The sequence below is a fragment of the Butyricimonas sp. DFI.6.44 genome (assembly GCF_022132345.1).
Lineage (GTDB): Bacteria > Bacteroidota > Bacteroidia > Bacteroidales > Marinifilaceae > Butyricimonas > Butyricimonas muris.
Map to the genome: position 1 here is coordinate 1 of NZ_JAKNJD010000014.1, position 57,671 is coordinate 57,671.

The 57,671-nt window shown below is 44.9% G+C and carries 46 protein-coding genes; 9 read left to right on the top strand and 37 right to left on the bottom strand.

The window, feature by feature from the left end:
• Window positions 1-58 precede the first annotated feature (58 nt).
• The 3 genes from kdsA to L0M98_RS18020 all read right to left on the bottom strand — a co-directional run bounded on the left by kdsA (window position 59) and on the right by L0M98_RS18020 (window position 2,730).
• Entirely contained in the window at window positions 59-856 is a 798-nt protein-coding gene (gene kdsA, locus L0M98_RS18010; RefSeq protein ID WP_227217240.1) for a 3-deoxy-8-phosphooctulonate synthase, read from the bottom strand.
• 89 nt (window positions 857-945) lie between these two features.
• A complete protein-coding gene (locus L0M98_RS18015; RefSeq protein WP_227217239.1) occupies window positions 946-2,217 on the bottom strand; it encodes a replication-associated recombination protein A in 1,272 nt (423 codons plus the stop codon).
• A 213-nt stretch (window positions 2,218-2,430) separates the two neighbouring features.
• On the bottom strand, window positions 2,431-2,730 hold the full coding sequence (locus tag L0M98_RS18020) for a DUF3276 family protein (RefSeq protein WP_099290012.1): 300 nt from the start codon (window positions 2,728-2,730) through the stop codon (window positions 2,431-2,433).
• Between the two features lie 196 nt (window positions 2,731-2,926).
• Here L0M98_RS18020 and L0M98_RS18025 point away from each other — a divergent pair, with 196 nt between their 5' ends.
• Window positions 2,927-3,145 carry a hypothetical protein gene (locus L0M98_RS18025; protein ID WP_186977204.1) on the top strand — a complete coding sequence of 73 codons (219 nt, stop codon included), beginning with the start codon at window positions 2,927-2,929 and terminating at the stop codon, window positions 3,143-3,145.
• A gap of 271 nt (window positions 3,146-3,416) precedes the next feature.
• On the opposite strand, the gene L0M98_RS18030 is transcribed toward L0M98_RS18025, so the two are convergent.
• The 7 genes from L0M98_RS18030 to L0M98_RS18060 all read right to left on the bottom strand — a co-directional run bounded on the left by L0M98_RS18030 (window position 3,417) and on the right by L0M98_RS18060 (window position 12,168).
• The gene (locus L0M98_RS18030) at window positions 3,417-4,613 is read right to left on the bottom strand and encodes an OmpA family protein (protein WP_099290010.1); all 1,197 of its coding nucleotides are present in this window, start codon (window positions 4,611-4,613) and stop codon (window positions 3,417-3,419) included.
• A gap of 34 nt (window positions 4,614-4,647) precedes the next feature.
• Complete coding sequence (locus tag L0M98_RS18035) at window positions 4,648-5,391, bottom strand: YjbH domain-containing protein (protein ID WP_176554865.1); 744 nt, start codon at window positions 5,389-5,391, stop codon at window positions 4,648-4,650.
• Window positions 5,392-5,451: 60 nt separating this feature from the next.
• The gene (locus L0M98_RS18040; RefSeq protein WP_227217238.1) at window positions 5,452-6,774 is read right to left on the bottom strand and encodes a carboxypeptidase-like regulatory domain-containing protein; all 1,323 of its coding nucleotides are present in this window, start codon (window positions 6,772-6,774) and stop codon (window positions 5,452-5,454) included.
• Between the two features lie 121 nt (window positions 6,775-6,895).
• Complete coding sequence (locus tag L0M98_RS18045; protein ID WP_227217237.1) at window positions 6,896-8,104, bottom strand: YjbH domain-containing protein; 1,209 nt, start codon at window positions 8,102-8,104, stop codon at window positions 6,896-6,898.
• A gap of 267 nt (window positions 8,105-8,371) precedes the next feature.
• Entirely contained in the window at window positions 8,372-10,078 is a 1,707-nt protein-coding gene (locus L0M98_RS18050; protein WP_099290007.1) for an acyl-CoA dehydrogenase family protein, read from the bottom strand.
• Between the two features lie 100 nt (window positions 10,079-10,178).
• Complete coding sequence (locus tag L0M98_RS18055; RefSeq protein WP_227217236.1) at window positions 10,179-11,198, bottom strand: electron transfer flavoprotein subunit alpha/FixB family protein; 1,020 nt, start codon at window positions 11,196-11,198, stop codon at window positions 10,179-10,181.
• A gap of 97 nt (window positions 11,199-11,295) precedes the next feature.
• A complete protein-coding gene (locus L0M98_RS18060) occupies window positions 11,296-12,168 on the bottom strand; it encodes an electron transfer flavoprotein subunit beta/FixA family protein (protein WP_227217235.1) in 873 nt (290 codons plus the stop codon).
• 558 nt (window positions 12,169-12,726) lie between these two features.
• Here L0M98_RS18060 and lpdA point away from each other — a divergent pair.
• The gene (gene lpdA, locus L0M98_RS18065; RefSeq protein ID WP_227217234.1) at window positions 12,727-14,118 is read left to right on the top strand and encodes a dihydrolipoyl dehydrogenase; all 1,392 of its coding nucleotides are present in this window, start codon (window positions 12,727-12,729) and stop codon (window positions 14,116-14,118) included.
• A gap of 101 nt (window positions 14,119-14,219) precedes the next feature.
• Entirely contained in the window at window positions 14,220-15,599 is a 1,380-nt protein-coding gene (locus L0M98_RS18070) for an aminopeptidase C (RefSeq protein ID WP_227217233.1), read from the top strand.
• A gap of 34 nt (window positions 15,600-15,633) precedes the next feature.
• Here L0M98_RS18070 and ispF read toward each other — a convergent pair whose 3' ends face one another.
• The gene (ispF, locus tag L0M98_RS18075) at window positions 15,634-16,113 is read right to left on the bottom strand and encodes a 2-C-methyl-D-erythritol 2,4-cyclodiphosphate synthase (protein WP_099290002.1); all 480 of its coding nucleotides are present in this window, start codon (window positions 16,111-16,113) and stop codon (window positions 15,634-15,636) included.
• 139 nt (window positions 16,114-16,252) lie between these two features.
• Between ispF and L0M98_RS18080 the strand changes: the two genes are divergently transcribed.
• From L0M98_RS18080 to L0M98_RS18090, 3 genes are all read left to right on the top strand, one after another.
• Window positions 16,253-17,545, top strand: a complete 1,293-nt coding sequence (locus L0M98_RS18080) for a UDP-N-acetylmuramoyl-tripeptide--D-alanyl-D-alanine ligase (protein WP_227217232.1) — start codon at window positions 16,253-16,255, stop codon at window positions 17,543-17,545.
• Between the two features lie 11 nt (window positions 17,546-17,556).
• On the top strand, window positions 17,557-18,291 hold the full coding sequence (locus L0M98_RS18085; RefSeq protein ID WP_222621194.1) for a polyprenol monophosphomannose synthase: 735 nt from the start codon (window positions 17,557-17,559) through the stop codon (window positions 18,289-18,291).
• Between the two features lie 157 nt (window positions 18,292-18,448).
• Complete coding sequence (locus L0M98_RS18090) at window positions 18,449-19,774, top strand: dihydroorotase (protein WP_227217231.1); 1,326 nt, start codon at window positions 18,449-18,451, stop codon at window positions 19,772-19,774.
• Between the two features lie 25 nt (window positions 19,775-19,799).
• On the opposite strand, the gene L0M98_RS18095 is transcribed toward L0M98_RS18090, so the two are convergent.
• Together L0M98_RS18095 and purD are read right to left on the bottom strand one after the other, a co-directional pair.
• Complete coding sequence (locus L0M98_RS18095; RefSeq protein ID WP_227217230.1) at window positions 19,800-20,774, bottom strand: hypothetical protein; 975 nt, start codon at window positions 20,772-20,774, stop codon at window positions 19,800-19,802.
• Window positions 20,775-20,786: 12 nt separating this feature from the next.
• Entirely contained in the window at window positions 20,787-22,055 is a 1,269-nt protein-coding gene (gene purD / locus L0M98_RS18100) for a phosphoribosylamine--glycine ligase (protein ID WP_227217229.1), read from the bottom strand.
• Window positions 22,056-22,198: 143 nt separating this feature from the next.
• Between purD and L0M98_RS18105 the strand changes: the two genes are divergently transcribed.
• Window positions 22,199-22,774: a Fic/DOC family protein gene (locus L0M98_RS18105; protein WP_227217228.1), complete on the top strand. Its 576-nt coding sequence runs from the start codon at window positions 22,199-22,201 to the stop codon at window positions 22,772-22,774.
• Here L0M98_RS18105 and L0M98_RS18110 read toward each other — a convergent pair.
• The 4 genes from L0M98_RS18110 to L0M98_RS18125 all read right to left on the bottom strand — a co-directional run bounded on the left by L0M98_RS18110 (window position 22,758) and on the right by L0M98_RS18125 (window position 25,029).
• The gene (locus L0M98_RS18110) at window positions 22,758-22,928 is read right to left on the bottom strand and encodes a hypothetical protein (RefSeq protein ID WP_176554860.1); all 171 of its coding nucleotides are present in this window, start codon (window positions 22,926-22,928) and stop codon (window positions 22,758-22,760) included. The two genes, L0M98_RS18105 and L0M98_RS18110, sit on opposite strands and share 17 nt — an antisense overlap.
• 84 nt (window positions 22,929-23,012) lie before the next feature.
• Window positions 23,013-23,675, bottom strand: a complete 663-nt coding sequence (locus L0M98_RS18115) for a DUF2461 domain-containing protein (protein ID WP_227217227.1) — start codon at window positions 23,673-23,675, stop codon at window positions 23,013-23,015.
• A gap of 53 nt (window positions 23,676-23,728) precedes the next feature.
• A complete protein-coding gene (locus L0M98_RS18120) occupies window positions 23,729-24,280 on the bottom strand; it encodes a cob(I)yrinic acid a,c-diamide adenosyltransferase (RefSeq protein ID WP_186977232.1) in 552 nt (183 codons plus the stop codon).
• 128 nt (window positions 24,281-24,408) lie between these two features.
• A complete protein-coding gene (locus L0M98_RS18125; RefSeq protein ID WP_227217226.1) occupies window positions 24,409-25,029 on the bottom strand; it encodes a hypothetical protein in 621 nt (206 codons plus the stop codon).
• Window positions 25,030-25,159: 130 nt separating this feature from the next.
• Here L0M98_RS18125 and recG point away from each other — a divergent pair, with 130 nt between their 5' ends.
• On the top strand, window positions 25,160-27,262 hold the full coding sequence (recG, locus tag L0M98_RS18130; protein ID WP_227217243.1) for an ATP-dependent DNA helicase RecG: 2,103 nt from the start codon (window positions 25,160-25,162) through the stop codon (window positions 27,260-27,262).
• Window positions 27,263-27,331: 69 nt separating this feature from the next.
• Here recG and L0M98_RS18135 read toward each other — a convergent pair whose 3' ends face one another.
• From L0M98_RS18135 to L0M98_RS18185, 11 genes are all read right to left on the bottom strand, one after another.
• The gene (locus tag L0M98_RS18135; protein WP_227217225.1) at window positions 27,332-30,634 is read right to left on the bottom strand and encodes a golvesin C-terminal-like domain-containing protein; all 3,303 of its coding nucleotides are present in this window, start codon (window positions 30,632-30,634) and stop codon (window positions 27,332-27,334) included.
• 156 nt (window positions 30,635-30,790) lie between these two features.
• Window positions 30,791-31,201: an immunoglobulin domain-containing protein gene (locus L0M98_RS18140; RefSeq protein ID WP_227217224.1), complete on the bottom strand. Its 411-nt coding sequence runs from the start codon at window positions 31,199-31,201 to the stop codon at window positions 30,791-30,793.
• 164 nt (window positions 31,202-31,365) lie between these two features.
• On the bottom strand, window positions 31,366-31,848 hold the full coding sequence (locus L0M98_RS18145; RefSeq protein ID WP_099289992.1) for a DUF3332 domain-containing protein: 483 nt from the start codon (window positions 31,846-31,848) through the stop codon (window positions 31,366-31,368).
• Window positions 31,849-31,913: 65 nt separating this feature from the next.
• Window positions 31,914-33,326: an aspartate ammonia-lyase gene (aspA, locus tag L0M98_RS18150; RefSeq protein ID WP_227217223.1), complete on the bottom strand. Its 1,413-nt coding sequence runs from the start codon at window positions 33,324-33,326 to the stop codon at window positions 31,914-31,916.
• A gap of 365 nt (window positions 33,327-33,691) precedes the next feature.
• Window positions 33,692-35,356, bottom strand: a complete 1,665-nt coding sequence (locus L0M98_RS18155; protein ID WP_227217222.1) for a hypothetical protein — start codon at window positions 35,354-35,356, stop codon at window positions 33,692-33,694.
• A gap of 18 nt (window positions 35,357-35,374) precedes the next feature.
• On the bottom strand, window positions 35,375-37,687 hold the full coding sequence (locus tag L0M98_RS18160) for a hypothetical protein (RefSeq protein WP_227217221.1): 2,313 nt from the start codon (window positions 37,685-37,687) through the stop codon (window positions 35,375-35,377).
• Between the two features lie 19 nt (window positions 37,688-37,706).
• A complete protein-coding gene (locus L0M98_RS18165; protein ID WP_227217220.1) occupies window positions 37,707-39,116 on the bottom strand; it encodes a hypothetical protein in 1,410 nt (469 codons plus the stop codon).
• Between the two features lie 18 nt (window positions 39,117-39,134).
• Window positions 39,135-40,160, bottom strand: a complete 1,026-nt coding sequence (locus tag L0M98_RS18170) for a FimB/Mfa2 family fimbrial subunit (RefSeq protein ID WP_227217219.1) — start codon at window positions 40,158-40,160, stop codon at window positions 39,135-39,137.
• Between the two features lie 130 nt (window positions 40,161-40,290).
• Window positions 40,291-41,874: an Mfa1 family fimbria major subunit gene (locus tag L0M98_RS18175; protein WP_227217218.1), complete on the bottom strand. Its 1,584-nt coding sequence runs from the start codon at window positions 41,872-41,874 to the stop codon at window positions 40,291-40,293.
• A 49-nt stretch (window positions 41,875-41,923) separates the two neighbouring features.
• A complete protein-coding gene (locus tag L0M98_RS18180; protein ID WP_227217217.1) occupies window positions 41,924-43,462 on the bottom strand; it encodes a hypothetical protein in 1,539 nt (512 codons plus the stop codon).
• A gap of 8 nt (window positions 43,463-43,470) precedes the next feature.
• The gene (locus tag L0M98_RS18185) at window positions 43,471-44,031 is read right to left on the bottom strand and encodes a DUF3575 domain-containing protein (protein WP_099289983.1); all 561 of its coding nucleotides are present in this window, start codon (window positions 44,029-44,031) and stop codon (window positions 43,471-43,473) included.
• 332 nt (window positions 44,032-44,363) lie between these two features.
• On the opposite strand from L0M98_RS18185, the gene L0M98_RS18190 reads away from it, so the two are divergent.
• Window positions 44,364-45,344: a hypothetical protein gene (locus tag L0M98_RS18190; protein WP_227217216.1), complete on the top strand. Its 981-nt coding sequence runs from the start codon at window positions 44,364-44,366 to the stop codon at window positions 45,342-45,344.
• Window positions 45,345-45,526: 182 nt separating this feature from the next.
• On the opposite strand, the gene L0M98_RS18195 is transcribed toward L0M98_RS18190, so the two are convergent.
• The 9 genes from L0M98_RS18195 to L0M98_RS18235 all read right to left on the bottom strand — a co-directional run bounded on the left by L0M98_RS18195 (window position 45,527) and on the right by L0M98_RS18235 (window position 57,414).
• Window positions 45,527-46,039: a DUF4494 domain-containing protein gene (locus L0M98_RS18195; RefSeq protein WP_186977256.1), complete on the bottom strand. Its 513-nt coding sequence runs from the start codon at window positions 46,037-46,039 to the stop codon at window positions 45,527-45,529.
• Between the two features lie 224 nt (window positions 46,040-46,263).
• Complete coding sequence (locus tag L0M98_RS18200) at window positions 46,264-47,769, bottom strand: hypothetical protein (RefSeq protein WP_227217215.1); 1,506 nt, start codon at window positions 47,767-47,769, stop codon at window positions 46,264-46,266.
• Complete coding sequence (locus L0M98_RS18205) at window positions 47,766-48,311, bottom strand: TlpA family protein disulfide reductase (protein WP_186977258.1); 546 nt, start codon at window positions 48,309-48,311, stop codon at window positions 47,766-47,768. The genes L0M98_RS18200 and L0M98_RS18205 overlap by 4 nt, the downstream gene beginning before the upstream one ends.
• A 1-nt stretch (window position 48,312) precedes the next feature.
• Window positions 48,313-49,833, bottom strand: coding sequence for a hypothetical protein (locus L0M98_RS18210; RefSeq protein ID WP_186977259.1), 1,521 nt, complete (start codon window positions 49,831-49,833; stop codon window positions 48,313-48,315).
• 14 nt (window positions 49,834-49,847) lie between these two features.
• The gene (locus tag L0M98_RS18215; RefSeq protein WP_186977260.1) at window positions 49,848-50,591 is read right to left on the bottom strand and encodes a DUF4843 domain-containing protein; all 744 of its coding nucleotides are present in this window, start codon (window positions 50,589-50,591) and stop codon (window positions 49,848-49,850) included.
• An 11-nt stretch (window positions 50,592-50,602) separates the two neighbouring features.
• Complete coding sequence (locus tag L0M98_RS18220; RefSeq protein ID WP_186977261.1) at window positions 50,603-52,144, bottom strand: RagB/SusD family nutrient uptake outer membrane protein; 1,542 nt, start codon at window positions 52,142-52,144, stop codon at window positions 50,603-50,605.
• Between the two features lie 11 nt (window positions 52,145-52,155).
• A complete protein-coding gene (locus L0M98_RS18225; RefSeq protein ID WP_227217214.1) occupies window positions 52,156-55,422 on the bottom strand; it encodes a SusC/RagA family TonB-linked outer membrane protein in 3,267 nt (1,088 codons plus the stop codon).
• 153 nt (window positions 55,423-55,575) lie between these two features.
• Window positions 55,576-56,736: a FecR family protein gene (locus tag L0M98_RS18230; protein ID WP_186977263.1), complete on the bottom strand. Its 1,161-nt coding sequence runs from the start codon at window positions 56,734-56,736 to the stop codon at window positions 55,576-55,578.
• Between the two features lie 93 nt (window positions 56,737-56,829).
• Window positions 56,830-57,414 (bottom strand): RNA polymerase sigma-70 factor, encoded by a 585-nt coding sequence (locus L0M98_RS18235; protein WP_186977265.1) that lies wholly within the window; start codon window positions 57,412-57,414, stop codon window positions 56,830-56,832.
• Window positions 57,415-57,671 lie beyond the last annotated feature (257 nt).

Here is a 57,671-nt window from a genome sequence, read left to right on the forward strand (position 1 = left end):
AGCCTTATTTTTACAAAAAAAAAGAACTGTCTAAAACTTGTTAGACAGTCCCTTTTCTTTATGATATCACTTTTCTAATTCGCACAAGTTTCTCCAGCAGACCGTCGATCAAATCCAGTCGTAACATGTTTGCCCCGTCTGATTTGGCACAACGAGGGTCGGCATGAGTCTCGATGAAGATCCCGTCAGCCCCGACCGCTATTCCGGCTTTCGCTATCGTTTCAATCAATTCCGGTTGTCCCCCAGTTACCCCGGATGCCTGATTAGGCTGTTGCAAAGAATGTGTCACGTCCAACACCACGGGGCATTGACAAACTTGCTGCATTACCCGGATACCGCGAAAATCAACAACTAAATCCTGATAGCCAAACGTGGTTCCCCGCTCGGTAACCATCACCTTGTCATCTCCCGTTTCCCGTACTTTATCCACGGCAAACTTCATCGCCTCGGGTGAAAGGAACTGTCCTTTTTTAATATTCACGATCTTTCCCGTCTTGGCAGCAGCAACCAACAAATCCGTCTGGCGACACAAGAATGCCGGAATCTGTAAAACATCCACGTACTCCGCTGCCATCTCCGCATCCCGCTCCGTGTGAATATCCGTCACGACAGGAATATCAAATTCTTGCCTTACTTTAGCTAATATTCTTAATGCCTTCTCGTCACCAATGCCGGTGAAAGAATACAACCGGGAGCGATTGGCCTTTTTGAACGATCCCTTGAATACATAGGGAATCCCCAGTCTATCGGTAACTTTCTTCACGTGTTCCGCAATATTCAAAGCCATTTCCTCACCCTCGATCACGCAAGGTCCGGCTAACAAAAAAAACATCTCTTGATTAATCAACTTATCCATTACTATTTTAGATTTATGATTTATGATTTTATGATTTATGATTTTAGATTTGATGAATCGTAAATCGTAATTCATAAATCGTAAATTAATTATTTATATTTTCTCCACCACGCTTTCAAGCGCTCCAGTATCTTTATTTCCTGTGCATTCTGTTGCGGCAGGTAGAACTTCTTTTCCTTCAATTCCTGCGGCAAATACGGTTGTTCCACGAAATTACCGGGATAATCATGCGGGTACTTGTAATCCTGCCCGTAGTTCAAATCCTTCATCAACTTCGTCGGGGCATTACGCAAATGCAAGGGTACGGGCGAATTGCCCGTCTGTTTTACCGTAGCCATCGCGGCGTCTATCGCCAGATAAGCCGAATTGCTCTTCGGCGAAGTCGCAAGATAGATCACACACTCCGACAGGGGTATGCGGGCTTCCGGCATTCCTATTTTATGCACTACTTCAAAACAAGTGTTCGCTATCAGCAAGGCATTCGGGTTTGCCAGACCTATATCTTCAGCGGCAGAGATAATCAAGCGTCTCGCTATAAATTTCGGGTCTTCTCCCCCCAGCAACATACGTGCCATCCAGTAAATCGCCGCATTCGGGTCTCCCCCGCGGATAGACTTGATCATCGCCGACACGATATCATAATGCTGTTCCCCGTCTTTATCGTACATCAACGGGTTTTCATGCAACTCCCGGTGTACCGCCTCGTTGTCGATAACAATATCTCCCTCGCCTAACCCGTTCACCACGAGCTCCAGTATATTCAACAGTTTTCGGGCATCCCCCCCGCTGTACGATATCATGGCATCTTTTTCCTTGACGGTGATATTCCGTTTACTAAGATAATAATCTTTCTCCACCGCACGGTCGATCAAGTCTTCCAGATCTTTCTTCTCCTGTGATTTCAACACGTACACTTGACAACGGGAAAGCAGAGGAGATATAACCTCAAAAGAAGGATTCTCCGTGGTCGCACCGATAAGCGTCACCGTTCCTTTCTCCACTGCAGCCAAAAGCGAATCCTGCTGCGCTTTCGAGAAACGATGAATCTCGTCAATGAACAAGATCGGATTCGGTGAATTGAAAAACCGCTGACTTTCCGCTTTCTGAATCACTTCCCGGACATCCTTCACCCCCGAACTCACGGCACTCAGCACGTAAAACGGGCGTTTCAATTGCTCAGCGATAATCATTGCCAAGGTGGTTTTTCCCACTCCCGGTGGCCCCCATAGAATAAAGGACGCCACTACCCCGGAATCAATCATTTTCCGAAGCACTTTTCCCGGTCCCACCAAATGTTGTTGCCCGATATAGTCTTCTAAAGACTTGGGGCGCATACGTTCTGCTAAAGGCTTATTCTCCATTTCTCTCCTTATTCTATCCCCACAAAGATACGGAAAGTTTGCATATTATCATTTGCAAGTTACAAGTTTCAGGTTGCATAAAGTCGAGCCTCCGGCTCCTAAAGTCTATAAAGTCCGTGATTTAATTTGACCTTACGACCTTATGGACGTTCAGACTTTACAGACGAGAGGGAGTGTTGAAACACTCCCTCTCATATACTAATAACAGCTTGATTACAGTTCAGAATCCTTTTCAGGAAGTTCGCCATTGATTGCAGCTTTTACCACTCCAATAGCCTCATCCAAGCCTTCGACGAATTTATCAAAATCTTCTTTATACAAGAAGACCTTGTGCTTCTCGTAGCTTGCGTTCCCATCATTATCAAATTTTTTCTTGCTTTCGGTGATCGTCAAATAGTAGTCATTATTACGCGTCGCCTTCACATCAAAAAAATAAGTTCTTTTCCCTGCTTTCACTGCATTGGAATAGATTTCGTCCCTATCCATTCCGTCATTTTGTTCGTATCCTTCCATTATATCTCGATTTTATTTGACTTTGCACCCCAAATGTAGAAAAAACAAAGTAATAAATAGACTTTTTTAATCTTTTTTTTTAGCTCCCGCTCATTTTCCTCTTCCACAACCAAATTTTCTTGACAACGTAAAACATATCAAACTTGAAGAGTGAAAAAATTAATTGTACATTTGTTTAAACTAAACGAATAATATTATGCTGGGAACTTATTTCATTATCATACTGGTACTGGTCGGGATAGCTTTCATCGGCTTGGGAATAACAACGTTTTTCAGTAAAAAGAAAAAATTCCCGAATACACACATCGGTAAAAGCGAGGCGATGAGAGAAAGAGGCATCAGCTGTGCCGCCACAACTGACCGTAAAGAAAGGGAGAGTTACAAACCGATTGAAATTGGTAAAGATGAAGAATAACATGGAGGTGTCAAAACACACCTCCAGTCTGTAATGTCCATAAAGTCGAGCCTTCGGCTCCTAAAGTCTGTAAAGTCTATAATTCAATGACATAATGATACACAACCCCATAAATCAATTCACTCGATACATTAGACCTTACGACATTATGGACTTTCAGACCTTATGAACGAGAGGGTGTGTCGAAACACACCCTCGCTTGTAAGCCTATAAGATTCATTTTGTATTTAATGACTTGTTCGGACTCTCGAACCTCATAAACTCTTGATTATCATTTTTCCCCAAGGATCATTACTAAACGATTGTAATTGTTCACCTTGAAAGGTTGTGACTGGTCACCCAACCCGACGTAAGACAAACGGTCTGAAGACACTCCGAATTTCTTCACTAACAGGTCGTAAACACTTTTCGCGCGTCTTTCGCTAAGTTTCTGGTTAAAATAGTTACTGCCAGTTTGTTTGTCGGCGTAACCCACAACTTTCATCTTCACGCCGGGGTTCTCAGCCATATAGTTGGCTACAGCCTGCAGTACCACCATTTGTTCCGTTTTCACGGCACTCTTGTTGATTGTGAAACCAACGTATTGAGTGAAATCCTGTCTTGCAGCGGCAGCGATAGCTTCAGCTTTCTCGGCCTCGGTCAAGGCAAGTTCTTTTTGAGCCACTTGCTCGGCAATCTTAGCAGCTTCCAACTGAGATTGCGTGTTGCGCAACTCGTTTTCCAAACCGTTGATCTTGTCATTCAATTGTTGGCGCATCTGTTCCGCTCCACTCTCGTAACGGGCAAACTTCCGACCGCCGAAAGTGTAAGTCGCACCAATCGACAAAGAAAGCAATCCGTCTTGGTACGAACGTCCGGCAATCTCTTCTGACCCCGTGTATTTAGAGGTATAGAAGAATGTCGGCATCAAATGTGTACGAGCCTCCAAGTCGATAGCCCAATACTTGTTGATATGGTATTTTCCACCCAATCCCAACGAACCGTTAACAAGCACATCGAGTTGTTTGTCATGGAATTTACCGAAACTCAAACCGGGTCCCAAGAACAAGGTCATATCCCATTTGTTTTCGGGATCATATTGACGCCAGAGGTTAGTCAGGTTCAACATGAAATCCAAGTTCAAATTGATATATTTACGTTCGAATTTATTGAATACGCCGCCATTGTTCAGACGGTCGACATCCGTGTACATTTTGCTTTGCCAACCGGATGCCTGTCCGCGAAGCCCCCAGTAAGGATCCATCCATTTACCCACGGACAGATTCACCAACGGTTGGATCACTTTCCCGAAACCGTGGTCAAAGTTATCCTGCGTCAGGTAACCTTGTGCACCCACACCAATACTGATAAAAATATTATCCTTAAATTTAGGAGACATATATTTTACATCCGTATCGGTCGTTTGGGCGGTTACCGAACAGGAAGCCGCCACAACCAGTGCAGAGAGTAATAAAGTCTTTATTTTCATTCTATTAATATTTATAGTTTTATCAAATTCCTCGTTATTTACCTTTCAAATAAATCTTGTATGCCAGCCCTCCCGAAAAATATTGCCCGTCCTGCAAAACAACTTGCATAAAAAGATGCTTCAAGAGCAGGTAGTTGGCACCTACAAAGAAACTTTTCGAATCATGCTGCACGATCAGATTCAAGTTGGGAGCAAACGAGGGCTTATAACTAATTCCCCCGGAAAACCCATTCAGGCGATTGGACGCCCGTCTGTTGTACTGATACGCTAAATGCAATCCGACCTGTTCTGTTTTCGTGATGTTCACGTGTTTCGTCGCGGCCAAGTAGAACTTGTTGAAATATTGATTATTGGATTCCTCCGTCATAATCCCTCCCCCGTTGCTTTGCGTGTACAGGTCGTTAGACCCGAGAACAATAGCCGGACGATATTTCCTCTCCGTCAGCGCTCGTAAACGAACAGAAAAAGCACGATCCTGATTGACAAACCTCCCTTTCTTTTCCGGGACAAACTTGTCGGTAGCCTTAAACAAGGTACACGTGTAAGCCACTTCGAGGAAAGGCAAGAACGTGATATTCAAGAAATAGTTGTACGTGTTATACGGGAACCCGTTCGGGGTTATCCGGTCGTGCAAAAAATTTCCACCGAGCATCACCGTCTTGTCAGGTTGCATATCGGCAGACGGACTGTTCAACAATCCGGTCGTACCCGACGTTAATTGTGCCGAAAGCATGAAAGTGCTCAAGATAAATATACTCGCGAGTAACACCCTTTTCATATTCAATATCAATGACATTTTGCTTCCGGATTTAACTTAACGTTCGATTCCTTTTCTAAATTAATCTCCTATAACCATACCACCGCCGGCACCACCGTGATACACGTGTCCGCAGCTTCCGTGAGTATGATGTGCTCCACAATAATCCATTTCCACGAAAATAGAAACTTTACCTGCCACCTTCACGTTCACTTTCAACTCGACAGCCGCGTTGTCCGCTTTCTTGTATACTTTGAACGTGAACACGTAGTAATCCATGGATTGTTCTCCTTTGGACAACAAGTGATAATCGTACGGTAACGTGATCGGATCCCTCAATACATAGTTAGCAGCAACCGGCTCACCGATAGATGCTTTAAATTCCGATACGTTTACTTTAGCCATAACGGCATTCTTCACCAGTTCCTCGATTTGTTGTTGATCAGAAGCATTCGTGATATTATTCCATCCGTCACCTAAAGTCAACTCGGCACCCTCGTATTTCTTGTAAGGAATTTCAGTGATCGAAGCAGGTGAAGGATTGGTATTCAAGATTGTCGCGATAGCCGGAAGGGTTTCTGTAACAGCATCCAACGTCATTCCGCTTGCCAAGTATACCATACGGTATTGAGAGAAGTGGGTTAATGATACATTGTACTTATCATTATCATTGTCATAAACAATACCATCAGTCATAACCGTCCAGTCACCGGCATTGTTATTCGCCCTGTATTGTAATTGCGTGTTTGCCAAATAAAAATCAGACAAAGCGTCATACGCTACACTCCAATCCACAGGAGCAAGGAATTTCGTTCCGCCGGGACCGAACTCACCCAACAGGAATTGAGCGGCAGCTTCCTGCGAACCGGTTACCTCGACAGCTTGTTTCACATCATCATTAACACTCATGGTGATCGTCGTGTTCGCTGTAAGAGCTCCGGCAGGAATCGTCAACGTACCGTTTCCGTTTACCACGTTTCCACCGTCTACACCAACTTCTCCGGTACCCGGATTCGAGGTATTCTCGCGATACATCGTCAATTGTACATTCACGGAAATCAATTGTCCGGTAATCTTATCACCCGCACTCGGAACAACCACTTTGTAAGAAATAGGATCGTATCCCGTCTTACTCAATGATAACGTGTAAGTATCAGGACTGCCCACTGTAACAATAAAGTTAGCATCTCCCGACGAAACAACGCCGTTCTTGTCGCTGGTCACGGTAACTCCTTTCAAAGTTTCCAAAACTCCATTCGTGTTGGCTACAATCGTACCTTCGATAATGTACTTGTTGGGAACTTCCTCCGGTACCTGAACCACCGGAATATCATCCTTCGTGTAACAGCTAGCGAAAAGCGTTCCGAAGACAACCATTACCATTAGTATAGCTTTCGCGCTCATACCAAAATGTTTTACTTCTTTTCTCATCATTCTTTCATTTATAAAGGTTTACACTTGTTTAACTTATTATTTCCTGATTTTGTTTACTATTTTACTTGCTTTCTGCTTTTAATTTAAGTTATTAGTTATTCTGTATTTGTGATTTTATGTAATACGGGTTAAAGTTCTCCTCCGCTTTATTCTGTCCCGGATTCGTTTTATAGGACTTCCCGTTAAAGAATAATCCGGCCGCTTTGTATTCCATATTAAAGTATTTAGCCGGGGTTACTCTCACCCGCTTCCTCTTGTACTTCATCGGTGGAATCAATATCGAGAAATGAAATCCGCCGTCCAGATTATCATAGTCATTTTTCATAACGTAAAAGCCGATAGAGGCACGCCTGAAATGGCGCGTCATATCTGCCCGCACCCCGATATCCCCGGCAAGAAATTTCTCCACCCGCACCTCGCAAAGCACGTTATATCGCGGGTTATAATAACTTCCCCCGACGTTCCACGTAAAGAGTTTCGTGGGACCATAATGCCAATTCCAATCTATAAAGTAAGAAGAACCCGTCAACCCGACACCCCCTTTTATCGCGAAATATTGCAACCAGCCCTTTGTAAAAGGACGGAAAAAACTCAAATCCATTCCCCAGCGGTTTTGATTGAAATTCCCCACCGTTGCTTGAAGGAACACGTTTTCCACTCTGAAATTCTGTTGCACGGTAATATAGCCGGGACGCACATCATCGTACAATCCGCCGAACTCGTTGAAAACCGGGATAATAACCTGTCCCGTGATTTTCGTTCCCCGGAACGGAGCGATCTCCAACGCCGGGGCGATATTGAACAACACATCGTATATCTTGTGGAACTTCTGGTTACGTAAAGAGAATTGCGGGTAGAATACCAAATCCGCTTTCCAACGGGAATTATTGGCAAGTTTTTTATCGTGAACCTTTTTCCATGAATCCCCCAGTTCATAACTGACATTCCATCCTATCCCGGCAGCTTCTCCCGGACGGAGCAACAATGATACCTGTGGCACCTTGTTTCTCAGAACGACCACCCGCCGTCCTTTTCCCGGGGGCACCGGATATAATTCTATAAGTTTAATGGCTTCTCTTATACCGTCCCCGTTCGCCCGCCACAATGTATTCTCAAACATGATTACCTCTTCCGTCTCCCCTATTTCCCGACTGACATTTTCGTACCCTGCATTCACCAACGCGTTCACCACGTCGTCTGTCCCTTGGGCGTATAAAAAGTCAATCGTACAGAAAAGTATAAAACATACTCCTGACGTTTTATAAAAAACATTATAAATAGACTTTTTTATCCCGTTCATACAATTACAAATTAACGACTCTGCCCTCCCAGAGCCATTTCTGATCATTTCAATACTTTGCAAATCAATGATTTACAATAGCAAAGATAATGTTTTAATCATATTCGTGTAAAAAAAAACACTATTTTTTTTTAGAAAACGAAACAGTTGTAAAAACAATTTTCCAAGAGCAGGCTTTCAAGGGGGGACCCCGGAAGAGTGGAGATAAAAAAGAGATCGCTCCATTCGGAACGATCTCTTCACGTATTTTGTAATTTTAGAAACGCATTATTTCTTGTACATTCCCAAATCTTTCAATTCGAAATCATTGATAAAAGCCGCGTATCCCGCAACTTTTGCCTGTCCGTATTTCACGAATATCTCGGCTGATTTCGCGAAACGGCCATCCCGCTGAGAATCAATCAACAATAAGTAACCGATAATGATATACCCTGCCATTTCCACCAGACGGCGAGCATGGAAGTCCACGTATTCCGTTTCCCCGACAGCGGTAACTTTCGTCACGGCAGCCTCGTAGGCGGCAGTCATTCCTCTTAAAGTTTCACGCACGAACTCCTGCTCCGGGCAAATAGGAGCTTTCTCGTATTCTTCACGGATATGCTTGGCGTACTGTCCTGTTGTTACACCGCGGATAGCAGCCACAACCTGCAATTGAGAAGTTCCCTCGTATATATTCGTGATACGGGCATCACGTACCAGACGCTCGATCGGGTAGTCCTTCATGAATCCGGACCCACCGTGAATCTGTAACGCATCATAAGCTATCTCGTTAGCGTACTCGCTGGAGAATAATTTCAGAAGCGGGGTGAAAACATCCGCCAATTTCTGGTATTTCTTCATCTCCTCGCGCTCCTCTTTATTCAATGTACGCTCGTTGGCAATATGCGTGTAAGCCTTGTACATATCCACGAAACGGCTGGTCTCGTACAATATGGCACGAGCACCGTGCAACTTGGCTTCCATATTGGTCAACATCTCGTACACGGCTGGGAATTCAATGATAGCCTTACCGAACTGACGTCTTTCCCCGGCGTATTTCAAACCTTCACGATAAGCCGCTTCCGCGATACCTACCGATTGAGCTCCCACGCCCAGACGGGCACCGTTCATCAACGACATCACGTACTTGATCAATCCCAGCTTACGCTCACCCACTAACACGGCAGGCGCATCCTTGAATACCAGTTCGCAAGTCGGGGAACCCTTGATACCTAATTTATTTTCAATACGACGAACAGTCATTCCGCCGTCAGCCTTGTCATAAATAAACATGGACAAACCGCGACCGTCATGCGTACCTTCTTCCGAACGTGCCAAAACCAACGAGATTTGGGCATCACCGTTCGTGATAAAGCGTTTCACACCGTTCAAGTACCATTTCTTGGTCTTATCGCAATAAGTCGCTTTCAATTGCACGGACTGCAAATCCGACCCTGCATCCGGCTCGGTCAAGTCCATCGCGTAAGTATCGCCTTTCGCGGCACGAGGCAAAAATTCACGTTTTTGTTCCTCGCTGGCAAACTCGTGAATCGTTTCGGCACAATCCTGCAATCCCCAGATATTGGCGAATCCACCATCACCGCGGGAAACCAACTCGGCAGCCATTACATAAGGAACCATCGGGAAGTTCAACCCGTCATACTCACGCGGCAATGACATACCGTACAAACCGGCTTGTGTCAACACGTCGTGATTCTCTTGTGTTCCGCGAGCGTATTTCACGCGACCGTCAATCACTTGCGGTCCCTCGTGGTCAACCTCTTCCGCATTCTCGGCGATCACGTTACCACAAATGTCCCCCACGATCTCCAACACTCTATCATAGTTATCCATCGCATCCTCGAAATCACGGGGAGCGATATCACATTTTCCCGCCTCCTCGAAATTCCGTTCTTTCAACGCGACGATCTTTTTCATCAAAGGATGTCCCAAGTGGAACTTCAAATCCTCGTTATCTGTATAGAAATTTGCCATACCTTTTTCAATTTTTGATTTAATGATTTATGATTTCAGATTCCCTCCCACAAAAACACTCTTTGTTTCGTAAATCTTCAATCATAAATCGTAAATAATTTTACTTGCTGTTTTTCTTGTAATACTGGATCATTTTCGGAATTACCACGTTCAGGTCACCCGTGATCACGTAATCAGCAAATTTATTAATCGGGGCATCCGCATCCGTGTTGATCGCTATAACCATGGAAGACTCTTCCATTCCGGCAGTATGCTGTATCTGTCCGGAGATACCGCAAGCGATGTATAATTTAGGACGTACCGTGGTACCCGTCTGTCCGATCTGGCGCTCGTGTTCACAGAACCCGGCATCCACGGCAGCACGCGAAGCACCCACTTCCCCGCCTAACACGGAAGCCAGTTCATGCAACAAAGCAAAATTCTCCTTGGAACCCACGCCGTATCCTCCGGCAACGATAATCGGGGCTCCCTTGATGTTCACCTTGGATTTCTCCATCTGGCGTTCTATCACCTTCACGACCATATCCGTGTCGTCCAGATACTCGTTGATGTTCAAATTCTTTATCTCACCTTTATATTGCGGATCGACAATCTCTTTTTTCATTACCCCCTCGCGAACGGTAGCCATCTGCGGGCGGCAATCCGGGTTCACGATAGTAGCCACGATATTTCCCCCGAAAGCAGGTCGAATCTGGTACAACAGATTCTCGTATTTCTTACCGCTCTTGGCATCCGTGTATTCCCCGATTTCAAGGCTCGTGCAATCGGCAGTCAAACCGCTATGTAAAGCAGAAGACACGCGAGGCCCCAAATCACGTCCCACGCTGGTAGCCCCCATCAAAGCAATCTGTGGTTTCTCCGCGTCAAACAAACGAACCAACATCTTCGTGTGAGGCAGCGTCGTGTAAGGAGCCAAACGGGCATCGTCGCCCACCCAAACTACATCAACCCCGTAAGGAAATACCTGTTTCTCTATATCTTTCAAGTTATGTCCGAGCGCAATAGCCTCAAGCTTCACACCCAATCTTGTTGCAAGGGCACGACCTTTCGTCAGCAACTCAAGGCTCACGTCGGCAACTACCCCCTCTTCTATCTCGCAATATACAAATACACTGTTCATATTATTTTAGATTTTAGATTTTAGATTTTAGATTTCATAGATTCAAACCGCAATCACCCGGGATAGCAATTTAAAATTTACAATTTAAAATCTAAAATCATCCAATTGTATGATTCGTTATCAACTCTTTCATCATGGCATCGATTTCCACATCCGTGCCGGAGAGCACTTTTGCCTCTTTTGCTTGGAACACCACGTTCTCGATGTTTTTCACCTTGGTAGGCGAACCGCTCAAACCGAGATCCGCGGGATTACTCTCCACGTCGTTCACGCTCCACTCCGTCAACTTCAAATAGGGACGTTCGTTCACCAGCGCGAAATAATCCTCGTTGGCATCTTGAGCCTCTTGAGTGCCTTTCGCGTTTTTGTATTTCATCACGAAACGGGCATTTCTCGGGCGACACTCGGCTGCAGAACCGTTCACCGTTACCACGCAGGGAAGCGGGCAAGTTACCACCTCGATACCTCTTTCCAAGCGACGTTTAATCGTGAGCACATTCCCGTCACATTTCTGTATTTCCTCCGCGTAAGTTACCTGCGGCAATCCCAATTTCTCGGCCACCTGCGGACCTACCTGCGCGGTGTCACCGTCAATCGCTTGACGACCACAAATAATCACGTCATATTCCAAGTTACGTAAAGCACAAGATAAGGCATAAGAAGTCGCTAACGTGTCAGAACCGGCAAATGCCCTATCCGACAACAAGTAACCGCCATCCGCACCCCTGTACATCGCCTCTCTGATGATCTCGGCGGCACGCCCCGGTCCCATCGTCAACACGTAAACAGTAGTTCCTTCAATTGTATCTTTTAATCTTAAAGCTTGCTCTAAAGCATTTAAATCCTCCGGATTGAAGATGGCAGGTAAAGCTGCCCTGTTTACAGTTCCGTCTGCCTTCATCGCATCTTTCCCCACGTTTCTTGTATCGGGAACCTGCTTAGCAAGAACAACAATTTTTAGTCCTTTCATATTAATATCCAATTTTATGTTTTAAGCGACATGAAATATTCTCTTCATTCACAACCGACAGTGCAAGGCACACAACACGGAATACTTCATATACCAGTTATTTTCAATACTATATAAAATTTTAGCGTGTAAAGATACTATTTCAACTTAGAAATACAAAATTTTAACTTCAACTCTCGATATCATAACGGGAAAATATTTTCTACCCCGTTCAAAAACAGCTCTCGACACAATCAGTTATTCCACGTGAAAGAATAACGTATATACTATAAATTTCAGTATTAATAATTTTTATACTATTTCAATTTAAATTCTATTCTTATACCTTTATAATAGGCTTTGAATAGGAGTTGAATGGGAATTGAATAGGAGATGATATATATCAACTACAAATAAAATTCATTATTTATACATATTATTTTTATTACATTAACACGAACGTGAGAGAAACCTTTTAAAATCTAAAATCGATTTTGTTTTCTATTCTAAACAAATACCCTAATTTTGTCACCCGATGATTCAGTGTAATAATTATTCACATTATAAATGACAAATAAAATGAAATACGACTTAATCGTGATAGGTAGTGGTCCCGGGGGATACGTGGCAGCCATCCGTGCTTCACAACTGGGAATGAACGTGGCTGTTATAGAACGCGCGGAACTTGGGGGTATCTGCTTGAACTGGGGCTGTATCCCGACGAAATCATTACTAAAATCGGCTCAAGTGTTGGAGTACGCCGGACACGCCGCCGATTACGGGGTAAAAATTGAGCATGCGGAACCGGATTTCGATGCCATTATCGCCCGCAGCCGGGGAGTAGCCGACAAGATGAGTAAAGGTATCCAATACCTTTTCAAGAAAAACAATATCACAGTGATCGAGGGGCACGGTAAACTGACCGCCGACAAGAAAGTTGAGGTAACCGACGCGGCGGGCGAGAAAACCGTTCACGAGGCACAACATATCGTGCTGGCAACCGGTGCCCGTTCACGCCAATTGCCGAATATCCCGCAGGACGGGAAACGCATCATCGGGTACCGCCAAGCACTGACGCTCAACCACAAACCGGAATCCATGATCGTGGTCGGCTCGGGTGCTATCGGTTCCGAATTGGCATTCTTCTACAACGCCATGGGAACCAAAGTATTGTTGGTTGAATTCATGCCGACAATCCTCCCGGTAGAAGACGAGGAAGTTTCCAAACAAGTAGGACGTTCTTTCAAAAAAGCAGGCATCGACGTAATGGTGAAATCATCCGTGGAAAGCGTGGAAGCCGGAGAAAAACTGTTGAAAGTAAACATCAAAAATAAAAAGGGTGAAATCGAAGTACACGAGGCAGAAATCGTGCTTTCGGCAGTGGGAATCAGCCCGAACGTGGAAAATATCGGTTTGGAAGAGCTGAATATCGAAATGGAAAAAGGTAGGGTAAAGGTCGACGAGTACTACCGCACGAACGTGGAAGGCGTTTACGCTATCGGCGACATCGTGCACGGTCCGGCACTGGCTCACGTGGCATCGGCTGAAGCCATCTGTTGCGTGGAACACATCGCCGGGGTTCACACCGAAACAATTGACTACACGAACATCCCGGGATGCACGTACACCACACCCGAGGTTGCATCCGTGGGACTGAACGAGGCAAAAGCGCGGGAAGCGGGCTATGAACTCAAAATCGGTAAATTCCCCTTCACCGCATCCGGGAAAGCCAGTGCGGCAGGAGCCAATGACGGTTTTATCAAACTGATTTTCAACGCTGCCGACAACACGTTACTAGGTGCCCACATGGTAGGTATGAACGTGACCGAGATGATTGCCGAAATGGTACTTGCACGCAAAATGAAAGCTACCGCCCACGACATCATCAAAACGGTACACCCGCACCCGACCATGAGCGAAGCCGTGATGGAAGCTGCCTGTGCCGCTTACGACGAAGTGATTCACCTTTAAACAATTGAAAATGGAGAATTGAAAATTGAAAATTACACACGTATTCCGATTTTCAATTCTCCGTTTCAAAATCATAAATCTAAAATCGTAAATCTAAAATTATGAAGTTATACACGACATTATTTTCTCTGCTTTTGGCCGGGGGAACGCTATGCGCTCAAACGGTTGGAGAGAAAGAACTAAACGATATCAAAGGGAGTTTCCGGAAAGACGCTGCCACGAAAGCCATTCAGAACGTGCTGACGAATGACAAGGACATCCGTAGCAATGCCCTCAACCGGGAAGTACAAGGCAAAACAGACCATTATTTCAAGTATCGGGTAAAAGTGAACGGCATCACTGACCAGAAAAGTTCCGGACGTTGCTGGATGTTCACGTCCATGAACGTGTTGCGCCCGAGCATCATGGAGAAATACAATCTTACCAACTTTGACTTCTCGCACAACTATCTCTATTTCTGGGATATGTTCGAGAAATCCAATCTTTTCCTCGAGAACATGATTTCCACTGCCGGCAAGCCGATGAACGATCGGGACGTGTACTATATGTTCCAAGCTCCCGTGGGCGACGGTGGCGTATGGAATCTTTATTACAATTTGGGCGAAAAATACGGGGTTGTCCCGAAAGAGGTGATGCCGGAAACAGCCCACTCGAACAATACCAACGCCATGGTATCATTAATCAATGAACGCCTCCGCAAAGGTGGTTACACCATCCGGGAAATGGCGGCACAAGGCAAGAAAGCCAAAGATTTGCGCGTTGAAAAAATATCCGTGCTGAAAGATATTTACCGTATTCTGGCTCTTTGCCTCGGCGAACCGCCTACCACCTTCACGTGGAGATACAAGGATAAAAACGGCGATATCAAGGAATTGGCAAACTACACCCCGCAACAGTTCTACAAGGAAATCACTCCCGCCGATTACAGCCCGGAGAACTATATCATGATTATGAACGACCCCACCCGGGAATATTACAAAATATACGATATCCAGAACTATCGCAACACGATAGAGGGTATCAACTGGGTGTACCTGAACCTGCCGAACGAGGACATCAAGCAAGCCGCGATCGCTTCCATCAAAGGGAACGAAGCGATGTACACTTCCAGCGACGTGGGTAAATTCTTCAACCGGGAAACCGGGATTCTCGACCCGGAGATGTATGACTACAACTCTTTAATGGGCGTAGACTTCTCCATGGATAAAAAAGCACGTATTCTTACCCGCCAAAGCGGTTCCGCTCATGCCATGGTGCTCGTGGCAGTGGATGTTGACGAGAACGGGAACCCCACGAAATGGGAATTCGAGAATAGCTGGGGACCGCAAGCGGGACATAACGGCTATCTCACGTTCACGGACAAATGGTTTGACGAATACATCTTCCGCGTGGTAATTCATAAAAAATACTTGGGAGAAAAAGCCTTGAAGGCATTGAACCAGAAACCAATCCTGTTACCCATGTGGGACTACATGAACTAAAATAAAAAAAGGAAAGCCGAGCGGCTTTCCTTTTTTATAACTTGATAAGCAGCACGGTAGCATAGGCTGAAACCCCTTCTTCCCTACCCTCGAAACCGAGTTGTTCCGTGGTCGTAGCCTTTATCGTGAGATCATCGACATCAATTCCTATAATCTCTGCCAGACATTCCCTCATCTCCAGTGTCCGCGTCTTAATTTTCGGGCGTTGCAGGCAGATGACACAATCGATATTCCCGACAGAAAAACATTTCCGTTCAAGCATTTCGACTACTTTCTTCAACAATATCTTGCTGTCGATTCCCTTGTACGCGGGATCTGTATCCGGGAAATACGTCCCGATATCATCCAACCCGGCAGCTCCCAGAAGTGCATCACATATAGCGTGTATCAACACATCCCCGTCCGAATGTGCCACGCAACCTTTATCATGTTGCAACTTGATTCCCCCGAGCCAAAAATCCAACCCCGGTTCCAACCGGTGGACATCAATCCCCAACCCTGTCTTGATTTTCATTATTTCTAAGATTAAATTATCCCGCGATATTAATAAAAAATCACCCAATCACAGAATCGTAAATCTAAAATCATAAATCTAAAATTGATCGGTTCATTTATTTTTATAAATTTGTAATTCCTATCGAATAAAACGAAAGATGGAAGAATTAGAATCTATATACGAGGCCTTCCGGGAAGGCAGTCGGGTTACCACCGACTCCCGGGAAATAAAAGAAGGGGATATATTTATTGCCTTAAAAGGGGAAAATCATAACGGTAACACATTCGCGGAGAAAGCTATAGCACAAGGAGCAAGGTACGTCGTCATTGATGAAGCCGAGTACAGCATCTCGCCCCGGTGCGTACTCGTTCCCGATACATTACGCTTTCTGCAACAACTGGCGAATCATCACCGCAAACAGTTAAACATCCCCATTTTAGGCATCACCGGGACAAACGGCAAGACAACCACGAAAGAATTATGCCATGCCGTACTCTCGAAAAAGTACAAAACCGTTGCCACCAAAGGTAATTTGAATAACCATATCGGGGTTCCGCTCACCTTGCTCAGCATGGATACAGACACGGAATTCGGCATCGTGGAAATGGGTGCCAACCACCCCGGTGAAATCAAAGACCTGTGCGAAATCGCGGAACCGGATTACGGGATTATAACCAACATCGGTTACGCACATTTGGAAGGTTTCGGCAGTTACGAGAATATCATCGAAACAAAAAGTGCCCTGTACAAATCCGTCAAGGCGAAACAAGGTATTCTTTTCGTGAATGGGGAAGATGAACTGCTTTGCCGCCTGTCCGAGGGTGCGCAACGATATACTTACGGCGCGGACGGAGATTTAGTCAAGGGCGAGATAGCGCAAACCGCACCCTATCTGGTGTACACGATAAAAACCCGCCAAGGGCATCTTTATATACGTACCAAACTGATCGGGGGCTACAACTTCGACAATGCCATGGCAGCCTCTGCCGCGGGAATATTTTTCGAGGTAGACCCGCTGCAAATACAGGCAGCGATAGAAGCCTACACGCCCTCGAATCTACGTTCCCAATTACTGAAAACCGAACGGAATACCATCATTCTGGACGCATACAACGCTAATCTCAGCAGTATGCGGGCAGCTATTTCCAACTTCGCGGAAATGAAAGCGGACAACAAACTCATCATTATCGGCGAAATGCGGGAACTTGGGGACATATCACACGAAGCGCACCGGGAAATCATGGATATGATCGCGAATCACAATTTCCCGCGAGTATTTGTCGTGGGGCATAATTTTGAATCTATCATAAATAACTATACATTTACAACCTATTTTCCCGACACGGATACTCTGATTGAACATTTAAAAACGCATGAAGTAGTAAATTCTTTCATTTTGGTGAAAGGCTCCCGGGGGAACAAGTTGGAACGGATTATTGACTATTTATAAAATATATCGTTATGAACGACAGAGTTGTCATCATACCTACCTATAACGAGAAAGAGAATATCGAAAACATTCTCCGACACGTTTTCACGCTTACCCCGGCATTTGATGCCCTTGTTATCGAGGATAATTCTCCCGATGGAACGGCACAAATCGTCAAACGCCTGCAAACCGAGTTCCCGCAACTCCACATGATCGAGCGAAAGGGGAAATTGGGATTAGGCACCGCTTACATCGCCGGATTCAAATGGGCTCTGGAACACGGGTACAACTACATTTTCGAGATGGACGCGGACTTTTCGCATAACCCGGACGATCTGGTGAAACTTTACAACGCTTGTGCTTCGGGAGAGGGCGACATGGCTATCGGCTCCCGCTACGTCACCGGCGTCAACGTTGTGAACTGGCCTATGGGACGGGTACTGATGTCTTACTTTGCTTCCAAATACGTGCGAATGATCACGGGCATGAAAGTACATGACGCCACAGCCGGATTCGTGTGCTACACGAGAAAGGTTCTGGAAGAAATCAACTTGGACAAAATCCGATTCAAAGGATACGCATTCCAGATCGAAATGAAATTCACGACATGGATACTCGGGTTCAAACTGAAAGAAGTCCCGATTATCTTCACCGACCGCACCCTAGGCACGTCCAAAATGAGCGGTGGTATATTCAACGAAGCATTCTGGGGTGTCATCACCATGAAACTCAGAAGCATCGGGAAACGTAAAAAGAGAATAAATTAATTCTGTGATTGCCGACGGATTAATTTACGATTTATGAATTACGATTTACGATTTTAGAAGCATCGGTTAACGGAAAATCATAAATCAAGAAATTAACAGAAATCTAAATCTCAGAATTATTCAATCGTAAATCAAAAATCGTAAATCATAAATTAATATGCTTATTCACGGTGGAACAATCATAAACGAAGGGAGAACATTTAAAGGTGATATTCTTATTCAAAACGACAGAATCGAGAAAATCATTGAAGGCGGAATCACTGAAATCCCCAAGGGTGTAAAAGTCATTGATGCGACGGGAAAATTTATTATACCCGGCGTGATTGACGACCAAGTACATTTTCGCGAACCGGGTTTAACCCACAAGGGGGATATCGGGGAAGGAAGCCGTGCCGCGGCAGCAGGTGGGGTCACTTCGTTCATGGATATGCCCAACGTGAAGCCGCCCACCGTCACGAACGAATTGTTGCGGGAAAAACAACAAATCGCCCGGGAGAACGCTGTCGTGAATTATTCATTCTACCTTGGGGCTACCGTGGATAACATTGACGAGATCAGAAATGTCGATCCCCACACGACCTGCGGGGTAAAAGTATTCATGGGTTCATCCACGGGTAACATGCTCGTCGATAGCCCGGAAGCACTGGAACGCATATTTGCCGAATCTCCCGTTTTAATTGCCACGCACTGCGAGGATACTCCCACGATTAACCGGAATCTGGCACTTCTTCAAGAAATGCTCGGCGACAACATCCCCACGTATTGCCACCCCGTGATCCGCAGCCGGGAAGCATGCTACAAGAGTTCCTCTCTGGCCGCAGCATTGGCTCGCGAGCATAACAGCCGCCTGCACATACTCCACTTAAGCACGGAAGAGGAAGTGGCTCTGCTAGACGAAGGCCCCAGAAAAGAAAAGCGTATCACCGGGGAAGTTTGTGTCCACCATTTATGGTTCAACAGCAAGGCATACATCACGAAAGGCTCCCTCGTGAAATGGAATCCGGCAATCAAGGCAGAGAGTGACAGGAAGGCATTGTTGCAAGGGCTGAATGAACACCGTCTGGACGTCGTTGCCACCGACCACGCCCCCCACTTGCCGGAAGAGAAAGCCGGTGTTTATACCAAATCGGCAAGCGGCGGCCCCATGGTACAACATTCGCTAGTGGTCATGCTGGAACTCATGGAACGGGGTGAAATCACGCTTGAAAACGTCGTTGACAAAATGTGCCATGCCCCTGCTGATATCTTTCATGTCGAGGAAAGAGGCTACTTGCGGGAAGGCTACAAGGCGGATATCGCCATCTTTGAAAAACACCCGTGGACGGTCAGGAAAAGAAATTTACGATACAAATGCGGTTGGTCGCCATTGGAAGGAATGACATTTACTTATAAAGTAGCAACAACAATCGTGAATGGACAAATCGTGTACAACAACGGTAAAATCAACGAGAAGGTACGCGGAGAGATGTTGACATTCTACTAGAGTACGACATTTGTACCCTGATATTCTACCAAATAGTCCAAACACACGCCGCCAACAAGAGGAGAAACAACACGTTTCCCAACCATCGGGTGCGGTGTGAGATAAAATATTGTGAAAACAAGTAGGACAAGGGTATCGCGAGTATCAGCATGATGCCATGGCAATTGAATGGAATAAAAAACAAGGAACTACCCGCGAACAATAGCATCGAGAGCATTGAAAATATGCCTCTCCGTTGCGCAACAATAGCGGTCGCAGAGTTCACGATCACGTTGTACAACGACACGATAATCAGTACCCCGAAAACGATATAGGCAGCCAGTTTCTCCGGCATCAACCTCCAGAAGCCTTCCCCCGCTAACAACGTTTCCGAGAACACTGCCGGGAGTTCGAATAATTGATCTGTCCAGAAATAGTAGGCGGCGGTAAAAAACAGAGTGGTAAAAAAGCCGATAAACAAGGCTACCAAGTCCTTGACATTCGCCCGACCGGAGAAAGGCAATACCACGATAGCCCAAAGCAACAACGACACTAACTTGGGACAAAGCAAGACTGCCAAACAAGTAAACAAACCAAACCCGAACACGGGAGCATTGGAGTTCGAGTGCACGATAGCCGACTGCAAACGGGATATCGCCACAATCATGCAAAATGCTGCCAGCAGGTAATTATTCACGCCATAATGACAAATAATTCCCGCCGACATCAAAGCATAGAGCAATGCGGGCAACACGGTAATACGGGATAAAAATTTGTACCGGTCCGCGATAAAGAAGATCAGAAAAGACAAGCACAACAACACGAACATCCCTGCCGCCTTTAACCAAAGAAGATGCTGGTTTTCGTTTAAAAAAGGAAATGAGATTAAACCATTCTCGCGGCAAATGATTCCCCCGTCTCCATCCAGCGTGAAACGTAAAAATGCTATTGCTACCAGAATAAACGGCAACAAATATAACAAATACAAATTTTTCGACTTCAGTACCGAGTTGAATCCCATTTTCTTCGCGTGCTATAAATCAAACCCTATATCACGCCTGAAATTCATTCCCTCGAAATGAATTTTCGCCACGTTCTTGTATGATTGAGTCAAAGCCTCTTTCATGGTATCGCCATACGAGCTGACAGCCAATACGCGCCCCCCGTTTGTCAACACTTTCCCGTCTGTCAATTTTGTTCCCGCGTGAAACACGATACTACCCTCCACGTTCTCCAATCCGGTAATAACCTTTCCTTTCTCGTAATCTCCCGGGTAACCCTGCGATACCAACATGACCGTTGTGCAAAAACGGGAATCCAAATCAAAAGCAGCTTGTTTTAACTCGCCCTTCGCCATCGCCTCGAATAAAGATAAGATATCCGTCTTCAATCTCGGTAACACGACTTCCGTTTCCGGATCACCCATACGCACGTTGTACTCAATCACGTAAGGATCACCCGCAACATTCATCAACCCGAAGAAAACGAATCCCTTGTAATCGATACCTTCCTCACGGAAACCCTCTATCGTCGGGCGTACAATCCGCTCTTCCACCTTCCGGTTGAACTCCTCGTCGGCAAACGGCACCGGAGAAACGGCTCCCATTCCACCCGTGTTCAATCCGGTATCCCCTTCCCCAATACGTTTGTAATCTTTGGCAGAGCCTAATATCTTATAATCTTTCCCGTCCGTGAGGGCGAACACGGAAAGCTCTATCCCGCTCAAGAATTCCTCTATCACCACTCGATTGCCCGCCTTACCGAACTTACCGCCCAACATCAAGCGGAGTTCACTTTTCGCCTCCTCGATATCATTCAATATCAAGACACCCTTACCGGCAGCCAGTCCGTCAGCCTTCAACACGTAAGGCGGTTTCAGTGTTTTCAGAAAATCAATCCCGTCCTCTATATTTTCTTTCGTCACGGTCAAGTAACCCGCCGTCGGGATATGGTGACGAATCATAAATTCTTTCGCGAAATCCTTGCTTCCTTCCAATATCGCTCCCGCCTTTCCGGGACCCACGATCATCAAGTGTGCAAAACGGGCATCAGCCTCGAAATAATCCCGAATACCTTCCACCAGCGGATCTTCCGGCCCCACGACTAACATCTCGATGCCATTATTCTCGACAAATGCAGCCAATGCCTCGAAGTCCGTCACCTTAATATTCACGTTCTCCGCAATCCCGGCAGTTCCGGCATTTCCCGGTGCAACATATAACGTTGTCAATCTCTCACTCTCGTTTATTTTCCACGCCAACGCATGCTCGCGTCCGCCACTACCCAATAATAATACCTTCATTGTTATCTTATAATAATTACAACTTGTAACTCGGCTTTACCGAATGACAAAGATAGCGGTTAATCACAAATCATAAATCATAAATCTTAAATAAATTTGGTGATATTGACAGATTTCCATAACTTTGAAGCAAATCGAACGCCATGAACAGATACTCGACCAATGGTGAAGAGGGAGAAATACTCCACAACTTACTCGGACTTACCGACGAGGAAGCAATACACAATGCCGAGTTCGAGGGCTTTTTGACTGCCGAAATTCTATTTACAGAGAACCTGACGCCCAAAACGAAATTCACGATAAAATACATTTGCGACATCCACCGTACCGCGCTAAAAGAACTCTACTCTTTTGCCGGGCATTTCCGCTCCGTGAATGTATCGAAAGGGGGATTCGTCTTTCCGGCCGGACGCTTTATCCCGGATAATATGCGAATTTTTGAAGAAGAGATACTGGCACATCTTCCGGATCACTACGCTGATCAAGAGGAGTTAATCAAGGACATCGCCAAAGTACACGGGGAATTGCTTTTCATTCATCCATTCCGGGAAGGAAACGGACGGACAGCACGTATACTTGCCAATCTAATGGCTCGCAAACAAGGTTATACAGGATTGAATTTCAGACGAGTGAATTTCGACGAGTATATTATAGCCGTTCAGCAAGTAGCCCGCAAAGACTACTCCAGAATGGAAAAGATCATTACTTACGCATTTTAAGTTTCAAATTCACCCGTTCCAGAATAGTGTACGCCGTCTCTTGGGAAATCTTTATTCCTTCCAATTGAAACGAGGTTATCATTCCCTGCAAAATCTCTTCCCGGACCGTGGCGTTTTTCACTAGCTGCGGCATTTTTTCTTTTGTTTTTTCCATACTACAAATATACGACTTTTCCCCTTATTATCAAAGCCATTCAAAGGAAAAACACGTTCATTTTCAATTTTCAATTCTCCATTTTCAATTATTCCACGTCTCTTCCACCGTGTAATTCAAGAAACGATGAAAAGGTTTCATCAACAACAAACGGTCAACCACCCTCTCGACCGCATCCTCCCCCTCGAAAAATGCATCCGGCACACCGTGAGTAACAGTATACGCCTTGAATTTCAACATTTCTGCCTCCGGGAAGTCCTTCGGGAAAGGAGCGGGTACTTTCTTCAATTTTTCTCCATCCAACCGGTAATACTTGGCAAACTCTTTATCCCGGACAATACCCGTGAATTCATCAATATTATCATACACGTCTTGCCGCAACGCTTTCAATAAAGATGGCTCCGGACACCATACTCCCCCGGCAAGCAAGCAGTTACCCGGTTCGATATGCACGTAATACCCCGAACGAGGACTCTTTTTACCGCCCCTCACCATGTACGCCCCGATATGTGTCTTGTAGGGTTGCTTGTTCGGGGAAAAACGCGTATCCCGGTAGATTCTGAAGATACAATCTTTCGCTTCCAACCCCTCGACCTCCGGTTCCACGACAGCCAACGCCGCTATGACACGATTAATAAATGCCTCGTGCTCTACCTTTATTCTCAAATACCACTCTTTATTGGCATGAAACCAATCCCGGTCGTTATTCTCTCTTAATGCCTCTAAAAAACGAAATATCTCTTGCATTGATGATTTATGATTTAAGATTTATGATTTAAGATTAAATGATTCTGTGATTCCTACGCTCTCGGAATCCACTTGGCTTCTTCCAAACCGCAATCTTTTGCCAGCTTGCGTCCCAGTACAAACAAGTAATCGGAAAGCCTGTTCACGTAACGTACAATCACGTCCTCTACCTCGATTTCCTCGCCCATGTCAATGATCCGACGTTCCACCCGACGGCAAACCGTGCGAGCGATATGACAAGCCGACACGGCAGGATGTCCCCCCGGCAGCACGAAATATTGCAAAGGCGGTAATTCCTCGTCCATCCGGTCAATTGCCCGCTCCAGAAAAGCCACATCCTCTTCCGTGCAGGGCATCTTTTTTTGCATATTACTCACCGACGTATCCGTCGCAAGGTTCGCACCCACGACAAACAACACGTTTTGAATTTCTATTAACTCTTTCACACTAACCTCGTCAATCGGGTACGACCGGATCATTCCTAAATGACTATTCAACTCATCTACCCCGCCATACGCTTCCAAACGTATATTATTTTTCGGTACCCGAGTTCCCCCGATTAATGCCGTAGTTCCTTTATCCCCTGTTTTCGTGTAAACCTTCATTCAATTTTAGATTTTAAATTTTAGATTTATGATTCCCACTGTCCCCGCACTCATTCGATAATCTCAAATTCAGCAATTCTTCAATCTCCGAATCCATTCATTTTCAATTTTCAACTTTCAATTTTCAATTAAATTATCATATTATACCTCCCCTTTTGCAACCGTTCATCGAAAAAAACAATCCCGTACCACATCATATCGATCGACACCGTTCCTTCTTGACGCAATTGCCGCCAAACGAGGGAATTAAACCGACCTTTGTAAATGTCTTTTATCACGACGCACAAAGGTCCTTTCTTGCGTTCCCGCAAAACCTCTTCCCAAGATTCATGCCAATCCGCCTCGAATGCACATCCTAAAAACAGCAAGTCTATCTCCCTTCCTTTCATCTCCGCAGGAGTCACACGTCCCGTGTATTCCGCCCCGGGACAATCATGTCCCCCGTTCAACACGTTCATCTGCTTTGAGACCGCAGCTAAATAACGGGACACCCACGGGTTCTCCACTCCCACGCATAATACCTCCCGAAACGAAAAATAATCCACCAATCGGAAAATTAACCGGTATAACTTTCGTTCTTTCTCCCGGACATTGCCCATTGCCTCGATACGCGCGAAATCATAATACTCCGCCTTTTCCTTTATCACGTTCGTGATCAAGTCAAACACAAAAGGGGAATGTACCCCGTACCCTCTCTTGTGACGAAATCGAATAGCATGCTTAAACCGTTGTTTCAAATAATTATACATCTCCCGACGAACAATTAATCTATATTATTTATCCTACGAAAATAAAATTTATTCCCGACATGCTCAACTAAAGTCATCTATTTTTTTTACTTTCGTTCGTGAAATTCGATACTATTAAATTTAATTGAGCATTTTGGAACTGGCAGGACTGAATATAAAGTTTATCCCGGGCGTCGGAGAAAAACGGGCATCGCTATTGGAGCAGGAAATGGGCATCCGGAGTTACGAGGATATGCTCTATTATACCCCGTACAAGTACATCGACCGCACCCGGATATATACCATAGGAGAACTCACGTCCGACCTCCCGTACATACAGGTCAAAGCCAAAATCATGAACCTGTCCGCCGTGGGAACTGGAAAACAGACCCGTATGGTTGCCACCGCGTACGACGGCACGGGGGAACTGGAACTGGTTTGGTTCACCGGCTACAAATACTTGACCAGCCAAATCCTACCCGAGAAAGAATACTTGATATTCGGGAAACCATCCGTGTTCAACCACAAATTGAATATCGTGCATCCCGAAATTGACTTGTACGAGGCAAACGCCAAACAACTCGTGGGTTTTCAAGCTATCTATCCGACCACGGAGAAGATGAAAAAAAGCTATCTGACCTCCCGCGTAATCAACAAGATTCAAGCAAATATCTTCAAAGCTATCAACGGCCGCATACAGGAAACCCTCCCGGCATGGTTTATCAAAAAGCACAATTTGATCTACCTGCACGAGGCTCTGTACAATATTCATTTCCCGGAGAACCCGGATATGTTGCGCAATGCCCAGTATCGCCTGAAGTTCGAAGAGTTGTTCTATATCCAACTCAATATATTAAAACTCAAATTCAACCGGAAAGCGGCATTCCAAGGCCATCCGTTTACCGTGGTGGGGAATTACTTCAATGATTTCTACCGCAATCACCTCCCCTTTCCCCTCACCGATGCCCAAAAACGGGTAATCAAGGAGATTCGTTCCGATTGCGGGTCGGGGAAACAAATGAATCGCCTGCTACAAGGCGATGTGGGAAGCGGGAAAACACTGGTTGCCGTAATGTGCATGCTTATCGCTCTGGATAACGGTTTTCAAGCAGCCATCATGGCGCCTACCGAAATCCTTGCCACGCAACATTACGAAACGATTTCCGAACTTTTGAAAAATACCCCCATTAGCGTGGGGCTATTGACAGGCTCTACCAAAAAGAAAGAGCGGGATGTGCTGCATGATGCCCTTTCCGACGGCAGGTTACAAATACTGATTGGAACTCACGCCCTACTGGAAGACGTGGTTAGTTTCAAAAATATCGGGCTTGTCGTAATCGACGAGCAACATCGGTTCGGCGTCGCCCAGCGTGCCAAACTCTGGCAGAAGAACACGATTCCGCCCCACATGCTGGTCATGACCGCCACCCCGATTCCTCGAACGTTGGCAATGACGCTGTACGGGGATTTGGACGTATCCGTGATCGACCAACTGCCACCGGGCAGGAAACCAATCACGACTCACCACGCTTTCGAGAATAAACGCTTGCAAGTCTACAAATTTATCCAGAAGGAACTGGAACTCGGACGGCAGGCATACATTGTCTACCCGCTCATTTCCGAATCCGAGAAAATGGATTACCGTAATCTGGAAGAGGGCTATGAACACGTGATGAGTTATTTCGACCCGCTCGGCTATAAAGTAGGCATCGTGCACGGTAAATTAAAACCTGCCGACAAGGACGAACACATGAGGTGTTTCGCATCCGGCGAAACCCGGATATTGGTAGCCACTACCGTTATCGAGGTCGGCGTGAACGTCCCGAACGCCTCCATTATGGTCATCGAGAGCGCCGAACGTTTCGGTCTGTCCCAACTTCATCAACTCCGGGGACGCGTGGGGCGGGGTGCAGATCAATCTTACTGCATTCTTATGACCTCGTACAAACTTTCCAACGAATCACGCAAACGCATCGAAACGATGACTTCCACGAACGACGGTTTCGAAATAGCGGAAGTCGATTTGAAGCTACGCGGACCGGGAGATATCGAGGGCACCCAGCAAAGTGGACTCACCTGCAACCTGCGGGTAGCCAACCTCGGAAAGGACGGACGTATACTAAATGAAGCCGCCCAAGCCGCCACGATTATTCTGGAAAATGATCCTTCCCTACAAAAAGAAGAAAACCAAACCTTCGCCACACAAGTAAAACGGCTCTTCAAGACAAAAATCAATTGGCGATACATCAGCTAAATTCGCCTTCGGCGAGTTGCAGGTTACAAGTTGCATTTACCTTCGGTAAGTTACAGGTTTCGAACGCCGTCACTCCCGGATTTTAACCCATTTTATGGCGTCCGCCACAACTTCTTGCGGTCCGAACTTTTCATTTTCGGGTGTGTGTTCCCGATCTTTGTCACTCAAAGTCACTCGTGCCGTCCCGTGGAAGTCGAAAACCCCTAGGGATATCCATCTCCAATCGTTCTTGTCTAGCGAGAGAACAACCTCGTGTTCCTCTTGCCCGTCGAACACGGTATAGTAATACGTCCTTGAAAAATGAGGTGCTATAGCTGCATAAGATTCACTTCTGTCATCATAAGGCAAGTAACAAAATACCTCGTACTTTCCCTCCCGGGGCAGACGAGTTTCCCACTGTACTTTTTGGTTACCCTTGCCGGCTCTTTTGGAATACGCCCCTTTTATCGGAAAACCTTGGCAATCTCTTTGAAGCATAAGCCCCCAGTGATTAGCAGGGGCAAAACGGTAACATTTCGCCCGAACCTCGACGCCCCCGAACAGAGAAGCAAGATTAAACTTTCTTGTTTCGTGAATCGTGAATCCCGGGTTCTCGTTATCCACGATGATTTCGCTATCATTCGTCGGTAACGGCAAAGCATCGAGGGGTAAAAACCTCTCGGTGGTATCGGTATCTGCGTTCCCTCCCTCGTTCGGTAATTCTATGTCTGACGGAAGATTCAAGGACAATATTGTACTCACGTTAAAATTGCCAATGCCTTTTATGCGTTTCCTTATACTTCTTCCCTCTCCCGGGGGGATAATCCACCCCGGCTTCCCATCGCTCAACGTGATAATACCTGGGACTTCCCCCCGATTAAACACATCGAAATCAAGAATCATATCATCTCCAACAGACACACCATGCCCGACTATCTTAAAAACGGGCAACCTATTGCTCCGATACCAGTTCTCGACAATGGTATCCAACCCGACATTGAAACGGGCGGAGAGTTCCCGTGAAAACTCTTCAAAGTTTTTTTCCTCGAAAAGGTGCTGTTTCAAAAAATCGTGATAAGCCTCCAGAAATTCGTTCTTACCAATTCGAATCTCCAAAAGGGCTAACAACTCATCACACTTTTTACGGATAATATTATCAAGCAACCTCGGGGAGAGCGAGGAATCTCGCAAGGCATCCTCTAAGCTATGATCTTTCAGATAATCCACGATAAGATACTCGACATCCGTGCTAAATGGTTCAACATACGGGGAACTAAAAATCAACTTCAACACGTCGTTTATCAAAGGATACTCGTCAGAGTGGATAAAACCCGTGTTACCCACGCACCTCGGTGTCAAATCACAACCACCCTCCGAGAACAAATCCAATTCATGAACCAAACGCCCACGGGCCTCCTCTTCCTTATCTTCATGAGAATAGGAAGATTCATCTACCGAGTACCTCTTTTCCGGCAGGAACACCATTCCACCCTGTACGCGCTCTCCTGTTTGCAACGACCTTCCCGCAAATGCGTGAAAATTACAAGGAACTTCCACGAGAGTGAGCCAACTATAAGGGTATTGTAGCGTGGGATCGTAAGCAATTTTATTCTCGAGCCGTTTAGGTTCATAATTAGAATAATAGCTATAAAAATGCACCGAATTTTTAGCGCCCTCGATAGTTTCCAGCAACTCCAATTTAGTAACAACATCGTAATAATCAAGCATAAATTCATGCTCGGGCAAGTAGAAAAGCTCCACACTTACCGGGTGGTCGTCTTCCACGGGCTCAACGGTTACTCCCGGGGCGATTCTAAGCCCTACCGTATCAATGCAAATCAACATCTCCCGTTTCTTGTAATCGCCTATACAGAGACTAATCCCGGGCATATTATGCTCGAAACTGAACATAGTCTTCCCGGCAATTTCTCTATCCGCCTTTCCCTGGGATATCGCCACAAGGTTTGGAGCATGCTCCACCTCCAACGTATAGCAGGTAAACATCTTTTCCCGGAATCCCAATGGTTGGTAAAGAGGCACGCTGACCGGGTACCAAGCGCATTCCGAGGAAAGCAGTTTGTATTCCTTCTCGCAGAAAGCGGGGGAATAACCAAAGCGGTAAATACCGATGGTGTTCACTTCCGGCGAAGCGTATTTCTCTTCCGGGGTATCAAGAAAACAGAAACTATTGTCGATTTTCCCCTCGTATTTCACGACGACCTCGCTCGTCTTGCCGGGTGCCACCGTTTCGTCTGCGAGAATCACCTGTTGCTCTCGTCGGAAAGCAACCATTTTCCCATCCACGGTGATAGAGGATACGACTAGTCCGGGATTCAGATAAAGCACCAACGGCAAGGCAACATTTTCCCTGTTCGCAACCGTCATCCTACTCGTCACGGAGATTCCACCGTTCTCGGTTTCTTTCAACTGGAGATAGTTCGCAGCAATCTTGAGTAGCTTTTCCCGATCGTACTTCGCATAAGCATCACGAAAGGCCTCTCGCTTTTCGGAAACAGTTTGAATGCCGCAAGTATACACAACTGCCAAACTGCCGGCAAAGAGCAAAGGAAACAGAGCCGCACAGACCAACCGGAAGGGTGCCCGCGGATTATTATGAATTCTAGGATAATGGATTACCGACAGGATTGCCACCCCAACCCCAGAGAATAGGATAAACACCCGTTGTAGCAAGTAATTCCCGGGATTCACGTGTCCCGTGAAATCGGAAAACATGTTGGGAATGCCCGTAGCCAAAGGATCAAATAACCCGTTTAGCCAAACAGAACCCGGGAGGGTCAACACACCGAAAATAACCACAAGGAGTAGCATACCCAACCCTTGATTGCCCGTCAGCCTCATCACACAGGTGGAAAGACCAATACAGAAGACCGTGGTCGGGAGGTTCAGCGTCAACCAATAAAAGAGGTAATACCCCACGTTGAACACCTCGGGATAGAAAAGAAGGTTCAAAAGGGCACAAAAGGCAAGAAACGACACGTTGACCAGCGTGAAAGCAAGAATTTTACCGATGACGTTCCCCGTTGTAATCTCCGAATTCCCTTGGGCGTGAACGCTCAACGCCACCGTGGAATCCAAACGAAACCGCCTGCTATCGTTGCTCACGAGAACCACCGCGAAAAGCAGTTGCAGTATGTTGAACAAGTAAGCACATTTGAAAGGAATGGACGAGGATAGCGACCGGGAAAACCAATCCATCGCCGGACCTCGAAACAGTTCCTCGAAACTTCTAGCGGAACCTAAACCGGATAGTGGCGTGAACACGTAAAGGGTAATCCCCATGAGCCCGAGAAAAACAAATATCCCAAAAATCACGTTCCGACGGGAACGCTTGTACCCGTATAAAGCTTCGGTAAAAATATGATTACTATTCATCACGCTTGTCCTTTATTATTAACACCAGAACTCAAATATACAGATTTCCCCGCAAGACAACAATCATTAAAATCACGCCAAAATACAAAAAAATACTCTTGGCGTGATTTTTATCGAATAACGGCAATAAATTAACATGTTATCTTATTTTCAAGTTTAGTCTGTAACAATTAATATTGCCTCCGATTTAGCCTCTCCCAAAAGGTTATATATTTTAACACTATATACCCCGGAGTCTCCTACCATAACATCATCTATTACTAATGTTACACATCCTCCGTCCTTATAAGTTTTAATCCGAACACCCGTCACAATTGGTTTCCCATTACGATACCATACAACTCGAATATTCGGATCGTCTTGTGGTTCAAAATGAGCAAGAAATACAGCTATCCCCCCTTCATTAACCTGACAGTCCTTGAGGTGTTTCATTATTACAGGCACGTGTCCTACATCAGCAACACTCCCAAGAATTTCCACATTACCTTGTTCCACAATTCTTTCCTGTTGATTGAACCCTGTCAACACAAAGAATAACGCACAAACTAAAAAAATCATCTTTTTCATGTTAATTGCATTTTAAATTAGTAATTGTGTAAAGATAACAAAACAGCAACATGTTCGCAAGAATTTATCCCTTTATTTTTAGATTTATTAGAAAATAGTATGCAACAAAAAAGAAAAAAAGGACGCCTTTCGACGTCCTTTTTCATTCTCTATATTCCGAAAAATTAGTGAAGAGCAACAACTGCTTTCATCATCTTCTTCGTGTTTTTCATCAATTTTTGTTTTTCTTGACCGTTCATCAGATACCAAGCATCCTCTTCCGGATAATATTGGAATTCAGCAACAGCGTCAGATTCTTCGCTAGAGATAGCCATTTTGTTCATAGTTTTGGTTACAGTGTAAGATTTACCTGCAAACATCACTTGATCTTTCTCGATATCTCCAGCTTTCATGGCAACAGGATTGTTACCACCCCAGAATTCGATAGAGTTGAAGATCAAAGCATCACCCAAGCAGCACAATTCGTATGCCGGAAGGATGCATAATCCCAAAAATACCAACTCGTTCACGAATTTAGAATCAGAAACGCTACCGTTCCAATTGTGTAATTTGGATGTCAACGCGAAAGAGCCGAAACATCCGCTCAAAGCAACTGATGAAGCAGCGATTAAAGCAACTGCAACAAACCGATTAAAACTTTTCTTCATAACCTTATATTTAAAATTTAGTTTTGCTAAGATACAGCAATATTTACGAAATTAAACATGTTAGGTTACTTTTTCTTATAAAATTTTTTCGGAGCAATCATTAATTCCGGACGTAAAACGTTATCTAGCTCTTCCTTAGTCAACAACTTTTCTTCCAGTACCAAATCGTAAACACTTCTGTTCTCCGACAAGGCTCTCTTGGCAATACGAGAAGAATTTTCATATCCTAACGTCGGATTCAACGCGGTAACGATTCCGATACTGTTCATTACCATATCCTTGCAACGTTCAGCGTTAGCAGTGATTCCGTCAACGCACAAAACTCTCAAACGATCCATAACTTTAATCAACATCTGCATAGAGTTGAATATAGCGTACACGATCACCGGTTCCATCACGTTCAATTCCAACTGACCGGCTTCAGCAGCCATCATCACGGTCGTATCGTTACCGATTACACGGAAACAAACTTGGTTTACCACTTCAGGGATAACCGGATTTACTTTACCCGGCATGATAGAAGATCCCGGTTGCATCGGCGGCAAGTTAATCTCGTTCAATCCGCATCTCGGACCACTGGACAACAAGCGCAAATCGTTACATACCTTGGACAATTGAACGCAGAAACGTTTCAATTCGGAAGAATAGGATACACAAGCCCCGGTATCAGGCGTAGCGGCAATCAGGTTCGGTGCTAACACGAACTCTTCACCACTGATAATACGCAATTCACGAGCACAGATTTCAGCATATTCCGGTTCTGAATTGATACCCGTACCAATAGCCGTGGCACCCATGTTCTCAACCAAGAACAACTTAGCGGCTGCGTTCAAACGCTCGATATTCTCTTCCAAAGTGTAAGCGTATGCCTCGAACTCCTGACCTAAAGTCATCGGCACGGCATCCTGCAACTGGGTACGTCCCATTTTCAACACGTGCTCGAACTCTTTCGCTTTTCTACGGAAAGAATCAACCAACAATTTGATCTCTGCCACAACTTCTTTATTGGTCAAAATTATAGCCAAGTGGAAAGATGTCGGGTAAGCGTCATTCGTGGATTGAGAAAGATTCACGTGGTTGTTCGGGTGACAATAGTCGTACTCACCTTTTTGATGTCCCAATAATTCCAAAGCGCGGTTAGCTACAACCTCGTTGATATTCATGTTCGTGGAAGTTCCGGCACCACCTTGTACCATATCCACGGGGAATTGGTCGGCCAATTTACCGTCAATGATCTCCTCGCAAGCTGCCGTAATAGCATTCGTTATATCGGAAGGAATCAAGCCTAATTCATAGTTAGCCTTTGCAGCCGCCCATTTTACCATCGCTAAAGCCTTCACGTAGTTCGGGAACATTCCGATCGTGTAACCGCTAATCCCAGCGAAGTTCTCGATTGCTCTCAAAGTCTGAACACCATAATAAGCATCCATTGGCACCTCTTTGTTGCCGAGTAAATCATGTTCAATTCTTGTCTTCATAATTCTTATAGATTAATTATTTCCAAATACGTTTGAATCTCTTTCAAGTTTCACCCGATCGTCAAAAACTCACTAAATGTCCCTCGCTCATACAAAACGACCCGGAGAAAATTAATCCGGCAAAGGTATAAAAGTTAATAGTATAAAGCCAAATTTTAGACAAGAATTTACACGTAACTCTACAAGTGTTATAATATTGAATATCAATACAATCAAATAAAATTTAACAAATTAAAGTGCAGAAAAAGGCTTTTTTACAAACGTTTCCGAAAAAACAAACAAAAGATTGGGGAGTAGGGTTCGCCTTCGGCGAGTTACAAATTACTAACGCTAGAGAAGCAACCTGCAACTCGCCGAAGGTGAACTCAAGGTTGATTATCATCTATATTAATCACGATTTTCGCCAGAGAAGAACGAAACAACTCATCGTCATAAGGCGCGTACTTTCCCTTAACGTCATACATGATCGAGGCCTCGCCCTTGAAACCCTTGACCGGAAAAAACATCATTTCAGCCAGATCCGGATTATATACCCATTTGCCCTCGTTAAGAGCTTCGTACACGAATACCTCACTCCCAAGACATTCCTTATCATTTTTCCATATTCTGAAACTCCTCGGGTTCAGATTATCTTTTCCGGCATTCGGAGTACTGCCTTCACCCCTGTACGCCACGTCATTATCCAATGGCCTCACGGTGGCAGGTCCTCGACGATGCTCGTAAATATCATCTTCCGCGCGTGCCCCGTAGAGAGGAGTAATACGCAAATTCTTGATAATATTGGTATGCGCCGTAAGTTGTCCGGTCGATGCCATAAACCCGATACATAATCTCTGTGGCGTAGTCAGGGTAAGGTTTGTTACCGGTGGGTTGGTATACCATATCGGTTTAGGCGGACTTCCGCCCGCAATCCGGATTGGCAAACTATTTTCAGCATAACTCAAAGAAGACGGATACGTGTAATTCTCTATCACGATCGTCTTTTCTGTTCCGTGTTGTATCGTCACCGTGATCTTAAAACCACCCCCGTTATCATTGGGTTCCAACGCGATAATAGCCTTTCGGTATGTACTTTCATCCGAATGGGAAAACACACCTCCGCCTGAAATATTGAACGGTTTATCAATCCGGGGAGCAACATGCCGTTCATACTGCCCGCTCGTCGTGTTCAACTCGAATCCGGCTTCATTTCTCAATCCGTTCGAATGTTCATCTTCAAGCCCTCCGGTAATACTCCATCCCGTGTGTCGGGTGATAAGTACCGGAAATCCCCAACTGCCTTCCGGTACTTCATGCGTATTCTGTTGAGTTGTTATCGTTTTTTTTCCTCGACCGGCAGCCCCCCGAATGGTTACATTACTTCTGGTGTTATATTTTAGAGGCTGCGCATTAGCTATTGTAGTCAAATTATCATCATAAGGAATCCCGTTTCTCATCTCATAGTCTTCCATACGCCAATTCTTAAAATTACCCTGATCCAGCGCCACGGCGAGATACCCGCCTTTCATGCCGGTTATCGGCAATACCCCCTTACTTATGCTCTGGTGAACCGACGACCTGTGAGTATAACCAAACCCCGCCCCCTCCGCTCCGTATTTCAGATTATCCCCAATATATTGATTGGTAGTCGCATCGACAAGAAACATACAAATACCGTCCGTCAAACCCTTTTCCGACGGATTCGTGTACATCATGATATACTCGAACTCAATCAGTAAACCGTCTTTCGTGGAGAAAATATAATCGGGCAAATAAAAAGCCCCGACCTCTTCTTTTCCTTGCGTGAGTCGCAATCCCAAGTTTTTCACCGGCTTCGCCTGATTTGCTCTCTTGTACGTGTTATCGGCTTTTCTTCCCGAGGCTTCAATCTGATTCGGCTCAAAAAGTTTCACATTCTCCATATCCCCGTCCAAAAACGACCGGAAAAAAGGCATAAGATGAGAGGATTGTGCCGATACACCGTCCCTCATTCCCAACAATACCAACAAAAGAAAGAATATCTTTTTCATCATATACTTCGGTGTTTCCATATCATATATATTTATCCATCAATAATCTCTGATACAACGAATCGGAAAAGCATACGACAAGTCGGCATCGTAAAACAGCATCCCGTCTTTTTCCATGAAAAGATAGTTCACCGTGTACCGGCTATTAATCGTGTAAGGCGTCGCCGACCAATAATACCCGTAAGCCCCGACTTGTACCACGTTACCGTCCCCGTTGGGATAGCGGTGTCCCGCGGCAGGCAGAAAAACAGTTCCGGCTGGCGGTGTCCCCGCGTTGGCAGGCGTTGAAGTAGAAACCAACACGTTCGCCCCCAGAAACCAACCACTTTCCGGATCAAACGATCCATTCAAATAACTGCCGGAATTGGCGTTCAAGTTTAACGTGACATCTTTAAAACTACCTCTATTCGCTGTTTTTACCCCCGTTTCATTATACAATGCTTCCAATTCGGCAGAAGTAGGCATTCGCCATTTTCCTTCCACCCAACCTTTTCCATCCTTTCCACTGGAAATATAACGACATATATCCCCTATGCCCGTTGCCTCGTCGAAACCCGTGTTATTAAAAAACTCTTTAAAAGAATCATCCGCCGCGGAAGACGAGGTAAAGCCGAAATTCGGGTGACCGTACGGTATTTTATCCCAACCGCCAAGCCCGCCTTTCCAGTCTGACGGATTCAACCCCGACGGGGCATACACGACTTGTACCGTCGGATCATAGGGATTCCCTCCCGGTGCCAGTGCTACAAGCGATCCCCATTTAAAAAACAGCCCCTGCGACCAAGCCGGAATCGTCCGGTTATCCTGTTCCGTAATGGCAAAAGTCAATACCCCGGAACTTAGAACCACGTTACTACGGGCAAACAATTCGGCGACCGGAACTCTCCGGACCGTCAGCGTGTCGATAAGCCTCCCGGCAGTAAACACGATTTTACCGCTCACGTAATCCTCGGGATTACCCGGCGGGGTAATCGCCGTAACATTGATTTCCACCCCTGTCTGGTTAATGTCAGCCCCATTCGTCGAGGGCTTATTGTCGGCAAGCCGAAGCCACGTGTGCGCGTTCGGTTCCAGCACGACAGCATTCCAATCCCCGTGATAATCGGAACTCACCCGGTGTTTCAATTGCCTGCTCACGCCGTATGGCATATCAATTACCCGTGTTTCCACCCCCATAAAGAACTGTCCGTCATAAACAATGTGCTTTATCCCGGACATATCCACGACCAGAATAGAAGTTTTCAGATTTGACAACACACTTTTCGAGCGAAGCGCCTGATCGAATGATTCGTAGCCGATTCCCTCTGCCGCCGTTATCGTGACAATATACTTGTAGTTGCGGTACAGGGGCATATAGTCCGCGGCAGTAGACGCCGCCGACTCACGAGTGAAATCAACGCGATAATAGTAATCCTTCCCAAAATACTTTCCTTTGATAATCAGACAAGTTCCGTTCACTTGATCGGCTTCCGAGTTCCTCGCGGCTTCATAGGCGTAGATCTCTCCCGCCAACAAAGGTCCGGCAACATCGCCAACCTGCTTATATTCATACATCATCGCGTCATCCAAGGTTCCGGACTGCTTACCCGCCGGATTCGGCATCATAGGATTATTATTATTCGTGTAATAATCCGCTATGATATTACCGTTGGATGCGTTCCACGCCGGGGCAATATAACCCGAAGTATTGTAATTCACCACGTGTATTTCCTCAAGTCTGAAAATGCTCCCCTTAACCTCGTTCTCGACGTCAATACGGGCAAGCATACGAGTCAATGATATGCTAACTGTTTTTCCCGGTGCAATCCCATCGACGGGGACTTCCCCGTACATTGGTATCGGGGTATAGCCCGGTGTCGATACATTCCATTTATAGGAGCCGTCGGCATCCGGTCGCGTGGTAAATTTCAACGCTCCTAACACGTCTTGTTTTTCCGAATTGACCGGATAATCTGTCAATGCCTTATCCACCTCGTCCGAAGCATTCGTGACAATTACGATCAAAGCGGCATTCTCGTCTTTCGGTAACGCCAGATTATACTTTATCTTGTAATCCGAACCCGACGGTTCCTGCGTAAAATTACTCACTTTGATACTTTGGAGCAATTTCGCGGCAGGAGTCGATTGATCGAAAATCAAAACGTCTATCGTCTGCACCGCGGCCTCCCCCTTGGAACCTTCTATCGAGCGGGTTACAGGCACATCAAAACCCGGAATAATCATTTCCATGGCCACCACCTCACCCGATACTCCGGCAGGTGCATCCAGTTTCTCCGGTACACACCCCGCCATACCAAGCAGTAATAAAACAGCCGGGTAAAACAGTTTCGATAATACTTTAAATCGCTTCATTTAACACATATTTATTATACTATGAACGAGTTACCCGTACCTCCTTGGTCAGATTTCCCGCCTTGACTTCTACAACGGCATAACATCCTATATCAACACTACTTAGATTCCCGGAAACCGTAAAAGTCAACTTTTGCAACAAACTTCCGGCAACTTCCGACATCGCGACTTGCAACCAATCACTCTGAACGTGAGAAGGTGCCAGTAGATTACCATTTTTATCGTAATAACTTACCGTTCCCAGTTGTATCCCTTTCGGGAACCCGCGGTCAGTCCTGTCGTAATTGGTCTCGGTTGTAATTATAACCGACTTTCCGTCATTACTGATATAAAGATTATCCCGACTTACCCGCAAAAAGTACTGGGGATCAATAATAATCCCCTGCCCCGCGTCCGACCACGGCATAACGGTATGCTCGAACTGCACGGTTTTCTCCTTCACGATACCCACGATACGGTACACGTTATTACGCCTGATCTCCGTGAGTGCTTGCATATTCCCCCCTCCTTCCGGGGAAAATTCCGACAAGATCGTACGGGAATCCCTCAACCCGTCGGGAGTACTTAATCCTATGATATCCAATACCAGCTTATCAACATCTCCCGGGGCAGAGCAAGTTCGTTCGGGAACGTAAAATGCGCATATCAATTGCTTGGTATCATCCAACTCCAAAGGATTACTTGCCCCGTAAAACCAACCGACATACTCGTAATCACTGGCAGGAATCAACATCCGTCCAAAATTATTTTCCACGTCCGCACCCGTTTGAAAACGAGTGCCGTCTGCCTCTGTCCCTGCCACCAGATATCCTCCCGTGTAGGTCTTCTCCAACAGCACCCGGAAAGAATTGGTCAGTCGGGCAAAAGCAACGGCATCCTCTTTTTTCAACCAAAGCTCTACCCGTGCCACCCCCCGTTCTAAATTGATCTTTTCCCGTGTCGTGTTCCCCTCGGTTACTGTAATTTTCCGTTTTACCCCGGTCATCGGAAGCCCCGAAGAAGCAGGGAGCGTGTGATTAAAATTAAACGCGTCCCCCATCTGAAAAATCAAATCCTCCAACTCGGACGGGAAAGTCACCGCTTCCAACGCGGCAGTCATTGTCCCCGGCTCATTCACGACCACGACAAGCATTTTATCCGGGTTCGAACTGACTTCCAACGTCGTACCGAACTTCTTGGCGTCCTGCTCTTTCGTGTCAAAAGCAACGACCTCGTTGATATCGATAACAGGGAAAACCGAAGCGTCATCGAACGTGATAAAACGGGCTGTATGAACGTAATCATGTTCGTCAGCTCCATCCACAAGAACCTCTATCGACATCATTCCCCGCGTACCGCCCGCCATATCTTCATCCTTTTCCGATCGTTCCGAGATACAGGAAACGAGCAAAACCAGCGTAAAGACAATATGTAAGATATTATTTTTCATAAATACTTCAATATAAAATCAGACACCTATATCATTAAACCATATTATCCAGTTATTGATCTTGATTCCCACGGCAACAAAACCATCGGGTTCACTTCCCTCTTTATACAGAAGCACCAGATGCCATTCGCTCTGGCGGTCGAGAAATTCCTGCATGGACAAGTCATTACCGTCCAACCCTTTCGCGGGTTTTATCTCTTCCAGTAAAGACATCAGATCGTAATCCCACAACACGCTTCCGCTTCGCGCATCACGCACGGTAAGTTTATAATTATAATCTTCACCGTACACCAGCCTGACCGTGTTAAGACGTCCCGCGGACAACACTCCCGGCTCGCTCCCCGTTGTCAGTTCGTATGGAATGTACCTCACGTTTTCCCTTAGCCTTGGCATATTATCATGACCGTACACCGCCCCTTCCGGGGTTTCTATTTCAAAAGTATACGCTGCCGCCCCACTTCTTGCTCCGGCATATTTTTCCGATTTATCCAGCAACAACGTAAAACGATTGGTATTCTTGACAAGATGCACCGGAAACACCGACAAATCGGACTTATTCTGAATATCAATGGTCTGTCCCACCCATAAAGGCGAGAATCCGTGAGATACCGTCCCGGACGTCCGGTTCAGCGTTATCCGGACATCTTCCAGCATAGTCTGCCCGGGGGATAAAAAATTACCGTCCTTGTCGGCAACCTTAAAATGCTCTGTCAACCCTCCTATCGTCAGTATCTTGTATTCTCCCGGACGGAAATCATTCCCGAAAAACATCCGTTTTCCCCCGACAAGTTCCTTACGCCCGACGTGTCTGTTGAAAAGATACAGCCCTTTCCCGTCAAACACGAATACATCGACCGTCTCCACTTGCAGTTCGAAAGAGTCAACATACTCCATATTGTAATCGTAGACAAATTCCAGATATATCCCGCAATCATCCATATCGTCCTTGATACTCTCGCACGACACGAAGAAAAGCGACAGGATAACGACCGGAAGCAACCGGAACCTGTTTCGATGTACATTATTCACGTTCATACCATTCATTCATTATAGATTTAATCATGCCAACCGTTCGGGACTTCACGAAGGCGGCACAGAAATGCTTCCAACCACACAAGCCACGCTTCATGAATCACCGAATCGTCAATCACTAAATCACCGAATCAAAAAATCCCTAAATCCCTATTTCGTTTTCCCAAACAATCCACGGTGCTACCTCAACCGTGATACCGATATATCCTACCGTCCCGTCAATTGGATCTTTCGGGTCAGGATCACCGGGTCCCGGGTTGTCAATATCCGGATACCAAGGAGTTCCCGGACCTTTCACGGAACCTAAGGTCAATTTATACCAGTTGTTACGAACGACGCCGTATTTGGCAAAAGCCATCTCCTGCGTTGTTTCATTATCATGACGTATCTCGTAATAGTAATAACAAAGCCCGTTCTGGTACCAACGGATAACAGGATTCCTACCGTCCTTGATAACCTCTCCGCCATTCGGGATTTGTGACAAATCCGTTTCCAAAAGAGTGGCGAACGACGTACCGGCAAGAGTCACCTCGCTGTGCGCATCCGCGTACTCCTTTATTTTAGTGTACATTTTCTCGCAGGCAGCCTTTAAATTCGGTCCGACATCGACAGCATTATAAGCAGCTTTCAATGCCGCGAAATCAGTGAAATTACTCCCGGCAAAATTAAACCAGTCGCCCCCACTGGCACGTCCCGGGGGATAATACGTGCCTTTAATCACCAGACGAGTGGAATTCTCGAACTTCTGTTCGGCGGCAGACATCGTATTCTCGATACAATAAGTTTTATCCGCGGCAGCCATCCACGTGTACGGCGACACCAATACCGGAGCGTAAGTACTACGATTTACCGTGGCATTCACGACACCTGCATCATTCGTGTAATTCGGGTCAACCGTGTAGAAATTACTGGTATAACTTCCACCACTCGAATGAGTAACCGTGAGTAGCGTCTTCTCCGCGAAAGGATAGAACGTACTGTTCACGGCATCCAAAGTCCAGTTACCGAAGACAAATGTTGCCCCGTCAGGTTTGACCTCTATACTACCTTTAAGACTGAGTTCCAACTTGGAAGCCAGACGTTCAATCTTCACCTGCACCCTGTTACCTGTTTTCTCGGCAGCCTCCTTTGCCTCATCGTCATCCACATCCTTCGTCACTTTCTGAATTTTACCGCTGATGTCAATCAAAGGATCGGAAATCTTATCCCCGGCGGATTTCCCCGTTTCATCGCCACTATTAATCATGGTAAAACCTTTGGCAATAGGCAGAACGACATCCGTGATCTCCTCTCGGGTAGCCTCTTTGATTGCCGTGTTAACCGTGCTAAAAGTCGTCGTTACGTTAATATCGTTCAACATTCCCTCCAATTTGTCGCCGGGATTGGCTATCACCAAAAGTTTGGTCGCCGCCGCGGAGACCTTAACGGCTGACGGGCTTGAAGAAGCATTCGGAATCTTCACGAGGTAATCCGTCGTACCCGGGATTCCCACTATATTTTCCGCCTCATCGAAGAACAACAGATAAAGGTTTTTCAAGTCACTCTCGTTCGTTCCGCTTTCCTCGCCCGAAGAACGGGCTGATGTGTTTTGCGTTGCAATTTTAATGGAAAGATAAGCAACATCCGCATCACTTATTATCGGCGGATCATTATCGCTATCACTTTTACTGCAACCGGTCAATGCCGCTATCGCCAACATTGACATTAGAATCATTTTCATCTTCATTTAGTCGTGTTTTTAATGGACAATAATTATATTTTCAATCATCATGGAATCAATCCATTCCATACATTTCCCAATCTTTCAATTTCTCCTGATAAACATTTTCATCTGCCTTGTATCGTTCAATCAATCTAAGATGTCCCGCCGCATCCGTATTACCGGCAGCCACCGCCTTCTTCGCGTAATATTCCGCTTTGTCCAACTCATTATTGCGGGCGTGGAACGCGGAGAAATAGATCCATGCTTCGGGATCATCCTCCAGTCCCTGCAAGAACTTCAACGCCGCCGACACATCATTTGACAAGTAACTAAACACGCCCATCGTGATGCGGCTGCTTTTTTCCTCCGGGAATATCCTTGCCGCCTGCACGATAACCTCCTTGAATTGAGTGCTACCGGGTTCATATTGATTGGCAAGCAGGTAAAACTCGTACAAAGACAACATACTCGGGTAAGATTTGAACACTTCCTTTATGGTTTCGATCGAGTATTCGGGAACCGTGAAAGTAATCCGATAGGCGCTCCGGCGAAGCATGGGAAAAAGATTGGCAAGCATATAACGATAAGTCCGTCCTTCATTATACTGCATCAACAGCCTCTCACGCCCGTCAAATACATCCGTATTCCCGATAATTTCGAGCACTCGTCCTTTTTCGCCCTCGGGCATAACCGGATCTTCCCGAACCAATTTTTCAAGTCCTTCCCAATCCTCCCCGTAACCTCGCGAAGAAAGAGCGATTCCCGCGAGGTCGTAATTCCCGCGAAGCCACCCCGTGAGCGAAGCCGCCCGCCGCTCCGACAGTTTAAGGTTATACTCCCACGTCCCCTCCGGTGACGCGTAAGAAGAAATCGTAATGGAGTTAATTTTCACTCCTTGTACTTTTCTCACCTTTTCAATACTCTGCCGAATCTTATCCAACTCGTTCCGGTTATTGGCTAACATGGGTTTAATCTCCGCGTTGCCTACCGTATAGATAATCTGTGCCTCGCCGGACTCCGTTCTGATCTTTATCTCCTCCCGCGGCGGAACGGGAAGTTCCACGGGAAGCTCGTAAATTACACGTGTCGGCTTTTCCGCGAAACGGATTCTATCAGCGATAACCTCCATGGAAAGGTGATGAAACTCACCCCTGCAATTGCGCCGTTCCTGTGCCATGGCAACATTCGCATCCTTCATCCAACTTTCGAGAGGAACCGTCGCGCTGTAACTTATCCTCTCGTGAAAAAGCTTTTGCCCCCTCGCGGAGAAAGACGCATACACGGGCTCGACATGCCCCGAAAGCCTTTCAGCCCTGTTCACCACCGCCTGTTGAATCCTGCCGCTGATAACGACAGGCAGCAGCTTCCTCTCGTTCATCCCGGAACGAATCACCGGGAAAAGGTACATCTGACCTCGGGCAGGGACAGAAACCCCGATAGCCTCAATATCAAGCACAACACGTATACTGTCACGCTCCTGCCGCACGTCACGCACCACCACTCGCACGTCTGACACTTTTTGTTGGGCGACCAAACCGACAGGAGCCGCGAAAAGCAGCATAAGTCCCGCCAAAGCCACCATTTTAAACCTTATCTTACCATTGATTTTCATAGTCTGTATTATTTTATCAGAAACACAAGAGTTAACCCGAGTTTCGTCAACCCGAAATAATGTGCGGTCTTGTGCCCGATCTTGGGTTTACACTTGCCACACGGGAATTTATCGTGCGACATATAAGCATATCCTGCCCCGACAGTAGCTTCCAGCGACCAGCGGGGCGCGAATATCCAGTTATAACCGTAGCTCACGCCGACACCCGCCAACCATCCCTCGTACCGGTTATCCTTTATCGTTCTGAAAGGTCCGATACCTCCCGCGTTATAAGAAGCGTAATGAGCGTGAACACCCAAGAAATGTCCCGTGAACGGTTGACATTTCCACCACCGTAATTCCGGCTGCACGGCAAAATGCTTAAACTTCTTATCATTGCTGAAACTCCACAAATTCCAACTGACGGGAACATCCAACGTGGTACGCACCCCGACCTTGAATTCCACACCCAGATTCGGAGATGCCATACCGTCCATCAGCAGGTTATTTTTCAATGCGATTTTTTGAGCACGGGCTAACGTGCAGAACGAAATCACCATGATTAATAATATAAATCTTTTACTTTGCATACAGATTTAATTTTCTTAATGCAAATGTAAACCATTGTTATCGCTTGAAAAAGACAACTTTATCCAACTCCTACCACCGGAATTGAACATCCCGGAGAAGTTTCGGGCGAACAATTTTTCTATCCCGCTCAATGATAGGAAACCATTCAGTAACTTCCTCCTAAACAGAGGAAAAATACCGGAAAATTTCTCCTAAACGGAGAAAAGAAAAACATGACACTCGAATATTATACTTAAACGCATTTTAAGCTAATATTTATCAAAAAACTCCGTATTTATAGTTATTTTTGATATTGAATTTAACATATTCCATCTTCAAATAAATACAAACCATGATGAAAAAGAAGGATCTCCATGACGAATTCATTGATGAATTATACAAGAAAATCCCCAAAAGGGCAGATCTGATAAATTTGGTATCCGACATTCTAAAATTAGAAAAGGAATCCATTTACAGGAGATTGGCAAGAAAAGTGAATTTCTCTATCCGGGAAATGGGAATATTGGCAAAAGAACTGAATATCTCTATCGACAGACTACTTTACAAAGCAGAAAACCATCAATGGCATCCCGTCGTGCTGGAAATCCCCTTGAAATTTCATTCCATGGATTGCTTGTGTGACATGATAGAGCAAAACATCCAACGAATCGAATACATCAACCGGGACATTCCCGGACAAATGGGAAATGTTTACCACGTCCTACCGCTGGAATTTTTCATCCATTTTCCCATGATTATGAAATTCATGTTCTTCAAATGGGGAAATTACTTCATCCGGTCGGAAGAATTCAATCATTTTTCTTCATGGGAACTTCCCCACAAATTATCTACCCTTGCAGGAGAATACATTGACACATACAACTTTCGAGAAGTTTTCTACGTCTGGGATAATTCATTAATCTGGATATTAGCCAGAGAAATTGACAATTTCTACAAAATGAACATTATCACGACACGAGAAAAAGAAGATATAAAGGAAGAACTTCACGAGCTCTTATCAAATATCGAAATGACATTAAATGGTACCCGTGTACCCGCAATCCCATATCCGCCGGAAACGACCTTCTATGTTTCCTCCGTCAATATCGGCTTTACAAGCAACTATTATCAATCCGGTAACAGACACTTTGCCACGTTTCAAAGCAACTTCAGTTTCTCCATGATAGAGAATTCCGAGGAAGACTTCACCAAGGTGAAAGAATGGATAAACTCCTTTTGCAACATCTCCACCCTACTCTCCCAAAGCGGACGTTTCGAGAGAAGGCTGTTTTTCAACGCACAGTACAAAATATTGGACAATATTTTAGAGTAAGCCCTCATTCGGGTTTTCCCCAAGTAATCCTATCGTAAAACTACCTCTTCCCGCTCACAACACCCCTAGCAAACACTTGTATCCCCGATAAAAATCGTTGCTACAAGCATTCTATATCATAGCTGTAAGAAAGAAGAGGTAGTATAACCCAAGGATTACCATATGATTACGGCAGTTTTTCCCTATTCGAATTCTTCGGTATTCGCCTCCATCTCACCGAGAGGTTTCAGATTCGAAGGAATCCTCTCCTCCGCGTCATCCGAGAAATAAGGGAACACGTCCATGATTGTCGTGTCGGCAATAGAAGCGATCTCGAAAGGAACCACGTAAGTAGACAGACTCTTTTGCAAATTAACCAAAGCTCTCTCCAAATCTGACCCCGCGATCAGGAAATACTGACCGGACTTCTTCTCTTTTCCGCTAATCTGGTCGGCATCAATAATGTTCACCTTCGCCTTGTACCACTTGTCGTCATTCCCGTCATTCGACTCCACCAACTCCGTCACGTTCGACTTCTTCAACGCGGCAATATAAAAATCCCCCTGAATCATCTCTCTCAAACACTCCGTGATCCTGCTCTCCGCCTCCGTGTAAGACATGGCATCCAACAAATACGACTCGGACATTTTCTTCTCTTTCCCGTCCTCACCCACTTTCACGTATTTCACCTTCGCTTCAAACCAATTTGCTATCATTTCTTCTGTTTTTAATTTGTTTAATCGGACAGCAAAATTAAAATAATTCTGCCCAAAACGCACCTCTCTCAAAAAAATAAAAACTCATAGCAACGACTTTTTTCTATCGTTTCCACTCAAAACGAAGCGAAGAATCTCCCGCCAATGGCGTTTTTCACGAGATCCTTCGCTATACTCCACACAACATTCAAGAGTTGGACGGTCAATCTCTTGTTCTTTCCGCTCTATTTATCCACGTCCAATTCAATCCGATAAGTCTTTCCCGGTTCTAAAAACGCATCCCGAATAAAAAGAAAGTCCTTATTTACACTAATCTCCCAATTCATCTCTCGCGAGATTGCTACCCGGGGATTTCTAAGTCGCTCGGGGAAGAAATAACAAATCGGCAGATTCCCCACCGCACAATGCAAATCCCCCATACCATAAGTTGAAAAAAGCTCTCCACATAGCCTATCCCATGTATAATCCGCCGACACCTTAATCGTTACAACACACTTTTTCCCTCTTGTACGAGAGGTTATCGTGTAAGGGCGGTCATGGGAGAGATCCTTCACTCGCACATCCCAAAGCGGATCTCCGTAATAGACCCAAATATCCCGTTCGTACCAATAACCGAATTTATCTATCAAAGCCGGATTGTTCGGTTCTTTTTCCTGCAGTTCACTATAAGCCCCGTAACAAAGCCGTACCATTTTTATCCGATCATCACTATATTGGCAAGGCTTATAAAGTAATTCCGGCTCCCATTCATTCAGGTGCCACAAGACATCCTGTTGATTCAAAAAATAGGCTTCCGCCAACGTAAACCGTCCGGCATCCGTCAACCAATACTTCAAAGTTCCCCACGTACCGCGTCCATGAAAAGAAAAAGTTGTGGAACCGACAAATGCTGTCACGCTCCCGTCATTCATCCAAGCAACAGGAATACTCTCACGAGTAGCGTGAGTTCGCCCCCCGCTCATTTGCGCGAAATAGACTCGGGATTGCCCGCCCGGTTTTAGACGTCGGTCACCCAACCACAATTTACCTTCCCGGGGAACCACAATCTCCCCTTCATTCTCGGTTCCTTGTAACAAAGGCATCCGATTACCCAACTCTTCTACTTGATAAACGATCAGATCCGGTTGCGCAGTTTCCACCCAACGCACCATCCGTTCACTCATACCAGCTTGCTCTTCAAAGACATGACGACTCACGGTATCACCTTCTCCATTTTTTTCATACCACACGCCACCTTGATCACAAAGTCCCATCTTTTCAAAATACTTCCCATCACGAAAATCATCGTTCCTCAAACACCATGCAGATCTCACCTCTTTGGGTGTCCGAGCCCTTTCCACAAGTGCCAAAGCGGCATCTGCATCATAACCGGTAATTATTCCCCACAAGAAATCAGTATAAATGTCATCGTCCACCTTTCGGCTCATTTGGTTCAAGTCTATAACGAATTGACGATTTATCCGTTCCGGCTTCTCTACTATCGCCACGTACCGAGGAGCCAGTTCTTTCAACCGGGATAAAGCCTCCGAGGTGAACTCCCCGTATTCCACAACTTGAGCTTGATGAATTTCGACCAATTTATCTACCACTTTTTTCCACTCCCGGTCAGCTTGCACATTCTTCCCCACCAACACGACGTATTCCGTTCCCCCGACTTTTCCACCCGCGCAAAGCAACAATCCTATCATGAATAATAAAACCCGACAACATTTCAAATTACCGTTCATCATATACCTTTCAATTTTATCAACGTTTCTTTTGTTTTTTCATCAGAAGGGCGAGTCATGAATGCATCCACGATATCACCCTTTTTATCCAACAGGATAAACCGGGGTACGGATTGAATTTGATAGAAATCTTTCATATCTTTCCCCTTCCCCATCCACAACTGTACTCCACTTAAACGTTGTTCTTTCACGTACTTTTCCCACACCGCTTTATCCTCATCACAAGACATACTCACGAACACTATTTTTTTACCCTTCATTTCCTTTTCCAGTTGTTTCAAATAAGGAATCTCCGCTTTACATGGACCACACCACGTGGCCCATATATCAATGTAAACATACTTCCCTTTAAAATCCTTTAACCCCACCCAACGTCCTTTATTATCCTTATAGCGGAAATTAAGAGCGGGACACCCCGCTTTCAAACGCTCTTTTTGTATCTCTATTCCGGAAATCATCTTCGGAAAAACAGGATTTCCAACCAGCAATAAACCGAATAGAAATACAAAAAGAAAGCCTAACACGTGTACCTTTTTACAAAACATACTACTTTTCATTAAATTCCACGGGTTTCCACATCACTTTAATTGCCCGGTCTGAAATACCCTTGATAGTTTTCTCTACCGTCATAGTAGCCGGATTAACTATTAACAATTTTCCTTTCAATTCAGTATCCGCATTCTTGTTATACACGCATACCCACATGTGTTCCCGGTTCGGACTCATCTCCATACAAGTGATTTCATCATCGGGATCATCTAAAATAAGTTCGGGCTTAGTAGGCAATTCAGGCTCTTGCGCCATATATACCCAACGATAAATCTTATTACCTTGATAATAGTAAATGTATTGATATTTCCCGTTAGAAACCATCCGGCTATCGGCAGTCAAGTTCAAATCACCGTCTACGGTGTAAATATAAGGATCAGATTCAAACACAATTTCCCGGGTATCCCAATCCCAACTATAGAAATCACTTTTATGAATACTGACTTTTCGCGGATCATCTTTCTCGACAGCCACCAATACTATTTTTCCTGATTTATCAATATATGCACCATTAATGACCTGTTTACCAGTAAATCGTTCTCCACTGGTAAATGTACTATTTCCATACTCGATACCCCATACATTTGAATGAATATTATCAATAAACCATCCAAGATAAGTCGTCAATCCCCAATCCTCATCTTTATATTCTCCAACAATTATTTTATCATACGTTCCGGAGGTTTCACCGGGATAGGCGAGAAAACTTTCCATATGTACAAATCCGCAATCCCCCGGATGTCCCATCCGGTCGTTAGTACCGAACATCATCTTACGGGCAGCATTATCTCCATTACCACATAATACCGTGGGATAGGCTTCCGGGTAGAATTTTTTCACATCCACGATATTTTCCATCAAAAAATATCGCCCGTTAAGAAAATAAATCTTCTGTTCCGGTTCGGAAGAGATTGCCAATACATAACTATACGGATAATCCTTCCCAGTGCGTACAAAGATTACATCTCTAGCTCCCCGCAAAATGATTTCGGGATTTGCTTGCCCGAAAGCATTCGAATTAAAATCCGTGTTCTCCTTATCCAGCAACTCGTTTTCCTCTTTCAAACGGACAAAAGAGAGCCGCCCGTTATCCTCTTCGTCATTACTCAGGATAAGAAGCCCCCGTTCAAAAGGAGCCCGAATATTAGCCGTGAAATACTTAAAACTACTTCCATACTGATTTTCAACCCTTAATCGAATTTTAAAAACACCGGCTCGAGAAAATTCATGCTCAAAGACTTTCTCTCCACTAATGAATCTCAAAGAATCACTTCCCTCTCCTCCGTCCATTGCCATCCATCTCCACTCGTATTTCAAGGGTAAATCGGGAAGCAATTGGGTAATTTCAGGCTCTATCACTAAAGGAAAACCGAAATCCTGATACACCACCGTATCTTGTACCGAAATCACGATAGGCGATCCATCCGTTTTAAAACCGGAAGTTTTATCGTCTATACAAGCACCGGGCACCAACCATGCCATCAATACTATCCAAATATATAAAACTATCTTTTTCATAACTATCTCTCTAATTATTTATACATGGGCGGAATAACAACACCGGGTTCAGGATGTTCCTCGTAATAGTAATACAACGGAGTCATAATATATTTTGAAATCAAATACTCGACAGGACTCGGCCAAACACTGATATCCCAATATTCCCCGACATAAGCATAGAGCAATTCATACGCTTCCGGATTCGTTTCTTTCAAGGAATGATACTGGTCAAGAAATTTATACATCAATCCCGGAGAAAAAGGTCCGAAATATTGATCAAACCAAAAACGAGGTTTACTTATTTCACCATGCACGTAACATAATTTCAATGTATCTCCCATCGTGGGTATAAAATTCTCATTTTCAATAATAGCAATCCCCACGCTCAATGTATCCGAACGAGTATCACCTTCTTTCCGTCGATTCCAAGTAATTACGGGTAAATAAACAGAAACTTTCCCTGCCGGAATAACAAACTTTTCAGGAAATATAAAATCTTCTCCCTCTATAGCTGTCGTGAGGCTATCAACAATCTCAATCCGGACTTCCCGGTCTTTATCAATGGGATACCCCATTACAAACAGCCAACTGGTACTAGACAACTGATTACTTTGTTCCCAATAAGGAAAGCTACTATATGACGTTCCCACTCCTGAAAACTTGGAAAAATATACCCGGTCTTTAACCTCTTCATACTTCATATAGTCGGTATCGCAAGACGATAGCAAACTCCCGAAACCTATTATCCCGAATAATAATAATCTTATCTTATTCATAACCTTTACTATTAATTATTTTGTTGTTCATCTGTTTCAGATGGATATACCCCCTCTTTCCCTCCATCCCTGTATTCGAACTCATCTTCAGGTATAGGCCAAGTATATTTCTCATCTGAAGCCGGGAATGGCTGTCCCAAACTCATATAAGCAGAATAAATGGGTAGATTCTGTCGTTTACGATTAAACCATTCCCGTCCCTCTCCAAAAAATTCCTTACGGTACTCTTTATTGATCAGGTCCATGTCAAATGTCGCTTCACCCTCTTTAAAGACAAACCCGCGAGCACTGGTATAAGTATCAAAATATTTTCTCGCTTCCGTGATTTGCCCCTTCTTTAATAAACCTTCAGCCATAATCAGATACATTTCGGAAATCCGCATCATACTGATTCCCCTTTGCTTGGAAGTTTTACCCGTATCATTGTAGATTTTATAAAACCGCCTGTGCTTTCCGGTCACGCCTTTACGTTGCCGGAACCAGCCATTATACCGGTAATCCTGTCGTCCGTCGGAAGTCGGTACCTTGTAAAGCATTTGAAAACCATAATCTACCGCTCCCATCCCTTCAGGGTAATAATCGGGATAAAGCCAAAAACCGTTCAAAGGCAATAACGAAACATTAACATCATCATCCGGATAATCGAAATTCTCCTGCAATTGCACAACATATTCTGCCAACGGGTAAATCCCCCAGAGCGTTTCGTCCTTGGAAATACAAGAAGCATACTCGTAAGCCATATTAGTTTTATCGGCAAAGTCAAATTTTTCAGAACGGATTACTTTCTCGGCGTAGAGCATAGCACTGTCCAAATCGTTCCGCATCTGATACACTCTTGCCAACAATCCTTGTACGGCATACAGATTCATGTGATACTGCCGTTCGGTCATAAAAGCATTGATCCCCGGGATTCCTTTCCTGTCCCGTGCCAAATAATTCGGTTCATCTTCCAGCAAAGCCTCTGCCATTTTCAAATCATCTATCACTTTCCTATAAATCGTCTCCACAGTACGGAACGGGTATACTAATGGCTCATAGGTTTCATAAAACGGAATAGCCGGAGAATTACGGGTATCTTCCCGATATGCCGGGGCAAAACAATTACACAAGTCAAAATGCATAAAAGCACGTAAAGCCAAAGCTTCCCCTTTATAAAACTTGTAATATTTAAATCCTTTATGCTCATCAACATTCTGAATAATGCTATTCACGTAATTAATATTCTCGTACATTTTAGTCCAGATATTATCAAACATACCCCGATCTGAAATTCCCGTGTAGTTAAAACTAAACAATAACAATTCCCACTGTTGACCTGCATTTTCCTTGATATAATACCCGGCAAGCAAGTCCGGCAAATACCATGACAATATTTTCCCGTACAGAGCATCTTGTGTCAAACCTGTATACACCCCGTACAAAGCATCTTCAAAACCTTCCGGGGTTTCAAACAACTTATCACCTAAAATTTCACTCTTGGGTTTTACATCCAGAAAACTGTTACACGAACTGATCCCGAACACGATGATAAACAGAAACATATACTTTTTCATAACTTGTCAAATTAAAAAGTCGGACTGATCGTAAAATTAAATCCTCGCATATAAGGATAAGAAGTTCCTCGTTCAAACTTCACGGTGGAGAGCCGCAAAACATCCGAGAAATTCACTCCTATACGCAACCGCTTCAAATAAATATGCTTTACCCATTCCGGTTTAAATTCGTAATAAATTCCGAGGGAAGACAAGTAAAACTCATTTCTTTTTTCTAAAAACCGCTCACTTTGGGCATAAACAAAACTCATGGGATCGTACCCGATATAATGCACTACATCACCCGGATTATGCCAACGTTCATAAAAAGCCCGACGATCGACATTATGAGTGGGATCAATCTGCTCAACCTTTGATGCTCGAGTCCCGTTATATATCCAACCGCCGCAAGTAATACTCATTCCGGCAAACACGGAAAAACCTCTCCAGCTAAAAGAAGTACTCAACGACAACTCCAAATCGGGAATCGTGTTTCCCATCGCCACCTTATCGGCAGGATCATAATCAAAAGTCAGTGTTCCGTCTTTTTTTACCAAAATCTCCTTACCGGTTGCCGGATCAATACCCAATGAACGTACAACATAAATAGCGGTGGATGATTCCCCCTCCTCGAACTGAACTTTGGGAGCCATTCCCCTGACTATTCCTTTATTCACCAAATCTTGATCCACCATCTGCTCTCGATTCTCATCATTCCGGTATTTCAGTGAATTACTGATTTTCTTGATTTTATCCCGATTGTGTTGACCGTTCAGGGTTAACCGCCATTGCAAATCTTTAGTTTTCAAAATCGCACCGGACAAACTCCAATCATATCCTTTGTTTACCTGTTCTCCCAAATTACTATTCAAAGTTTGGACTCCGACGGAAGGCGGATAAGAAATCGCTAAAAGCATATCCTTGGTTTTCTTATTATAGAAATTCATATCCAATTGTAAGCGGTCATCAAAAAGAGAAAACTGTACACCCATGTTCCACTCGTACGTTCTCGAGGCTTTCAGAAATTCATTAGCCATCGTTATAGGCTTGGCTCCGATTCCGGTAATAAACTGATTTTCCTTCATATAACGGTAAGTAGTACGGGTTTCCCAAGTTGACAACGTATTGCTACCGGTAAGCCCATAACTGGCTTTTAGCCGCAACATATTAACAAAGGACCCTTCGAGGAACTTTTCATTATGGACATTCCAACCCGCTCCCACTGCCCAATAGGGCGCCCAACGATTATCCTTACTCATGCTGGAACTGGCAGAACTCCGGTAAGAAGCGTCCGCGAAATAGCGGTTCCGGTAAATAAAATTCAAGTTCCCATATATCCCGACACCGGTACTGACTGCTTCTGCCCCGGAAGGAGCCCCTGAATCGTATCCGGCAGCAAACCCCATATCATTCAGAATAGGTTTCAAAAATCCGATACCCGCAAAACTAAAGTTGTACGACTTGTCTTTATTCATGGTTCCCCCGACATTCAAACTTAATAAAGAACCTTGATCATCAATAGTCCAGTTATAAGAAAGTGTCAAATTTCCCGACCAACTGTTACGTTCTCTCCCCGCAATGGTATAGCTACCTTTCTGATCTGCATCTCTACCCAAAAAATGGAAAGACTCGGGAGAAACAAAATCATCCGACTGTTCATCACCTAATGAATAATTGAAATTACCACTAGCGTAAAGTCTTTTCAATATATCCACCCGCATATTTAAACTATTCGTGATCGTTTTACTTTTCGACTTCCGGAAACTTTCCAACGACGCTTCATACAACGGATTACGGTCTAACTTGGCATTATAACTCTTAACCCAATCCCCGTATTCATCTTTCGGCATCTCGTAAGGATTACGTATTACCCAATCTGAAAAAGTACCGTAAGGAGAATCCTTGGTATCCGTCTTACTAATATCCAAACGATAAGAAACCGTTAGAAAATCTTTATAATAATAAGCCAGATTAATACCTATCCCGTAGCGTTGCCGGAAGTCCCCTTTCATGACACCTCGGGTATCCCCGTAACGAAGAGATACATTATAATCCACTCCACTTCCCCGACCGGAAATATTAACGGAATGATCGAACGACCAACTATTACGCAAGGGAATAGATTTCCAATCGGTAAGTACACCCCGTTCCACCGCATTCCTGCGTTGCCAGTACAACTCGTCATACTCTCCATTCGGGGAATCATATATTCCACACAACCGTTCAAGTTCCAACTTCTCCAAACCGTTACACAAATCGAACGAAGACACGTCCGGAAACTGCACATCCGGCATGAAATTATACCGAACCCGCAATTTCGAATCTGTCACCCGTTTACGGGTAATAACGATCACACCGTTAGCTGCCTTATCCCCGTATATCGCTTTGGCAGAAGCATCTTTCAAAACATCGACATTATCAATATCCTGCATATCCAAATCGTACAAATTCTCCAACGAAATCTCTACCCCGTCGAGAATAATCAACGGAGTATTCAACCCGTACTCCCCGTTCACCGCCAAAGCCGTTGTTCCCCGGATAATGATTTCAGGAATAGCATTGGGATTCGATCCCTGCTCGTTATTTTCTACCAAATGCAAACCCGGAACAGTAAAAGCCAATGCCTTAAGAATATTCGTGGAAGACACCTTCAACAACTCTTCTCCTTTTACCGAAGTTACCGACCCGGTATAGGAATTTTTGTTTTGGGTAAAATACCCGTTTACAATCACCTCATCCACTTGTTGCTGCTCTTCCTCCATCACGATTCGCAACGTGTCCGTTTTTGCCGTGAAATCTATCTGCTTCGTCTTATACCCCACGAAAGAAAATTCCAGCTTTCCCTCTTGCATCGGCAAATCGATCGCGAACCATCCTTTCTCATTCGTCGAAGTCCCCAAAGGTATTCCGGCAACCTTCACCGTCACTCCCGGCATAGCCTCCTTTTTCTCGTCATACACCCATCCTTTGACACGAACACTTTCCTTGACCTGTGGCGTCGCTGCTTTGGGAGAAATCACGATCGTTTTACCAATAAACCGATACGTGAAACGTTCTCCAAGCACTACCCGCAAAACCTCCTCCACGTTCACGCTTAACGCCGGAATCTCCACCACCCTCGTCACGTCGATCTCGTCGTCACTGTAAAAAATATCGTACTTCAACTGTGTCATTATCGTGTTGAACACTTGATCTATCGTCAATTGCTTCTTCTCGAACGACACACTTTCCGCTTGTCCGTAAGTCGTTGCCTGCACTTGCAACAACCCGACTAAAATCCAAAAACAAATCAGCTTCATAGGCAATAACATTTTTTTTATCCTACTTTTCCAATAGAATAAACCGACATCATCATTTTTTTTCATAGATTTGTAATTACATTATTATTTATTTAATCCTCACGGGTTAAAGACTGAACGGGAGCCGCAATCTCTCGTTCTTTTTTACCCGTATCAGTTCTCCTTATTTATATCCAAACTTGCCGTCACCACGTTCCCTTTCACGCTAAAACGCACATCCGAAGTCATCTCAAGAAACTTTAACATCTCTTGCAACGGCTGATGTTTATTCACCACACCCGAGAAACGACGTGATTTAATATTCTCATTCATGTAAAACATTTTGAAATCATACCATCGTTCCAATCGTTCGACCAACTCTTCGAAAGTATATGCCTTGAAATAAAATTTTCCATCCCGCCACGAAGTGTAAAGTTCCGGGCTAACCCGCTTCAACACCCCCACTCCCGTTCTCTCGTCAATCTCATATTGTTCGTTTGGTTTCATCAAGACCTTTTCCTGCCCCCGGACAATCATCACTGCCCCCTCGACCAATGTCGTCTGCCATGACTTGTTACCCGGATAAGCACTCACGTTAAAACTTGTACCCAACACCCGAACATCTCCCGATTCCGTATACACGTGAAAAGGCTTGTCTTTATCTTTTTTCACCTCGAAATAGGCCTCTCCCTTCAAATACACCTCCCGGCATTCCCGAGCAAAAGTTTCCGGGAACCTTAAAGAAGATTCGGAATTAATCCACACGACCGTCCCATCAGGCAATTCCATAGAATACTCTCCCCCCTTAGGGACAACCAAAGTATTAAACTTCATACTATCGCCGACGGCAGCACCGACAGTTCGATAATATACCTTCCCGTTTGCCGTGTCATTCACGATCTCAATCCCGTTATTTTCTTGCTTATGAAGAACCTGATGTACATCCAGCACCAAACGTTCCCCCGTTGCCAACTGTAACTCCGCCTGCAATTTTCCCGGCTCTATCCTGTCGGATTGTGCCATCTCGCTCTTCTTTTTTTCATCCCCCGGACGCACAAAATAATAAGTTAAAGAAAAAATAACGACCAACATTGCCGCGTATTTTGAGAGCCGCACTAATCGCAAACGCAGGGAGCGCGGGCGTACCTTTCGCCATCCTTGTTCCACGTCAAAACTCCAGTGTTCCAAGCCACGTATCGCTTGCCTGACCTCGAATTGCTCCCGCAACATTCTCTCCGTTTCCCCATTATCACCACTCACCTCAATATTATCTTCTCCATCTCCCCGCCACAAGGAAATAAGCTGTTCCCATTTATGAATAAAAAAATCGTTCATAACTCTATCTTGTTTCACATACGACAACCATCATTCAAAAAAAGGTGAGTCAAAAACGAACTTTTTTCAGAAAAAAAAACAAAAACTTATTTATCAATTGATTTGTAAAGCGATAAAAAGCAACAAAGGAGAACTTTCTCCACCCACACGAGCACGAATATCCCGGTAAGCCTTCATAATATGCGACTTTACGGTATTAACCGATATACCTAATTCTTCCGCGATCTCTTTGTACTTTTTCCCGTCAAGACAACTCATCGTGAAGACAACCCGACACTGAGAGGGTAAAGTTTGCAAAACCTCCTTGATTTGCTCGATACGTTGTACCTCTTCCTCCGAATAATCGGAACATTGCAAGTTTTCAATAAACTCCGTCAACAATGCCCCGTGTTTCCGCTCCACTATTTTATGCTTCAACACGTTCAACGCACGGAAACGCACGGATGTAAAAAGATAAGATTTCACCGATTCCTGAACTTCCATTTTCGCTCTACTCTTCCAAATATGCATGAAAAGATCCTGTACCACATCCTCCGCTTCAGCTTGTTCTCCTAGAATCATAACAGCATAGTCACACAAGGGAATATAAAACATCCGAAACATTTGTTCAAATGCCCGTTGATCACCACTCTTAATCGCGGCAAAAACTTTCTCTATTACGCCAATCTCGCCATTCATACGGACAAATATAAAGGTTTTTGCAGACAGAATCGCATTAATATATAAAAATACTCCCACATTTGGTGCAGACCTATCGAAAGTCCATTGTATCACGATGGATGCCCCCTACTATAATCCAAGCCCATTCGGTGCTGAGTCACAGCAAAAACGCCCACCAGTGTTCATGCTACGTTCATGCTGTGTTTATGCTATGTTCATGCTATGTAGATAGTCAAGACAAACCATAGCGAAGCCCTAGAGGAGCATCAAAGAAA

Excerpts from the sequence above, each read along its gene's own strand:
- kdsA (WP_227217240.1), bottom strand. The coding sequence starts at position 856 with ATGGATAAGTTGATTAATCAAGAGATGTTTTTTTTGTTAGCCGGACCT.
- L0M98_RS18015 (WP_227217239.1), bottom strand. The coding sequence starts at position 2,217 with ATGGAGAATAAGCCTTTAGCAGAACGTATGCGCCCCAAGTCTTTAGAA.
- L0M98_RS18020 (WP_099290012.1), bottom strand. The coding sequence starts at position 2,730 with ATGGAAGGATACGAACAAAATGACGGAATGGATAGGGACGAAATCTAT.
- L0M98_RS18025 (WP_186977204.1), top strand. The coding sequence starts at position 2,927 with ATGCTGGGAACTTATTTCATTATCATACTGGTACTGGTCGGGATAGCT.
- L0M98_RS18030 (WP_099290010.1), bottom strand. The coding sequence starts at position 4,613 with ATGAAAATAAAGACTTTATTACTCTCTGCACTGGTTGTGGCGGCTTCC.
- L0M98_RS18035 (WP_176554865.1), bottom strand. The coding sequence starts at position 5,391 with ATGAAAAGGGTGTTACTCGCGAGTATATTTATCTTGAGCACTTTCATG.
- L0M98_RS18040 (WP_227217238.1), bottom strand. The coding sequence starts at position 6,774 with ATGAGCGCGAAAGCTATACTAATGGTAATGGTTGTCTTCGGAACGCTT.
- L0M98_RS18045 (WP_227217237.1), bottom strand. The coding sequence starts at position 8,104 with ATGAACGGGATAAAAAAGTCTATTTATAATGTTTTTTATAAAACGTCA.
- L0M98_RS18050 (WP_099290007.1), bottom strand. The coding sequence starts at position 10,078 with ATGGCAAATTTCTATACAGATAACGAGGATTTGAAGTTCCACTTGGGA.
- L0M98_RS18055 (WP_227217236.1), bottom strand. The coding sequence starts at position 11,198 with ATGAACAGTGTATTTGTATATTGCGAGATAGAAGAGGGGGTAGTTGCC.
- L0M98_RS18060 (WP_227217235.1), bottom strand. The coding sequence starts at position 12,168 with ATGAAAGGACTAAAAATTGTTGTTCTTGCTAAGCAGGTTCCCGATACA.
- lpdA (WP_227217234.1), top strand. The coding sequence starts at position 12,727 with ATGAAATACGACTTAATCGTGATAGGTAGTGGTCCCGGGGGATACGTG.
- L0M98_RS18070 (WP_227217233.1), top strand. The coding sequence starts at position 14,220 with ATGAAGTTATACACGACATTATTTTCTCTGCTTTTGGCCGGGGGAACG.
- ispF (WP_099290002.1), bottom strand. The coding sequence starts at position 16,113 with ATGAAAATCAAGACAGGGTTGGGGATTGATGTCCACCGGTTGGAACCG.
- L0M98_RS18080 (WP_227217232.1), top strand. The coding sequence starts at position 16,253 with ATGGAAGAATTAGAATCTATATACGAGGCCTTCCGGGAAGGCAGTCGG.
- L0M98_RS18085 (WP_222621194.1), top strand. The coding sequence starts at position 17,557 with ATGAACGACAGAGTTGTCATCATACCTACCTATAACGAGAAAGAGAAT.
- L0M98_RS18090 (WP_227217231.1), top strand. The coding sequence starts at position 18,449 with ATGCTTATTCACGGTGGAACAATCATAAACGAAGGGAGAACATTTAAA.
- L0M98_RS18095 (WP_227217230.1), bottom strand. The coding sequence starts at position 20,774 with ATGGGATTCAACTCGGTACTGAAGTCGAAAAATTTGTATTTGTTATAT.
- purD (WP_227217229.1), bottom strand. The coding sequence starts at position 22,055 with ATGAAGGTATTATTATTGGGTAGTGGCGGACGCGAGCATGCGTTGGCG.
- L0M98_RS18105 (WP_227217228.1), top strand. The coding sequence starts at position 22,199 with ATGAACAGATACTCGACCAATGGTGAAGAGGGAGAAATACTCCACAAC.
- L0M98_RS18110 (WP_176554860.1), bottom strand. The coding sequence starts at position 22,928 with ATGGAAAAAACAAAAGAAAAAATGCCGCAGCTAGTGAAAAACGCCACG.
- L0M98_RS18115 (WP_227217227.1), bottom strand. The coding sequence starts at position 23,675 with ATGCAAGAGATATTTCGTTTTTTAGAGGCATTAAGAGAGAATAACGAC.
- L0M98_RS18120 (WP_186977232.1), bottom strand. The coding sequence starts at position 24,280 with ATGAAGGTTTACACGAAAACAGGGGATAAAGGAACTACGGCATTAATC.
- L0M98_RS18125 (WP_227217226.1), bottom strand. The coding sequence starts at position 25,029 with ATGTATAATTATTTGAAACAACGGTTTAAGCATGCTATTCGATTTCGT.
- L0M98_RS18135 (WP_227217225.1), bottom strand. The coding sequence starts at position 30,634 with ATGAATAGTAATCATATTTTTACCGAAGCTTTATACGGGTACAAGCGT.
- L0M98_RS18140 (WP_227217224.1), bottom strand. The coding sequence starts at position 31,201 with ATGAAAAAGATGATTTTTTTAGTTTGTGCGTTATTCTTTGTGTTGACA.
- L0M98_RS18145 (WP_099289992.1), bottom strand. The coding sequence starts at position 31,848 with ATGAAGAAAAGTTTTAATCGGTTTGTTGCAGTTGCTTTAATCGCTGCT.
- aspA (WP_227217223.1), bottom strand. The coding sequence starts at position 33,326 with ATGAAGACAAGAATTGAACATGATTTACTCGGCAACAAAGAGGTGCCA.
- L0M98_RS18155 (WP_227217222.1), bottom strand. The coding sequence starts at position 35,356 with ATGGAAACACCGAAGTATATGATGAAAAAGATATTCTTTCTTTTGTTG.
- L0M98_RS18160 (WP_227217221.1), bottom strand. The coding sequence starts at position 37,687 with ATGAAGCGATTTAAAGTATTATCGAAACTGTTTTACCCGGCTGTTTTA.
- L0M98_RS18165 (WP_227217220.1), bottom strand. The coding sequence starts at position 39,116 with ATGAAAAATAATATCTTACATATTGTCTTTACGCTGGTTTTGCTCGTT.
- L0M98_RS18170 (WP_227217219.1), bottom strand. The coding sequence starts at position 40,160 with ATGAATGGTATGAACGTGAATAATGTACATCGAAACAGGTTCCGGTTG.
- L0M98_RS18175 (WP_227217218.1), bottom strand. The coding sequence starts at position 41,874 with ATGAAGATGAAAATGATTCTAATGTCAATGTTGGCGATAGCGGCATTG.
- L0M98_RS18180 (WP_227217217.1), bottom strand. The coding sequence starts at position 43,462 with ATGAAAATCAATGGTAAGATAAGGTTTAAAATGGTGGCTTTGGCGGGA.
- L0M98_RS18185 (WP_099289983.1), bottom strand. The coding sequence starts at position 44,031 with ATGCAAAGTAAAAGATTTATATTATTAATCATGGTGATTTCGTTCTGC.
- L0M98_RS18190 (WP_227217216.1), top strand. The coding sequence starts at position 44,364 with ATGATGAAAAAGAAGGATCTCCATGACGAATTCATTGATGAATTATAC.
- L0M98_RS18195 (WP_186977256.1), bottom strand. The coding sequence starts at position 46,039 with ATGATAGCAAATTGGTTTGAAGCGAAGGTGAAATACGTGAAAGTGGGT.
- L0M98_RS18200 (WP_227217215.1), bottom strand. The coding sequence starts at position 47,769 with ATGATGAACGGTAATTTGAAATGTTGTCGGGTTTTATTATTCATGATA.
- L0M98_RS18205 (WP_186977258.1), bottom strand. The coding sequence starts at position 48,311 with ATGTTTTGTAAAAAGGTACACGTGTTAGGCTTTCTTTTTGTATTTCTA.
- L0M98_RS18210 (WP_186977259.1), bottom strand. The coding sequence starts at position 49,833 with ATGAAAAAGATAGTTTTATATATTTGGATAGTATTGATGGCATGGTTG.
- L0M98_RS18215 (WP_186977260.1), bottom strand. The coding sequence starts at position 50,591 with ATGAATAAGATAAGATTATTATTATTCGGGATAATAGGTTTCGGGAGT.
- L0M98_RS18220 (WP_186977261.1), bottom strand. The coding sequence starts at position 52,144 with ATGAAAAAGTATATGTTTCTGTTTATCATCGTGTTCGGGATCAGTTCG.
- L0M98_RS18225 (WP_227217214.1), bottom strand. The coding sequence starts at position 55,422 with ATGAAGCTGATTTGTTTTTGGATTTTAGTCGGGTTGTTGCAAGTGCAG.
- L0M98_RS18230 (WP_186977263.1), bottom strand. The coding sequence starts at position 56,736 with ATGAACGATTTTTTTATTCATAAATGGGAACAGCTTATTTCCTTGTGG.
- L0M98_RS18235 (WP_186977265.1), bottom strand. The coding sequence starts at position 57,414 with ATGAATGGCGAGATTGGCGTAATAGAGAAAGTTTTTGCCGCGATTAAG.